Raw genomic sequence first — 41,387 nt, 5'->3', positions numbered from 1 at the left:
CGAGTGGGTCGCACTTCTCATCCTGCCGCCGAAAGACCCGTCCCCATCTTCAGGCCCCACCAGCCGACACCAACGTCACGACCCGCAACAGCTAGCCGGCCTCACCCGCGCGATCCGCAACTCCCAGCCGCAGATGCTCGCTGTGATAGACAGCTTCATCGAGCAACTGGGCAACGTGATTGTCGTGCAGGCTGTACACGATGCTGCGGCCGTTGCGGGTCCCCACCACCAACCCGAGATTCCGCAGCAACCGCAACTGGTGCGACACGGCCGACTGCTCCATCCCGACCGCCGCCACCAGATCCCCCACGGCGAGGGGCTGCTCGCGCAGCGCGCTGAGGATCAGCAACCGGCTCGGGGTGGCGAGTGCCTGCAACGTGGTGGCCACCGCGGCGGCGGTGGTCGCGTCCAGCGGGCCGCCGGGGCGGCGACGTCCTTCGACCCCGTGTCCCATGGAGAGGAGACTAGAACACCACAGGAGACATGAACACATCTTCATTCGTTCTGCTACCGTGCCGGGCATGGACACCCACGGACACGGCCACGGGCTCCTCCACGCCCTGAAGCCGCACAGCCACCAGTCCGCGGACCGCATCGACGACACGCTCGAGGCGAGCCGTGCGGGGATGCGGACGTTGTGGCTGTCGTTCACCGGCCTGCTGGTGACGGCGGTCGCGCAGCTGGTGGTCGTCGCGTTCACCGGGTCGGTGGCGTTGCTCGGCGACACGCTGCACAACTTCGCCGACGCGCTCACCGCCGTGCCGCTGGCCGTTGCGTTCCTGCTCGCGCGCAGGCAGGCGACGCGCCGGTTCACGCACGGCCTCGGACGTGCCGAAGATCTCGCCGGGCTGGTGATCCTCCTCGTGATGGCGGGGTCCGCGGCGCTCGCGGGGTTCGAGGCGATCGATCGCCTCCTGAACCCGCGGCCCATGACGGGTGCGGGCTGGGTGGCGCTCGCCGGGGTGATCGGTTTCGCCGGCAACGAGGTCGTCGCGCGCTTCCGCATCCGCGTGGGGCGGCGGATCGGGTCGGCGGCGCTCGTCGCCGACGGGCTGCACGCGCGGACCGACGGCTTCGCCAGCCTCGCCGTGGTGCTCGCGGCCGGCGGGGCGCTCGTCGGCTGGACGTGGGCCGACCCGGTGGTGGGCCTGCTCATCACGGTGGCGATCGTCCTGGTCCTGCGCGACGCCGCGCGCGAGGTGTTCGGGCGGCTGCTCGATGCCGTCGACCCGCACCTGCTCGACGACGCAGAAAACGCACTGGCCCATACGCCCGGCGTGCTGAGCGTCGACGTCGTGCGGCTGCGCTGGATCGGCCACACCCTCGCCGGCGAGGCGGAGGTGTCGGTCGACCCGAGCCGCACGCTCGCCGAGGCGCACGGCATCGCGCACGCCGCGGAAGAGCGCATGGCGGCCGCACTGCCGCGGCTCGCGCGGGCGCTGATCCACGCGCACCCGGCGCGCGACGTCAACGTCGTTCCCGCGGCCGTCAAGGAAGCGTGAGCGCCGAGCGCACATCGGGCCGCGCCGCCGCACCCTGAGGTTTGTCAGGGTGACGCGTGGAAAGCGGGTGTGCGATGAGTGATCTGGCCGGTTCGGTGCTCCTGGTGAGCCTGTTCGTCACCTTCGCGGTGGTACTGCGGGGATTGCAGTGGTGGCTCGGGCGAGACCGCGGGCTGAGGCGCGCTCAGCAACAGTGCTCCCCGCGCCAGGCCTCGCGCCCCTCCCGCACCGCGACGACCGCGATGATCAGTGCGACGACCGGGTCCGCCCAATACCAGCCGAACAGCGTGTTGAGCAGCAGCCCGGCCAGCAACACCGCCGAGAGGTAGGTGCACAGCAGGGTCTGCTTCGAATCGGCCACGGCGCTCGCCGAGCCGAGCTCGCGGCCGGCCCTGCGCTGCGCGCCCGAGAGCACCGGCATGACCACCAGGGACACCGCCGCCAGCACGATGCCCACGGTCGAATGCCCCGCCTCGCTCCCCCTCGCCAGCGCCCACACCGCATCGCCGACCACGTAGGCCGCCAACGCGAAGAACGACACCGCGATCACCCTCAACGCCGCCCGCTCACGCCTCTCGTGATCCACCCCGGCGAACTGCCAGGCCACGGCCGCCGCCGAGGCCACCTCCACCACGGAGTCCAACCCGAACCCCACGAGCGCCCCCGAGCCCGCCGCTTCCCCGGCCACCAACGCGACCCCGGCCTCCACCACGTTGTACGCGATCGTCCCCGCCACCAACCACCGCACGCGCCGCGCCAGCACCCGCCGGCGCTCCGCCGCCACCATCGGTTCTCGGCGTTCACCCGCACCCGCCGAGGCCTCGCAGCAGTCACCTGCCGCCCCGGAGCCCGAACTGGCCTGTCCCGACCGCAGATGGCGCACCGGCACCGGCCGCCGCTCCCCCGCCTCCGCTGCTTCCCCGCGCTCACTCGAACCCACCGAGACGTCGCAACAGTCATCGGATGCACCCGATCCAGGTCGCTCTTCCGACCGCACCGACTCGCGCTCTTGATCCGAACGCGCGGCGGCATCGCAGCAGTCGACCGACGCTGCCACCTCTCGTTGCCCCTCGGAAGTCGCCGGGTCGGGTCCGAGCTCGCGCCGCGGTACAGGCCCGCAGCACTCGGTCGAATCTGCCTCGGTACGGCTGCGGTCGTCCGATGCCGCCGGGACGGGCCGGGGCTCAGCCGCCACCGCCGGCCCGCGCTGCTCCGGGTGGGCAACCGCGGAGCCGGGCCGAGAGTCAGGCGAGCAGCAGCTGCCCGAGGAAGCGATCGGCCCGCGTGCCCCAGATGTCAGCACCGAGCCGCAGCAGCCGGCGCCGCCGGCAGACCGGCGGTCGAGGCGAGCCTCCGAATTCATCGCGTTACCTCGGCGGCCGGCAAGTCCTCCTCGGCGCAGTCCGGGGTCGGGGCGACGGCGAGGACGACCCTCGTGAGTTCCGTCAGCGCTCGGGCCAGGTGCGGGTCGGCGAGGGTGTAGCGGACCTGGCGGCCCTGGTACGTCGCCAGGACGAGGCCACAGCCGCGCAGACAGGAGAGGTGGTTGGAGACGTTGGAGCGGCTCAGGCCGAGCTGTTCGGCCAGCTGGGCCGGGTACGCGACGCCGTCCAGGAGCGCGACGAGGATGCGGCACCGCGTCGGGTCCGCCAGGGCGCGGCCGACGCGGGCCAGGGCCGATTCACGGGTTTCACAGCTCAGCACCGGTGAATAGTACATCGACAACTGATCTATTGGGTAGGCCCTGAACCGGGTGACAGCGGAAACGGCCCGCGCCGTAAGATCTCCAGGCCACACCACAAAACAAGGAGAGCGATGTCCGCGATCGTGTCGTCGTCCGGTGGAGTTCGGCGCGGGGCGGCGAGGGCCGCCACGGAAGTACTGGCGCCGTGGGTGTGGGTGCTCGGGTTGCCGCTCGCGGTGGCGTGGCAGGTGACCGGCCACCGGATCGGGGCGACGGTGCTGTGGGGCCTCGTGGTGGGCGTCACGGGGTCGCTGATCCCGATGGCGGTGATCGTCCGGGGTGCGCGGCGCGGGAAGTGGGACGGGTACCACGTGACGAACCGCGCGGGGCGGGTGGTGCCGTTCGCGGTGTGCCTGGGTTCGTTGGCGGCCGGGTTCGTGGTGCTGATCGTCGGCGGGGCGCCGCGGGAGCTGATCGCGCTGACGGCGGCCGAGCTGGCGTGCCTGGTGGTGGCGGTGGCGATCACGTTCGGGCTGAAGTTCAAGATCTCCATCCACGCCGAGGTCGCGGCGGGCGCGACCGTGATGCTGGTGTGGGTGTACGGGCCGTGGCTGCTCCTGCTGGCACCGTTCGTCGCGTGGGTGGCGTGGTCGCGGGTGGAGCTGGGTGACCACACCGCGGCCGAGGTGACCAGCGGCGTCTTCGTGGGCGCGGTCGTGGGCGGCGCCGTCTACTTCGGACTGCTGGCCGCGCTCTCCTAGACTGCGCAGCATGGCCAACCTCCTCGGCGACTACCTGCGAGCGCGGCGCGAGCTCGTCGCCCCCGAGGACGTCGGCCTGCCCGCGGGTGGGCGACGGCGGGTGCGCGGCCTGCGCCGCGAGGAGCTGGCCCTGCTGGCGGGCATCAGCAGCGACTACTACATGCGCCTGGAGCAGGGCCGCGACCAGAACCCGTCCGCTCAGGTGCTCGACGCGCTCGCCCGCGAGCTCGGCCTCGACGGCGACGCCACCCGCCACCTCCACAGCCTCACCGCCGCCGCGCCCGCCGGCCCCGTCCGTCCGGCGCCGGTGGTGCCGCCGAGCATCGCCGAGCATGACCCGGCCACCACACGCGGCTGGGCATGGGCAGCAACCGCAACGGCGCCGCGGGCGAGGCGCTCGAGATGAAGGTGCCGGCGGGCACGGTGGTGTTCACCGAGGACGGCGAGCTCGTGGCCGACCTCGTGTCGCTGGGCACCACCTTCATCGCCCTGCCGATTTTCTCCCTCAGCAGCACCAGCCGATGCCCTCGCCCACACACAAGTCATCCGAACGCAACGGTGCGCACACGCTCGTCGACGTCGAGCCGCGGATCGACCATGCCGCGGTCCCGCCGGCCCGACGCCGGACCGAAGACCGCGCCACCTCCGACGTTCACCGCCGCCAAGCCCGCCGCTCCTGGGCGGCCCAGCCCGGCCCGCGACCAAGCACCGCTGTGGGCGGATCCCGCACTCCCGGACCCGCCCACAACAGCAAACCTCAAACCCGCCCGTCAGCACCCCCAGGCGGGCCCCGTCAGACCTCCTCCGACGACCGGCCGGACAACCCTTCCACGACCTTCAGCAACGCCGAGTGGTCCAGCGAACCATGGCCCATCGCGCGCCCCGCGGCCACGAGTTGGGCGACCAGGCCGGTCATCGGCAGCGAGACATCGGCCTGGCGCGCCGCGGCGAGCGCGATGCCCATGTCCTTGTGGTGCAGGTCGATGCGGAAGCCGGGCTGGAACTGGCGTGCCACCATCGACTTGCGTTTGAGCTCCAGGATGCGGCTGCCCGCGAGGCCGCCGGCGAGGACGTCGAGGCCGGTGCCGGCGTCGACCCCCGACGCTTCCAGCAGCACGATCGCCTCGGCCACCAGGCCGTAGATGCCGCCGACCACGAGCTGGTTGGCGGCTTTCACGACCTGGCCCGCGCCGTGGGGTCCCACGTGGACGATGGTCTTGCCGAGTGCCTCGAAGATCGGCCGGGCCGCCTCGAAGTCCTCCGCCTCGCCGCCGACCATGATGGACAGTGCCGCCTGCTCGGCGCCTGCCTGGCCACCGGACACGGGGGCGTCGAGCACCCGGATCCCCTTGCCGGTGCCGGTTTTCGCGACGGCGATCGACGTCTCGGGGCGGATCGTGCTCATGTCGGCGAGTAGGGTGCCCGGCTTGACGACGTCGAGGACCCCGCCCGGCGCCAGCACGACCTGCTCCACCTGCGGGTGGTCGGGCAGCATCGTGATCACCACGTCCGCCTCGGCGACCGCGTCGCCCACGTCGGCGGCGGCGCGCCCGCCCGCGGCGGTGAGCTTCGCCAGCGCGTCGGCACTCAGGTCGAAGCCGCTCACGTCGTGTCCCGCACCGGCCAGGTGCGCGGCCATCGGCGTGCCCATCACGCCGAGACCGATGAAGCCGACCTTGCTCATTTGTCTCCCCTTCGCTCTTCCGGCAGCCAGGCCAGCGAATCGAGTGTGGGACCGTCCGGTTTGTACTCGATCCCCACGTGTCCGCGGTAGCCCGCCGCCGCCAGCTTTTCCAGGTGTCCCTCGAGGTCCAGAGCCCCCGTGCCCGGCTGGTGCCGGCCCGGCGCGTCGGCGATCTGCACGTGCCCGGTGCGCGGGGTGTACTCGGCGATCACGGAGTCGAGGTCGTCGCCGTTCACCGCCAGGTGGTAGAGGTCCGCGAGCAGCCGTACGTTGTCGAGCCCCAGCTTGTCGGCCACTGCCACGGCATCGGCCGCCGTCTTCAGCGGATACGCGGGCGTGCCCGAAAGCGGCTCCAGCACGATCTGCGCGCCGATCTTCGCCGCAGAAGAAGCGGCCGTGGCCAGGTGCTCGAGCGCCAGCTCGTCCTGTTCGGACGGTGCGACGCCGTCGAGCCGGTTGCCGTACAGCGCGTTGAAGCTGCGGCAACCGAGGCGGTCGGCGATCCCGATCGCGATCGTCAGGCTCACCGCGAACTCGGCCTCGCGCCCGACCCACGACACGAGCCCGCGCTCGCCCGCCGCCATGTCGCCGGCGTACAGGTTCAGCCCGGTCAGCTGCACCCCGGCCTGCTCGACGGAGCGCACGAACTTCTCGACCTCGACCGGCCGCGGGTCGGCGCTGTCGAAGGGCCACCAGTACTCGACCGCGGTGAAGCCCGCTGCCCGAGCGGCCTGCGCGCGCTCGAGCAGCGGGAGCTCGGTGAACAGGATCGACAGGTTGGCGGTGTAGGGCAGCGAGTGCCGCACCCCGGCGGGACCGGTCATCGGATACCTCGGCTCATCGGATCTCAATTTTCGTATTGTGGAAGCTTTCTTCCGTATATCGAGACTAGCGGCCCGACGCGCACTCGGTCAACGGGCACGCGGGTCACAGCGCCGAGTGCAGTTCCGGCACCACGGCACAATCGGCCCGGGCCGCGAGGTCCACCACGGTGTCGACGGTCGGCTCCAGCGCGCAGTGCGCCCGCGCGTCGCGGAAGCACCGTTCGAGCACGGAGTCACCCGGGTAGGCCGACGACTGCCGCAGCGCCGCCTCGGTGATCGCCGTGACGGCTTCCCCCGCGGCCAGCCACAGGTGGAAGAACTTCGGCAACGCGTGGGCGGGGTCCCAGCTGCACGTCGCGAACGCGTCGGCGGCCAGCACCCGCACAGCCGACGCCCGCAGCCGCATCCGGGCGAGCTCCGTCCGTGCCGGGTCGGAACCGGCCACCCGCTCGATCGCCGCTTCCGCGAGCCCCAGCGCCACGGCCGCGCCCAGCCCGAGAAACCACGGCAGCGCCAGATCCAGCACCACCTCAGCGCCTTCGCCGTCGTGGCCGAGGATCGTGTTTTCGGGCAACTGCACGGGATCCGCGCACACGGTCGTGGCCGACGTGCCCCGCAGGCCCAAGCCACCACCCGGAGCGGGCACGAACAACCCGGGTGCGTGGCCGGGCACGAACCACAGCGTCGCGGCTCCCCGCCCGCTCGCCGGCCGCGTCGACCACACGTAGCTGTCGGCCTCCCCCGCCGCGATCACGCCCGCCTTCCGGCCCACCAGGTCGACGACACCGCCGTGGGCACTGGCCACCCCGTCGGGCGCGAGCAACCGGCTGCCGGGGGCTGCGTCCGAGAGCGCCAGCGTGCTGAGGTGGTGGCCCGCGGCGAGGTCCGCGCGCACGGACTGGTCGGCGTGCGCCTCCAGCACCGCAACTGCCGCGAAGTGCGAGCGCAGCACCGTGGCCGTGCTCGCACACGAACGCGCCACGACCTCGACCACCCGCGCGGCTTCGGCCAGCCCGTGCCCACCACCGCCGAGCCGCCGCGACGCCGTCATCGCCAGCACGCCCTTGCGGCTCAACGCCGCCACCGACGCCCGCGGGAACCGCGCGAGCCGGTCGGACTCGGCGGCGGCCGGCGCGACGGTGCCGGCCACGGTACGGGAGATTTCTTCGACAGAAGGCACCATTGCCCCCTTCGTTCGGGGAAAACCGCGGGGAACAGAGCGTGCGGGACCCGCCGTCCCGCACGTCCGCGGGCGCAGGCAGGCCGGGACGGGGAACGGCGGGTCCAGGAGGGGCGGTTCGGGATCGCCCTCAGGTGTTCTGCACGTGCTGCCAGCCGAAACGGCCCTTGATGCAGAGGTTTCCGTGGGTCACGGAGCTGTCGTGCGGGCTCGTGACCTTCACGATCTCGTTGTCCTGCACGTGCAGCGTCAGGTTGCAGCCCACGCCGCAGAACGTGCACACGGTCGTGGTCTCCGTCTGCCGGGACTCGTCCCAGGTGCCGTCCTCGCGTTTGTCGTGCTCGGCCTTGAAGCTGAGCGCGCCCGTGGGACAGACCTCGACGCAGTTTCCACAGTAGACACACGCGCTGTCGGGCAGCGGCGTCGAGAACTCCGTGGAGATCCGCGCCCCGAACCCCCGCCCGGCCACGGAGATCGCGAACGAGTTCTGCCACTGGTCGCCGCACGCGTCCACGCACTTGTAGCACAGGATGCACTTGCCGTAGTCCCGCACGTAGAGCGCGTTGTCCACCTTGACCGGCTGCGCCACGGTGGCCGCGGTCAGCCCGTCGACGGGCTCGTGCTCGCCCGGCAACGCGTGGTCCCGCTCGTCCGACGGCGGCGCGGGCGGCCCGAACCGCTCCGGGTCGGCCCCGGTCTCGGCCATCCACTCGGCGACGCCGGGCGTGGTCGAGAGGTCGGTCGCCGAGCCCAGCAGCTCCAGCACGACCTTGCGGCTGGTCCTCGTGCGCTCGGAATCCGTGCGCACGACCATGCCCGGCTCGGCCTTGCGCGAGCATGACGGCACCAGCGTCCGCGAACCCTCCACCTCCACCATGCACACGCGGCACGCGTTGGCGGGCTTGAGCGTGTCGCCGTAGCACAGCGTGGGGATCTCCTTGCCCACCGCCGAGCAGGCTTCGAGGATCGTGGCGCCCTCGGGCACGCTGACGGCCTGACCGTCCACAGTGAACTCGACCAGGCGCTTCGGCAGACCCAGCTCTACGATGCTCATGACTCCTCCACGGGAAAGAGGGTGTCGTCGGTCGTCACGATTCCACTCCGTTCAACGCACCCAGCCGCTCGACAGCCGACTCGATCGCGTTCCACGCCGTCTGGCCCAGCCCGCAGATCGACGAGTCCCGCATCACCTGCCCGACCTCGCGCAGCAACGCGAGATCGTCGGCATCGGTGCTCAGCCGGCGCCCGCCGACGATGCGGCTCACCGCCTCCTCCTGGCGCACCGTCCCGATCCGGCACGGCACACACTGCCCGCACGACTCGTCGCGGAAGAACGACGCGATGCGCAGCAGGAACTTCCCGAGGTCGGCTTGGTCGTCGAGCGCCAGCACCACGCCCGAGCCGAGCGTGGTGCCCGCGGCGCGCGCGTCCTCCATCGTGAGCGGCAGGTCGAGCTCGTCGGGCCGCACGAACCCGCCTGCCGCGCCGCCCAGCAGCACCGCCCGCAGCTCACGGCCCTCCGGCACGCCCCCGGCCAGCTCCAGCAGCTCGCGCAGCGTGGTGCCGAACGGAACCTCGTACACGCCGGGCTTGCGCACGTTGCCGGACAAGCAGAACAGCTTGGGTCCGGCCGATTTCTCCGTGCCGATCCGCCGGTACGCGGCATACCCGGCGGTGAGGATCAGCGGCACGTTCACCAGCGTCTCGACGTTGTTCACCACCGTCGGCTTCCCGAACAGCCCCTGCTCGGTCGGGAACGGCGGCTTCGAACGCGGCTCCCCGCGGAAGCCCTCGATCGAGTTGAAGATCGCCGTTTCCTCGCCGCAGATGTAGGCACCCGCGCCGCGGCGGATCTCGATGTCGAACGAGAACCCCGCGTGCCCCATGATGTCCGTGCCGAGGAACCCGCGTTCACGGGCGACGTCGATCGCGTTCTGCACCAGCCGGCGCGCCCGCGGGTACTCGCCGCGCAGGTACAGGTAGCCCAACGTGGCGCCGGTCGCGAACCCCGCGATCGTCATCGACTCGACCAGCGCGAACGGGTCGCCCTCCAGCAGCACCCGGTCCTTGAACGTGCCGGGCTCGCTCTCGTCGGCGTTGCACACCAGGTAGTGCGGCAACGCGGGCTGGCTCGCCGCGCCCTGCCACTTGCGCCCGGTCGGGAACGCGGCGCCGCCGCGGCCCATCAGCCCCGCGTCGGTCACCTCGCGGATCACGCCGTTCGGGCCGAGCAGCAGCGCGTTGCGCAGGGCCGCGTACCCACCGGTGGCCCGGTAGTCGTCGAGGCTCTCCGGGTCGACGGCCCCGACCCGGTGCAGCAGCGTCAACGACGACCGATCCGTCTGGTGCAGCACCGGCGCGGCACCCTCCTCGGTGGACGGTGACCGGCGGGCCGCCAGCACCGCCGCAGCACCGGTGGCCGGGGCGAGCAGCTCACTGCCCGCCGGGTCACCGGCCTCGAACGCCAGCGCCGCCGGCGCCCTCTCGCACACGCCCAGGCACGGGCTGCGCAGCCACGTGACCCCGCCGCGAGACTTGCCCGCGGGTCCGATGTGCTCGGTGAGCGTCTCGCACACCGTGTCGGACCCGTTGACGCGGCACGCGAGGTCGGTGCACACGTGCACCACGCGTTCGGGTCGCTCGGAGAGCGAGAACAGCGAGTAGAAGCTCGCCACGCCGTACGCGTCGGCCGGCGGCACGTGCAGCTTCTCGCAGATGTAGTTCAGCGCGCCCTGGCTGATCCAGCCCACCCGGTCGTTCACCGCGTGCAGCGCCGGCAGCAGCTGGTCCCGCGCCGCACCTTCGGGCAACGCGTCCACGGCCGCGCGTTCTTCGAAGGTGGCCTTCGCGTCGAGGAACTGGAGATCCATCCCCGGCCCCCTCAGCCCACGACCGCGTCGGCGGGCAGCTTGTCCACGCGGATCGCCGCGGCCTTGTACTCGGCCGTGCCCGCCACCGGGTCGGTCGCTTCGATGGTGATCACGTTGACGTCGACCTCGTCCGGGAAGTGGAACGTCATGAACGCCAGGCCCGGCCGCAGCCCCTCGTCGATCCGCACCGGGGCGACGATCGCCCCGCGCCGCGACGAGACCTGCACCAGCTCGTCCTCGGCGACACCCAGCTGGGCGGCGTCGGCCGAGCACAGGTCGAGCGTCTCGCCGCGCCGGCGCGGCGAGGGGAACCCGCCCGACTGCACGCCGGTGTTGTACGAATCGAGCCGCCGGCCCGTGGTGAGCCGCAGCGGGAACTCGTCGTCGAGCACGTCGACCGGCGGGCTGTGGCGCAGCACTGTGAACGGCGCCGGACGGCCGCGCTCGGCCGGGTCCTCGGCCCACAGCCGCGCGTGCAGGTACGACGGTTCGAGCGTGTTCTCGCTGTAGCACGGCCACTGGATGCCGCCCAGCTCCTCGAGCCGCGGGTAGCTCATGCCCGCGTGGATCGGCGAGAGCGAGCGCAGCTCGTCCCACACCTCGCGGCCGTCCTCACCGCTGTAGTGCCAGTCGTGGCCCAGGCGCCGGGCGAGCTCGCAGATCAGCTCGATGTCGTCGCGGGCACCGGCCGGCGGGTTCACCGCCTTGCGCACGCGCTGCACGCGCCGCTCGCTGTTGGTGAAGGTACCGTCGCTCTCGCACCACGCGGCGGACGCGGGCAGCACCACGTCGGCCAGCTGCGCGGTCTTGGTCAGGAAGATGTCCTGCACGACCAGGTGCTCGATGTTCGACAGGCGCTTGATCGTGTGCTCGCAGTCGGCCTCGGACTGCACCGGGTTCTCCCCGATCACGTACACGCAGGTCAGCGTGCCGTCCTCCATGGCCTCGAGCATCTGCGTGAGGTTCTTGCCCTTGTACGGCGGGATGGTCGAGCCCCACGCCGCGTCGAACTTCGCGCGCACGGCCGGGTCGAGCACGTCCTGGAACCCGGGCAGCCGGTCGGGGATCGCGCCCATGTCGCCGCCGCCCTGCACGTTGTTCTGCCCGCGCAACGGGTTCAGGCCGGCGCCGTAGCGTCCGACCTGCCCGGCCAGCAGCGACAGGTTGATCAGCGACAGCACGTTGTCGGTGCCGTTGTGGTGCTCGGTGATGCCCAGCGTCCACGACATCTGGCCGCGGTCGGCGCGGGCGTAGGTGTGGGCCAGCTCCCTGATCAGCTCGGCCGGCACCTTCGTGGCCTGCTCGGCAACCTCGAGCGTCCACGGCTCCACCGAAGCCGCGAACTCCTCGTAGCCCTCCGTGGCCCGCTCGATGAACGTGGTGTTCGCGAGTCCGGAGTGGATGATCTCGCGGGCGATCGCGTTGGCCAGCGGGATGTCGGTACCGACCTCGAGCTGCAGCTGCCGGTGCGCCCACTTCGCCGTGCTGGTCTGACGCGGGTCGACCACGAAGAGCTTCGCTCCCTTGTGGACGGCCTTGAGCACGTGCTGGAAGAAGATGGGATGCGCCTCCCGCGGGTTGCCGCCCCAGATCACGATCACGTCGGCGTCTTCGATCTCCGCGTACGACGACGTGCCGCCGCCGCTGTCGAACACGCGCGCCAGACCGGCGACGCTCGGCGCGTGGCAGGTGCGGTTGCACGAGTCCACGTTGTTCGTCCCCATCACCGCGCGGGTGAACTTCTGGGCCACGTAGTTCATCTCGTTGGTGGCCCGCGCGCAGGAGAACATGCCGAAGGCCTCAGGGCCCTTCGTCTCCAGCGTGCTCCGGAACCCCGCCGCGGCGCGGTCGAGCGCCTCTTCCCACGTCGCCGGCCGCAGTACACCGGAGTCCCGGACGAGCGGCTCGGTCAGCCGGGCGTACGGCGTGGTGTCCTTCCTGCGCTTCATGGTGTCTCTCCTCGGGTGGTGCGATGGGTTTCAGCCGACCGGCACGGCGGTGGCCGTGCGGTTCAGCAAGCCGATGGCCGCGTGGACGTGGCGCAGCGCGGGCGCCGGCACCCCGGTGATCCCGGCGAGCTCGACCACGGCGCCGATGATCGCGTCGATCTCCAGCGGCTTGCCCGCCTCGAGGTCCTGCAGCATCGACGTCTTGTGGTGCCCGACGCGCCAAGCCCCGTCGATCCGCTTCTCCACGGAGACCTGGGGATTCGCGCCCGCCGCGCGGGCGATGGCGAGGGTTTCGGTCATCATCGTGGCCACGAGCTCGCGCGTGTCCTCGTGCTCGCACATCTGCGCCATCGTCGCCCGCGTCAGCGCGCTCAACGGGTTGAACGCGACGTTGCCCATGAGCTTCACCCAGATGTCGTCGCGCAGGTTCGGCTCGACGGGCGCCTTGAGGCCACCCGCGACCATCGCCTCCGACAACGCGACGCAGCGGGGCGAAACCCCGCCCGCCGGCTCGCCCAGGGAGAAGCGCGTGCCTTCGAGGTGCCGGATCACGCCCGGCTCCTCGATCACGGTCGAGCAGTAGACGACGCACCCGATGGCGCGCTCGACCGCCATCACCCGGCTGGTCTCGCCGTCCGGGTCCACGGTCTCGACCCGGTGGCCTTCGAGGGGGTGCCCGGTCAGGCCGTGGAAGTACCACCACGGGATCCCGTTCTGCGCCGCGACGAGCGCGGTGTCGGGGCCCAGCAGTGGTGCGAGCAGCTCGCCGCTGCTCGGGTAGGAATGGGCTTTCAGCCCGAGGAAGACGAAATCGACCGGGCCGATCTCGGCCGGATCGTCGGTCACGTGGGGATGCGCGGTGAAGTCTCCGCGAGGACTGAGCACCCGCACTCCGTGTTCGCGCATCGCCTCGAGGTGCGCCTTGCGCGCGACCAGATGGACCTCGGTGCCGCCTCGGTGCATGGCCGCACCCACGTAGGCGCCGATCGCGCCCGCGCCCAGAACAGCAACCCGCATGGTGTGCCTCCCGCTCGGTCGAACACAGCGATTGCATACAGTATCCCGCGATCTGACTCAGCGCCAGGATCCGGTCATGGAATTCGCCGATGACACCCGGGCGGAGCACGAGAGCCCAGCGCCGGCGGTCATTTCGGGTGGTCCGATTGATCCACTTCGGGTGAGATTCAGACCACAGGGCGAAGAGTTGGGATTTTGCATACCAAAACCTGTATTCTGGCTCCAGCATCGCGAGTACCCGCGTTCACGCGGACTCCGAGCTCTCCGACCACACGCGTATTCCGGATCGACGAGGTGCCCCGTGACCCAGACCGCCTCTCCCCTGCCCGAGCGCGGGCCCACCGGTCGGCGGACGGCCAAGGGGTCGCTCGCGGCCAAGTCGGCCCAGCGCGTGGAACGGCCGGCGCCACTGCGCCAGGTCGTGTACGAAGCGCTGGCCGAGCTGATCATCAACCGCACGCTCGAGCCCGGGCAGCACCTGGTCGAAGCCGACCTCGCCGAGTACCTCGGCGTGAGCCGCCAGCCGGTGCGCGAAGCGTTGCAACGCCTGCAGACCGAGGGCTGGGTCGACCTGCGGCCGGCGCAGGGCGCCTTCGTGCACATGCCCACCGACGAGGAGGCCGACCAGCTGCTCGGCGTCCGCGCGGTCCTGGAGACCCACTCGGCGCGCCTGGCCGCGGGCTGCGCGACCGAAGCGGACATCGCCCGGCTGTGGGAGCTGCAGAACGCCGGGCTCGCGGCACTGGCCGCCGACGACAGCGAGGGCCTGGTCACGGCCAACGCCGACCTGCACGCGTTCCTCACCGAGCTCACCGGCAACGCCGTGCTCGCCGAGCTGATCGGGCTCGTCGACCGCCGCGTGCGCTGGTACTACACGCCGATCGCCCGGCCCCGCGGGCACGACGCGTGGCACGAGCACGCCGAGCTGATCGAGGCCGTCGCGGCGCACGACGTCGACAAGGCCGAGAAGATCATGGCCCACCACACGGAACGCACGCGTCAGGCGTTCCACGAGCGGCCCGAAGCAGCCAGGGAGTGAGGGGGCGGGCGTCAACCGCCCCCTCACTCCCTGGCCCTCATCCCCGGGGTACTCCGGCTGGCGTCAGTTGCCGGCGCTCCCGGTGGCGGGTGAGGCCTCCGCGACGAGGCCCGAACCCTCCTGCTCCGACGAGGTCGTGCCGCCGCGGCGGCCCGGCTGACGCAGGAACAGGACCATGACGGCCGACAGCAGCGCGATGCAGCCGGCCAGGATGTAGGCACCCGTGTAGCCCCACGCCGCGATCACGCCGGCGGCCAGACCACCACCGCCGACCCCACCGATCAGCTTGGCGCTGTAGACGAGGCCGTAGTTCGTGGCGTTGTGGTTCTCACCGAAGTAGTCCGGCACGAGCGCGGCGAACAGCGGGTAGAACGCGCCGCTGCCGAACCCGGTCAGAACGGCGAACACCATGAACCAGAACAAGCTGTGCGAGTTGCCCGACCACATCACGCCGAACTGGGCGACGGCCGCGATCACCAGGACCCAGAACAGCGTGGCCTTGCGGCCGATCCGGTCCGACGCCCAGCCGACGAGGCCGCGGCCGACGCCGTTGACGATCGCGAGGATGCCGGCCGAGGACGCCGCGACGAACGCGCCGAAGTGGCTCTCCTCGGCGAACGGCACCTGGAAGTTGATGCCGAACAACGACACACCGCCGATCACGATCAGCGTGACCCACATCAGCGGGAGCATGCCGGTCTTGATCGCTTCCATCGGCGTGAACTGCCGGACGGCCGGCGGGTTCTTCTCCAGGCTCTTCGCGTTGCCGGTCGCCTTGCCCTTCAGCCACGCGATGGGGTCGACCTCGGCCGGCCACCAGTTCTTCGGCGGGTCCTTGAACAGGAACCCGCAGATCCCGACGATGATCAGCATGTAGAGGCCGATGGCGTCGAGCGTGATCGTCAGGTTCTCGTGGCCGAGGAACGCGCTGAACAGGTAGATGAACGGCACGGAACCGTAGGCGAACCCGCCGTTCACGAACCCGGTGCGGGCACCGCGTTTCTCCGGGTACCACTTGCCGACCATGTTGATGCAGGTGGCGTAGACCAGCCCGGCGCCGGTACCGCCGAGCACCGAGTACCCGATGAACGCGAGTACCAGGTTCCCGCTGTGCGCGATGGTGAAGTACCCGACCCCGGAGCAGACCGCGCCGATGAGCATGGCGGTCTTGGCCGAGACGATGTTCTTCTCACGCAGCCGCCCGGCCGGGAACGCGACCCCGGCCTGGAAAACGGCCCAGATGCTGGCCAGCCAGAACGCGTCCGACAGCGACCAGCCGTATTTCTCTTCGAGTGTTCCTTCGACGGCTCCCCAGCCGTATTCGAACACGCTGACCGCCATCATGGCGATCCACGGCAACCAGACCATGAAGGCTCGGGAGCGGCCCATGATGTCGTGCGGGCTCTCGCCGATCCGGTACTTGCGTCCGTTGTCGTCGACGATCTCCTGGTACGTCGGTAAGGCTGCGGTCATGAGAGTTCTCTTTCGTCAACGTTGACTTCGGTTCCCTCTGAACGGGGTGGCTCCTGGTCCCCCGCCGGGCGCGACCGCGCGCGCCCGGCGCTTCTAACGTCTGTGTCTTCCCCCGCTTCACCGACGGCTAGGTGTCCGGCAAGATACGCCTCCTTCCCTCTCGCCGGAAGTGATCAACCGAGCAGACCGGCCGACCTCGCCCAGCGGTACTTGGCACCGAGCACCGCCACGGGCTTCTCGGTCGTGTAGGGGTAGGCGACGATCCCGTTGGCGTAGAGGTGGTCGCTCGCGGCCTCCACCTCGACGTCCCCGGAGAGCGACGCCACCACCGGCTTGTGGATCCCCTTGCGGCGGAACTGTTCGACCACGTCCACCACGAGCTCGGCGAACACCATCGGCGGCGTGACGATCGTGTGCCAGTAGCCGAGGATCAAGGAGTGGATTCGCTCGTCGGACAGCCCGAGCGCGATCGTGTTCCGGTAGGTCGACGGCGGCTCGCCACCCGTGATGTCCACCGGGTTGCCGGCCGCGCCGAACGGCGGGATGAACTTCCGGAACGCCTCGTCGAGGTCGCCGGGGATCTCCATCAACGACAGGCCGTTGTCCACGCAGGCGTCGGACAGCAGCACACCCGAGCCGCCGGCGCCGGTGATGATGACGACGTTCTCGCCCTTCGGCGTGGGCAGCAGCGGGAGGCCCCGGGCGTACTCGAGCATGTCGTTGAGTCCCGGTGCCCTGATCACGCCGCTCTGGCGCAGGATGTCGTCATAGACCTTGTCGTTGCCGGCCAGCGCGCCGGTGTGCGAGCTCGCCGCCTTGGCGCCCTGCGAGGTGCGCCCGGCCTTGAGCACGACCACCGGCTTCTTCGCCGACACGCGCTTGGCGGTCTCGGCGAACGAGCGGCCGTCCTTGAGGTCTTCGAGGTGCATCGCGACGAGCTGGGTGTTCTCGTCGTGCTCGAAGAAGGTGAGCAGGTCGTCCTCGTCGATGTCCGCCTTGTTGCCCACGCCCACGATGGACGACACGCCCATGCCGGCCGAGCGGCTGAACCCCAGGATCGCCATGCCGATGCCGCCGCTCTGCGAGGAGAGCGCGACACCACCCTTGACGTCGTAGGGGGTGCAGAAGGTCGCCGACAGGTTCTCGGGGGTGTAGTAGTAGCCGTAGATATTCGGGCCGAGGATGCGCACGCCGTGCTTGCGCGCGATCGCGACGACCTGGTTCTGCAGCTCGATCTCGCCCGTCTCGCCGAACCCGGACGGGATCAGGATCGCCCCGGCCACGCCCTTCGCGCCGGCCTCTTCCAGCGCGGCCGCCACGAACTTCGCCGGGATGGCGAACACCGCGACGTCCACGTCTCCGGGTACGTCGGCGATGCTGGCGTAGGCCTTGCGGTCGAGGATCTCCGACGCCTTGGGGTTGATCGGGTGGATCTCCCCCGCGTAGCCGCCGTTGACGAGGTTCTTCATGACCGAGTTGCCGATCTTGCCGGCCTCGGCCGAAGCCCCGATCACCGCGATGGCGGCCGGCTTCATGATCCGGTTCATCGACGCGAGGATCTCCTCCTGCGTGAACCGCACCGGCTCCTTCGCCGCGTCCGGGTCGACCAGGATGCGCACGTCGACGGCGGTGGCGCCGTCGGCCGTGGCGAGCACCGGGTTGAGGTCGACCTCGGCGAGCTGTGGGAAGTCGGTGACCAGCTGCGAGAGCTTGTGGATGATGCCGGTGAGGGCTTTCTTGTCCACCGCCTCCGCCCCGCGGACGCCGTTCAGGATCTCGGCGGCCGCGATACCGTCCACCATGGACAGTGCCTCGTCCTCGCTGGTCGGGGCCAGCCGGAAGGTCACGTCCTTGAGCACCTCGACGAGCACGCCGCCGAGGCCGAACGCCACGATCTTGCCGAAGGTCTGGTCGGTGACCGACCCGATGATGACCTCCTGGCCGGTGGTCAGCATCTGCTGCACCTGCACGCCGACGATCTTCGCGTTCTCGTTGTAGGCCTTGGCGTTGGCCAGGATCGTGGCGTAGCCCTCGGCCACCTGCTCGGCCGTGCGCAGGCCGACGAGCACGCCGCCGGCCTCGGTCTTGTGCAGGATGTCGGGCGACACGATCTTCAGCACCACCGGCAGGCCGATCTCCTGCGCCTGCGCCACCGCCTCGTCGGCCGAGGTCGCGAGGCGCTCCTGCGGGGTGGGGATGTCGTAGGCCTCGCACACCGCGCGGCCTTCGGGGGCGGTGAGCGACGACCGGCCCTCGGCCGCCGCCTGCGCCAGGATCTTCTCGACCGCTTCGCGGCCGGTTCCCGTGGTCATCCGGAATCTCCTTAGATCACGCCTGCGGTGCGCAGCCGCTCGAGGTCGTCACTTGCGTAGCCGAGTTCGGTCAGCACCTCGTCGTTGTGCTCGCCCAGCAGCGGTGACCGCTCGATGTCCACCGGGGAGTCGGACAGCTTGAGCGGGCACCCGACGGTCTTGAACTTCCCGCGCTCGGGGTGGTCGATCTCGACCACGGAGCCGAGTTCGGCGAGCGTCTCGTCCTCGATGAGCTCCTTCGTGGACAGGATCGGGCCGCACGGGATGTTGTGGGCGTTGAGCTTCTCCATGACCTCCCACTTGGTGTGGCGCTCGGTCCACTGCTCCACGAGCGCGAACACCTTGTCCAGTTTGGACAGCCGGGCCTCGGGGGTGGCCCACTCGGGGTCCTCGGCGAGCTCGGGCTGGCCCAGCAGCTCGGTGAGCGGCTGCCAGCCGACCGGCTGGATGATCACGTAGATGTAGTCGTTGGGGCCGCCGGGCGCGCAGCGCACCGCCCAGCCGGGCTGGCCACCGCCGGAGGCGTTGCCCGAGCGCGGCACCTCGTCGCCGAACACCTCGTTGGGGTACTCGCCGAGCGGACCGTGGGTCAGGCGCTGCTGGTCGCGCAGCTTGACGCGGCAGAGGTTGAGCACCGCGTCCTGCATGGCGACCTGCACCCGCTGGCCGCGGCCGGTGTTCGTGCGCTGGTACAGCGCGGCGAGCATCGCGGCCACGAGGTGGATGCCGGTGCCGGAGTCACCGATCTGCGCGCCGGTCGCGGTGGGCGGACCCTCCTCGAACCCGGTGGTGCTCATCGAGCCGCCCATGGCCTGCGCGATGACCTCGTAGGCCTTGAAGTCGGCGTAGCGACCCGGGCCGAAGCCCTTGATCGAGGCGTAGATCAGTCCCTGGTTGATCTCCTGCAGCTTCTCCCAGGAGAAGCCGAAGCGGTCGACCACACCGGGGCCGAAGTTCTCCACCAGGATGTCCACACCGGACACCAGCTTGGTGAAGATCTCCTTGCCTTCTTCGCTTTTCATGTTGAGCGTGATGCTGCGCTTGTTCCCGTTCAGCATCGTGAAGTAGAGACTGTCCACTCCGGGCAGGTCCCGCAGCTGGCCGCGCGTGATGTCGCCGCGGCCCGGCGTCTCCACCTTGATCACGTCCGCGCCGAGCCAGGCGAGGATCTGGGTCGACGACGGTCCCGACTGGACGTGGGTCATGTCGAGGACGCGGACGCCCTCAAGTGCCTTTCCCATCTTTCCTGCCTCCCGACTACTTGTACATCGTCTGGTTCATGGTTCCGGGGGCGTACGCGTCCGGGTCGACCCAGACGTTGATCAGCGACGGCTTGCCCGACTCACGGGCGCGCTGCAGGGCCGGCGCGATGTCCTTGGGGTCACGGACCTCTTCGCCGTAACCGCCGAGCATGCGGGCGAACTGGTCATAGGGCACGTCGCCCAGGGTGTTGCCGATGCGCTCGCGCTCCAGCCCGTACTTCTGGGCCTGGCCGTAGCGGATCTGGTTCATCGACGAGTTGTTGCCGACGATCCCGACGAACGGCAGGTTGAACCGCACCAGCGTCTCGAAGTCCCAGCCGGTGAGGGAGAACGCGCCGTCGCCGAAGAGCGCGACGACCTCCTTGTCGGGGCGGGCGTGCTTGGCGGCCATCACGAACGGGATGCCGACGCCGAGCGTGCCGAGCGGGCCCGGGTCCATCCAGTGGCCCGGCGACTTCGGCTGCACGACCTGACCGGAGAAGGTGACGATGTCGCCGCCGTCGCCGATGTAGATCGAGTCCTCGGTGAGGAACTCGTTGATCTCGTGCACGAGCCGGTACGGGTGGATCGGGTTGGCGTCGGAGTGCTGCTGCGGCAGGCGCTTCTCCTTCGCCTTGTCCTCCGCCGCGCGCAGTTCTTCCAGCCACGGCTTGCGCGCCGGCGCGCCGTTGTCCACGCGGCCCGACGCGGCCTGCGACACCCCGGCGAGGATCTGGCCGGCGTCGCCGACGAGGCCCAGGTCGATGTCGCGGTTCTTGCCGACGGTCTTGTAGTCGAGGTCGATCTGCACCACCGTGGCGTTCGGCGAAAGCCGCTTGCCGTAACCCATGCGGAAGTCGAACGGCGTCCCGACGATCACGATCACGTCGGCGTTGTCGAACGCGTACCGGCGCGAGAGCTGGAAGTGGTGCGGGTCGCCCGGCGGCAGGGTGCCGCGGCCGGCGCCGTTCATGTACGCGGGGATGTTCAGCGTGCGCACGAGCTCCGCCGCCGGCTCGGCCGCCCGAGTGGTCCAGACCTGGCTGCCCAGCAGGATCACCGGCTTCTTCGCGTGCACCAGCAGGTCGGCGAGCTTCTCGATGTCGGCCGGGTCGCCGGCACTGCGGGTGGACGCGCGGTAGCGGCCCGCCTCGGGGATCCGCGCGGCCGACAGCGGGACCCGGGCGTCGAGCACGTCGCGCGGGATCTCCAGGAACGCCGGGCCGGGGGCGCCCGCCAGTGACTCGCGGAACGCCATCGACACGAGGTCGGCCGCGCGAGCGGTCGATGGAACCGTCGCGGCGAACTTCGTGATCGGGGTCATCATGTCCACGTGCGGAAGGTCCTGCAGTGAGCCCATCTTGTGCTGGCTCAGGGCACCCTGGCCGCCGATCAGCAGCATCGGGCTCTCGGCGCGCAGGGCGTTGGCCACGCCCGTCACCGCGTCGGTGGTGCCCGGGCCCGCGGTGACCACGGCGCAACCCGGCTTCCCGGTGATCCGCGCGTAGCCGTCGGCGGCGTGGGCGGCCACCTGCTCGTGGCGGACGTCGATGACGTTGATGCCCTCGTCGACGCAGCCGTCGTAGATGTCGATGATGTGCCCGCCGCACAGGGTGAAGATCGTGTCGACGCCCTCGGCCTTGAGCGCCTTGGCCACCAGGTGCCCACCGGAGATCGTCTCCGAGGCCGGCTGGCCGCCGTTCGTCTCAGGGGCGGCCCGGTCCTTGTCGACGTTCTGGCCGGTCGTGGTTGGCGCCATTGCTCAACTCCTCTTGTCTCACGCCGGACCTCTCTGATCCGCGCGCTCGTTCCGGTGCGCTCCCAGGTCTGCACTGCCGTGGTCCACAGCCCTGGCGAAGGGACATCCCTCCAGGTCAGCGACGCCTTCGTCGAAAACTGTAGATTGCATACCGTATGAGGTAGGCATTAGGATTACTCTCCGAGCGGCCCGCTGTCCAGGGCCATCCGCACGTTTTTCCGCAGGTTTTTTCGCCGGACCCGGCGCGGATGACCGCATGTCAGGCGGCCCCTGTTCGTCCCCCCCAGTCCCGTTCGCGGCCTCGACGGCCCGGCAGGAAGGACTCCGATGGATCTCTTCGAACACGAAGCGCGAGAGCTCTTCTCCTCGCACGGCGTACCGGTCCCCCGCGGCCGCGTTGCCACGAGCCCGGAGGAAGCTCGCGCGGCCGCCGTGGTGATCGGCGGCACCGTCGTGGTGAAGGCGCAGGTGAAGACGGGCGGCCGCGGCAAGGCGGGTGGCGTGAAGCTCGCCGCCTCGCCCGACGACGCCGAACAGGTCGGCGACGACATCCTGGGCATGGACATCAAGGGCCACACCGTGCACAAGGTGCTGGTGACCGAGGCGAGCGAGATCGCCGAGGAGTACTACGTGTCCTACCTGCTCGACCGCGCCGAGCGGACGTTCCTCGCCATGGCGTCGGTGGCCGGCGGCATGGAGATCGAGGAGGTCGCCGCGACCCGGCCCGAGGCGCTGGCCAAGGTGCCGGTCGACGCGCTCGCCGGGGTCGACCACGCGAAGGCGGCCGAGATCGTGGCCGCGGCGCAGTTCCCGGCCGAGGTGGCCGACGACATCGCCGACGCGCTCGTGCGGCTGTGGGAGGTCTTCGTCGCCGAGGACGCCACGCTGGTGGAGGTCAACCCGTTGGCCCGCACCAAGAGTGGCGCGGTGATCGCGCTCGACGGCAAGGTCACCCTCGACGCCAACGCCGAGTTCCGCCACGCCGACCACGCCGCGTTCGCCGACCCCGACGCCGGCGACCCGCTCGAGCGCCAGGCCGCCGAACAGGGCCTCAACTACGTGAAGCTCGACGGCGACATCGGCGTGATCGGCAACGGCGCCGGCCTGGTCATGTCCACATTGGACGTCGTGGCCGCGGCGGCCTCGAAGGTCGGCGCGCGCGGACCCGCGAACTTCCTGGACATCGGCGGCGGCGCGTCGGCGGCGGTGATGTCGGCCGGGCTCGGTGTGATCCTGGGCGACCCCGACGTGCGCAGCGTGTTTGTGAACGTCTTCGGCGGCATCACCGCGTGCGACGCGGTGGCCGACGGCATCGTGCAGGCGCTGGGAATCCTCGGCGACCGCGCGACCAAACCGCTCGTGGTGCGCCTCGACGGCAACAACGTGGCCGAGGGCCGGCGCATTCTCGCCGAAGCCGGCCACCCCCTCGTGACCGTGGTCGAGACCATGGACGAAGCCGCTCTCGAAGCGGCCGAGCTCGCGATCGTTCCTGCAAGTGCGGAGGCCTGAGAAGTGGCGATCTTCCTGGACGAGAACAGCCGTGTCGTCGTGTCGGGCATGACCGGCGGCGAAGGCATGAAGCACACCAAGCGGATGCTGGCCGCGGGCACGAACGTGGTCGGCGGCGTGAACCCGCGCAAGGCCGGGCAGAAGGTGGCGGTCGGCGACCACGAGCTGCCCGTGTTCGGCAGCGTCGCCGACGCGATGGCCGAGACGGGCGCCGATGTGGTGGTGCTGTTCGTACCCCCGCCGTTCGTGAAGGACGCGGTGATCGAGGCCGTCGACGCCGAGATCGGCCTGGCCGTGGTGATCACCGAGGGCGTGCCGGTGCACGACTCCGCGGTGTTCTGGGCGCACGCCGTGGCCAAGGGCGGCAAGACGCGGATCATCGGCCCGAACTGCCCCGGCATCGTCTCCCCCGGCCGGTCCAACGCCGGCATCATCCCCGACGACATCACCGGCCCCGGGCGCATCGGGCTGGTGTCGAAGTCGGGCACGCTGACCTACCAGCTCATGCACGAGCTGAGCGACATCGGCTTCTCCACCTGCGTCGGCATCGGCGGAGACCCGGTGATCGGCACCACGCACATCGACGCGGTCGAGGCGTTCGAGAAGGACCCGGACACCGACGTGATCGTGCTGATCGGTGAGATCGGCGGCGACGCCGAGGAACGCGCGGCCGCCTTCGTCAAGGCCAACGTGAGCAAGCCCGTCGTCGGGTACGTCGCCGGGTTCACCGCTCCCGAGGGAAAGACGATGGGCCACGCCGGCGCGATCGTCTCCGGGTCCGCCGGCACGGCCATCGCGAAGAAGGCCGCGCTGGAGGCGGCGGGCATCCGTGTCGGGCGCACCCCGAGCGAGACGGCGCGGCTGGTGCGCGAGGTCCTCGCGGGCACGCCGTGACCGGGCGCGAGATCGACGCGCTGGTCGCCAACGCCGGACGCTACCACCGTGGCCTCGACCACAGCCGGCTGGTGAAACGGCCGCGCCGGCGCGTGGCGGTGGTGGCGTGCATGGACGCGCGCATCAGCGTGTACCGGTTGCTGGGCCTGGAAGAGGGCGACGCGCACGTGATCCGCAACGCCGGCGGCGCGGTCACCGACGACGCGATCCGGTCCTTGGCGGTGAGCCAGCGGCTTCTGGGTACCCGGGAGATCATCCTCGTGCACCACGAGGACTGCGGCATGCGAACCTTCACGGACACGGAGTTCGCGCGCCAGGTCGAGGAGGGCACCGGGATCCGGCCGCCCTGGTCGGCCGAGGCGTTCACCGACGCCGAGCAGGACGTGCGCCAGTGCCTGCGCCGCGTGCGCAGCAGTCCGTTCCTGCCGCACACCGCGTCCGTGCGAGGGTTCGTGTACGACGAGCGGACCGGGGCGATGACCGAGGTCGGCGCCGTGGTCCGGGCGGACTAGGAGGTAGACCATGCACCGGGGATGGGCCGAGGCCCGCCGGATCGCCCGCGACGCGGTGAAACCGCTCGAGGCGGTGGAGCTGCCGTTGTCCGAAGCGCTGGGCCGGGCGCTGGCGAGCCCGGTCCGTGCCCTGGTGCCGATGCCGGCGTACGACAACTCCGCCATGGACGGGTACGCCGTCGCCGGACCCGGGCCGTGGACCGTGGTGGGCGCGGTCCGGGCCGGCGGAGCGCCCTACGCCGGGGTGCTCGCGCACGGCACGGCGCTCGAGATCGCCACGGGCGCGCCCGTGCCGGCCGGCACGCGGGCGGTGCTGCCGGTCGAGCAGGCCGTCCACAGTGGACGTCGGGTGAGCGGGCAGGTGGTCACCGGCAAGCACATCCGCCGCCGGGGCGAGGACTGTCCCGAAGGCGAGCAGCTGCTCGGCACGTCGACCACGGTCACCGCCGCGGTCCTCGGCGCGGCGGCGGCCGTGGGCCACGACACGCTGCTGGTGCACCGCCGGCCGCGCGTCTCGATGGTGGTGACCGGCGACGAGGTGCAGACCTCGGGCGTGCCGGCGCCCGGGCGGGTGCGCGACGCGATCGGGCCGCTGCTGCCCGGACTGCTGCGGGCCGCGAGTGCCGACGACCACGGCCTCGTGCGGCTGGCCGACCGGGCCGAGGCCCTCACGGCCGCGCTGGCCGACGACGACGCCGACGTGGTGGTCGTCTGCGGCGCCACCTCGAAGGGGCCGGCCGACCACCTGCGCGGCGTGCTGCGGGCGCTGCTGGCCGACGTGCGGGTGGACGGCGTCGCGGTGCGGCCGGGGCACCCGCAGCTGCTCGCGGTGCTGCCCGACGGCCGATGTGTGGTTGGGCTGCCCGGCAACCCGTTCGCGGCGCTCGGGGCCGGGCTCACGCTGCTCGTGCCGCTGCTGCGGGAGCTGGGTGGACACCGTGTACCGGCACCCGTCACGGGCTGGGCCGCGGCCCCGCTGCCCGGGCACCCGACCGACACCCGGCTCGTGCCGGTCGTGCGCTCGGGTGGCGACGTCACGCCGGTGGGGCACGACCGCCCGGGCTCGCTGTGGGGCGCCGCGCTCGCCGACGCGCTCGCGGTGGTGCCGCCGGGGTGGCGGGGCGGCGACGTGGAACTGCTGCCCCTGCCCTGAAAGCGACTGTGCCCTGCAAGCGACTGTGCCCTGAAAGCGACCGTGCCGTGAAAGCGACCGTGCCGTGAAAGCGAGGAGGACGGATGGACCTGCGGCAGCTGGAGATCGTCGTCGCGGTCGCCGAGGAGGGCGGGTTCACCGCCGCGGCGCACCGCCTGCACACCGTGCAGTCGACGGTGTCCACAGTGGTCCGCGCACTCGAACGCGACCTCGGCACCTCGCTGTTCGAACGCACCACGCACCGCGTCGCCCTCACGCCGGCGGGCCGCGCGTTCCTGCCCGCCGCCCGTGCCGCGCTGAAGGCGGCCGAACACGCCCGCGCCACTGTGGACGGCGCCCGCTGGAAGCTCAGTGGGCGCGTGCGGATCGGCGTGATGCCCGGCGCGTGGCCCGATCCGCACCGGACGCTGGCGGCGCTGCGCCGGGAACACCCCGGCGTGCAGGTCCAGGTTCAGGTGGTGCCGCCGCGGCAGCTGCGCTCGGCCGTGCACGAGTCCTCTGTGGACGCACTGGTGGCCGTGGAGGACTGCGTGGCAGGTGACGGCCTGGTCAGCCGCCCGCTGCGGCGTGAGGCCATGGTGCTGCTGACCCCGGCGGGCGACCGTGGCACCGACCGGCCGATCAGCGCGGCGGACGCGGCCGCGGCGGCCGTGGTCGACTTCGCGCCCGGCTGGGCCAACCGCGAGGCGACCGACCGCGCGTTCCACACCGCGCAGGTGCGGCGCACGGTCGCCCACGAGGTCACCGACGTGGCGGCCGCGGCGGAGCTGGTGCGCCACGACCTCGGTGCGTGCATCCTGCCCGCTTCGGTCGCCGGCCGGTTCTCCGATCTCACGCCGCGCTCGTTCAGCCGCGGGGGCCCGACCTGGCACATCACCGTGACCCGGCCCGCCGGTGATCCCTCGCCCGCCGTGGCGGCCGTGCTCCGGCACCTGACCTGAGCCCTCGGGATCTTCCCCGGCCGTGCCCGGACTGCGAGGATGAGTTGTGCTGCTACGCCAACTGGAGTACCTCGTCGCCCTTGCCCGGGAACGACACTTCGCCCGCGCCGCCGACGCCTGTCACGTCTCGCAGCCATCGCTGTCGGCCGCGATCCGGAAGCTGGAGCACGAGCTGGGCTCGCCGGTCGTGCGCCGGGGCCGGCGCTTCGAGGGCCTGACGCCCGAGGGCGAGCGCGTGCTGCTGTGGGCGCACCGGATCCTCGCCGAGTGCGACAGCCTGCGCCAGGACCTCTCGACGATGCGCAGCAGCCTCTCCGGGGTGCTGCGCATCGGCACGATCCCGGCCTCGGTCACCGCCGCGACGCTGCTCACCACCCCGTTCCGCGAACGCCACCCGCACGCCCGCGTGACGCTGGAATCGTTGCCGTCGCGGGAGATCACGCGCCGGCTCCGGCCGCGACCGCGTGCGCTGGGCCGAGGTCGCCACGGTGCCGTTGTGCCTGCTGGGCCGGCAGATGCGCAACCGGCGCATCCTCAACGAGTTCTTCGCCGAGGTCGGTGCGTCGGTGGTCCCCGCCATCGAGACCGACACCGAGTCGAGCCTCTACGCGCGCGTCGCCGCGCGGCGCTGGTCGAGCGTGATCTCCCACGCCTGGCTGCCCATGTTCGGCGTGCCGCCGGGCGTGCGCGTGGTGCCGCTGGACGCACCGGCCCGGCCGCCCCCGATCGGGCTCGTGACCCGCGCACTGCCCGACGTGCCCCCCAGGTCGACGTGCGGGGTGTGCTGGAACGCGTGCTCGCGGGGTTCCTGGCGCCCGTGCGACAGCCGGGGTCCATCTCGGCACAGGCACTGACGCTTTGACCCCCTTCGCGCACCGGAGGAAGGTGAAAGTCGTTGTCTGCCAGCGAAAACCTCGGGAGACACGCCATGGCAAGGGCGCTCTGCGTGCTGTACGACGACCCCGTCCACGGTTACCCCTCCAGCTACGCGCGCGACGACCTGCCCCACCTCGACGGCTGTCCCGACGGCCAGCCCCCGTGCCCGAAGGCGAGTCGCCTTCGGGCACGGTCTGGTACGAGGGCAGGTAGTTGCGCCCCTGCGACAGGGTCATCATCATCACGTGCTCGGCGACGCTGACGCGGTTGGAGTACGTCACCTCGGCCACCGTCACGCCGCGCGCGATCGCCGAGTCGAGGTCGGTGTGGTCCGAACCGACGCCTGGAAGATCGCCGACTGCGTCTCGCGGTCCTACCACCTCGAGGGCATGCACGTCGGCACGGTCGCCGCCGGCCGCATCAGCTCCGCGGTCCTGCGTCGCCTCAAGCCGTTCGGCGTCCACTTGCACCACACCGACCGGCACCGCCTGCCGGCCGAGGTCGAGCAGGAGCTGGGCGTGACGTTCCACGAGAGCGCCGCGGACCTGGTGCCGCACTGCGACGTGGTGACGATCAACGCGCAGCTGCGCTCGGAGACCGAGGGCCTGTTCGGCGAACAGCTCCTCTCGTCCATGAAGCGGGGCACGTACCTGATCAACACCGCCCGCGCCCGCATCACCGACCCCGACGCCATCGTGGGGGCGCTGGAGAGCGGCCGGCCGGCCGGGTACGCCGGCGACGTCTGGTTCCCGCAGCCCGCGCCGGCCGACCACCCGTGGCGCACCATGCCCCACCACGGCATGACGCCCCACCACTCGGGCTCCACGCTCTCGGCCCAGACCCGCTACGCCGCGGGCACCCGCGAGATCCTCGAATCGTGGTTCGCGGGCACCCCGATCCGCGACGAGTACCTCATCGTCGACGGCGGCAACCTCGCCGGTGCGGGTGCGCATTCGTACTCGGCCAACCGCTGAACCACCTCGAACGGCCCCGTCCGCCGCGATTGCCGTGCGGCGGACGGGGCCTTCCCCCAGGGCACCGTCGGTCTCAGCGGTCGACGAGCCGCAACGGATCGTGCAGCCCGAGCCGGTCGGCGCGGGTGTAGACGTTCATCGAGCGGCCGCGCAGGAACCCGACGAGCGTGAGCCCGACCTCCTCGGCCAGCTCGACCGCGAGCGACGAGGGCGCGGAAACCGCCGCCAGCAACGGGATCCCAGCCATCGCCGCCTTCTGCACCAGCTCGAACGACGCCCGCCCGCTCACCATCAGCAGGCACCCGGTCAGGGGCAGGCGGCCCTCGCGCGCGGCCCAGCCCACGACCTTGTCCACCGCGTTGTGCCGCCCGACGTCCTCACGCACGCACAGCAGGCGGCCGGCGGCGTCGAAGAGGCCGGCCGCGTGCAGGCCGCCGGTGCGGTCGAAGACCTTCTGCGCCTCGCGAAGGGCGTCGGGCAGCCCGGTGAGCACCTCCGGCCCGACGGCCAGCGGATCGGCCGTCACCGGCCACCGCAGGGTCGTGCGCACGGCGTCGAGGCTCGCCTTGCCGCACAGGCCGCAGGAGGACGTGGTGTAGAAGTTGCGCTCGATCGACGGGTCCGGCAGCGGCACACCGGCACGCAGCACGACGTCGACGATGTTGTAGGTGTTGGAACCGTCCCCGGAGGCTCTCGTGGCCCCGGCGCAGTACCGGATCCCCGCGATGTCGGCACCCTCGTTCACGATTCCCTCACCCACGAGGAACCCCGCGGCGAGGTCGAAGTCGCTGCCGGGGGTGCGCATGGTGATCGTGAGCGCCTTGCCCGCCACGCGGATCTCGAGTGGTTCCTCGGCGCTCAGGGTGTCCGGGCGCATCGTGAGCTCGCCATCCACGACACGGAACACACGGCGTCTGCTGGTCATCCGGCCCATGGGGCCACCTCCGGGGTCAGCGTGCGGGCAGCAGCGACTTGGGCCGGCCCGGCTGGGTGAGCCGTCCGGTGAGGACCGCGCCGATCAGGCTGAGCAGCCCGGCCGCGGCGAAGGCGCCGAAGTAGCCGTGCGCCGTGACGACGAGCGTGGCGAGCCCGATGCCGAGCAGGGCGCCGACCGCCTTGGCGCTGTAGAGCACACCGAAGTTCTGCAACGCCGACTCTTCGCCGAAGTACTCGCGCACCAGGCCCGTGAGCAGCGTGTAGCAACAGCCGTTGCCGAGCCCGGCGAGCGCGACGCCGAGCACGAGGCCCACGGCGTGGCGGTGCTCGCCGGAGTAGAACAGCACGAACTGGCCGATGCCGCCGGCGACCAGTGCCAGCCGCAGGATCCGGCGGCGGCCCAGCCGATCCGACAGCCAGCCGAGCAGCACCCGGCCCGTGCCGGTCACCCCGGCCAGCACCGCGAGCGCGACCGCCGCGAGCCCCGCGCCACCGCCCTGCTCGGCGACGAACGTGGCGAGGTAGGCGAGGTCGAACAGCAGCACGGCGGCGGCCAGCACCACCGTGACGTACAGGGCGAGCGTCGTGCCGCAGCGCAGGAGCTCGGCCGGGCGGTAGTGCCGCACGGCGGGGCGGTTGACCGAGACGGTGCGGTTGCGCACCTTGTCACGCGCCCACTCCCGCGGGTCCGGCGCACCCGTCGGCCACCAGTTCCGCGGCGGGTACCGCAGCAGCACACCCGAACCGGCCACGACGACGAGCACGAGCGCCGCCGTCACGTCCAGCAGCACCCCGCGGTTGCCGACGCCCAGGCCGAACCCGGCGACGAGCACGAACGGCACGCTGCCGTAGGCGAACGCCCCGCTGATCGCGCCGACGCGGGTCGCCGTATGGTCGGGGAACCAGCGCATCACGGCGCCGACACACGTGCCGTACACGAGTCCTGTGCCGATGCCACCGAGCAGCGAGTAGCCCACGAAGACGACGGCGAGGCTCGACGCGTGCCCCAGGGTCACCAGGCCGATCGCGCACAGGAATCCCCCCAGCACCACGGCGAACGACGGTGACAGCCGGCCGCGGTCGCGCAGCCACGCGGCGGGGAACACCACACTCGCCTGTGCCACGGCCCAGACGGCGAGCGACACCACGACCTCGGTGAACGTCCAGCCGTGCGCGCTGGTGAGCACGGGGGCGATGGCGCCGAACCCGTACTGCTGCAGCCCGGCCGCGAACATCGCCGCACCGCTGAGCCAGAGCATCCAGCTCCGGGGGCGGCCGAGCAGGTCCAGGTCGCTTTCCCCGACCCGGTACCGACGCCCGTAGACGTCCAGGAGTTCGCGAACCGCGGTGGCAGGCTGGGGCTCGGACATGGCGTCACCCGCTCGACTGGATGTTGTATGCAGTATGGAGTAGCCCGTTTATAGCACCCGCACCACACCCTGTCCACGGGCTTACCCCGACGGGTGGAGCGGCCTCAGTCCCCCACCACGCGCGGTGCGGGCAGCACGGCTTCGGCCTCCACGGGCTCGCCCGCCTGGCGCGCACGCCGGGGAAGATCTCGTCGCCGTCGGCGATCACCTCGTGCGTGCTCGCGATCGGCTCGATCACCTCGGATCGGCCCGGCGCGCCCGGGATGGCCTCGCCGCGCCCGTGCGGCGCCCCTTCGTCGGCAGCCACGAGGTAGGTGGCCGCCGGGAAGAACACCGCGACCCGGCCTTTCGCGTCGAGCGCTTCCGGGTGTTCGGTCCAGTACGTCTCCGGGATCCCGGGGAAGAACTTCCCTCGGACCATGTCGAGCGCGCCGTCGACCACGTAGGTGAACCGCGTCCCCTCGATCTCCAGCACCCGCACGGCCGACTGCTCGTTCAGCGCCCCTGCCGTCACGCACTCCCTTCGGGTCCGCCGAGTTGATCATGGGTCGCGAGCGACCGGATCCCGAGCGGAAGGTGACCGACCCCACCCCCGCCGGCCAGGAACCGGACGATCGCCTCCTGCAACGCCCGGGCCGCGCGCGGCAGCTCGACGTCACGGCGGAAGGCGAGGCGCACCACCCGCGTGAGGCCCGGTGCGGTGAACTGCGTCATCCGGAAGCGGTCGCCGACCACGGTGCTCGGCACCACGGCGAGCCCGAGACCCGCCTGCACCAGCTCGAGCACCGCGTCCATCTCGCCACCCTCGATGGCGAACGCCGGGTCGAAACCCGCGGCACGACAGGCGTTCACGGTGGCTTCGCGCAGGTCGTAGCCGCGGCGGAACATCACCAGCGGCCGGTCCTTCAGGTCGCCGATCGCCAGCCGTCCCCGCACCGGCGCGGGCTCGTGCTTCGGCGAGATCACGACGAGCTCCTCCACGAACAGGGGCGTGCTCTGCAGCCGGGGGTCGTCGCGCACGCGGCTGTCGACGATCATGGCGAGGTCGAGCGCGCCCTCGGACAGCTCGGTCTGCAGGTCGCGGGAACCGCTTTCGTGCAGCACCAGCTCGATGCCGGGGTAGGTGCGCCGGAACGCCGCGAGCATCACCGGCAGCAGGCCGGTGCACAGGCTGGGCGTGGCACCCAGGCGCACCCGCCCGCGACCCAGCTCGTCGAGCTCGCGGATCACCCGGTACGCCGTTTCGGTCTCGGCCAGGATCCGCCGGGCGATCGGCAACAGCGCCTCGCCGGCCTCGGTGAGCGTGACGTTGCCGCGGACGCGGTGGAACAGCGTGGCGCCGACGTCGCGTTCGAGCGCGCGGATCTGTTGTGACAGTGAGGGTTGCGCCACACGTTCCTGCTCGGCGGCGCGGGTGAAGTGCCGCGTCTCGGCCACTGCCAGGAAATACGCGAGCTGCTGGAACTGCATGAACCTCATCATAGGCATTGGCTCTGGTGATAAGAGGAATCATGTGTTTGCCCTCTCGTCGGGCCGGACTTACCGTCGGATCCGTGGCAAGCGAACTCGCCACCGCTCGGCGCAAGCGCCCGGCGGTGCGGCTTTTCTGGGACTCGTCGATCGGCAAGAAGGTCGTGATGGCCGCGACCGGCCTGCTGTTCGTCGTCTGGCTGCTCGCGCACATGGCGGGCAACCTGAAGATCTTCTTCGGCGCGGACACCTTCGACCACTACGCGGCCTGGCTGCGCACGATCGGCGAGCCGGTACTGCCGTACGCGTGGTTCCTGTGGATCCAGCGCGCGGTGCTCGTGGTGGCGCTGGTGCTGCACGTCACGGCGGCGGTGCAGCTGTCCCAACGCGACCGCAGGGCGAGACCGGTGCGGTACGTGCACGGGCAGCGGCCGCGGGCGACCTTCGCGACGCACACGATGCGCTGGGGCGGCGCGACGCTCGCGGTGTACCTCGTGTGGCACATCCTCGACCTCACCGTCGGGGTCGCGAACCGGGACTTCGTGCCCGAGCAGCCGTTCCACAACGTGGTCGTGGACTTCCAGGTGTGGTGGGTGAACGTGATCTACCTCGTCGCGCTGCTGATGCTGGGGCTGCACATCAACCACGGCTTCTGGAGCGCCACGCAGACCCTGGGGATCAAGAGCGCGACCAAGGACCGCACGATCAAGACCGTCGGCACCGTGCTGGCCGTGGTGATCACCGGTGGCTTCATGATCGTCCCGATCTCCGTCATGACCGGATGGGTGAGCTGAGCATGCCCGAGTACACGATCGGCGAGCCGATCACCGACACCCGGGCACCGTCCGGGCCCATCGACGAGCGGTGGAGCGCGCGGAAGTTCGCGGCGAAGCTGGTGAACCCCGCCAACCGGCGCAAGCACCGGGTGATCGTGGTCGGCACCGGCCTCGCGGGCGGCTCGGCCGGCGCGACGCTGGCCGAGCAGGGCTACCACGTGGTGCAGTTCTGCTTCCAGGACTCGCCGCGGCGCGCGCACTCGGTGGCCGCGCAGGGCGGGATCAACGCGGCCAAGAACTACCGCAACGACGGCGACTCCGTGCACCGCTTGTTCTACGACACCGTGAAGGGCGGCGACTTCCGCTCACGGGAGTCCAATGTGTACCGGCTGGCCGAGGTCTCCGCGCAGATCATCGACCAGGCGGTGGCGCAGGGCGTGCCGTTCGCGCGCGAGTACGGCGGTCTGCTCGACACCCGCTCGTTCGGCGGGGTGCAGGTGCAGCGCACCTTCTACGCCCGCGGCCAGACCGGGCAGCAGCTGCTGATCGGGGCCTACCAGGCCTTGTCGCGCCAGATCGACGCGGGCAACGTGGAACTGCACCCGCGCACGGAGATGCTCGACCTGGTCGTGATCGACGGGCGGGCCCGCGGCATCGTCGCCCGCGACCTCGTGACCGGGGAGATCACGACGCACCTGGCCGACGCCGTCGTGCTGGCGACCGGTGGGTACGGCAACGTCTTCTACCTGTCCACCAATGCGAAGGGCTCCAACGCGTCGGCCATCTGGCGGGCCCACAAGCGTGGCGCCTACTTCGCGAACCCGTGCTTCACGCAGATCCACCCGACCTGCATCCCGCGCTCCGGCGACCACCAGTCGAAGCTCACGCTCATGAGCGAGTCGCTGCGCAACGACGGCCGCATCTGGGTGCCGAAGGAGAAGGGCGACCCGCGCCCGCCGGCGGAGATCCCCGAGGACGAGCGCGACTACTACCTCGAGCGGCTCTACCCCAGCTTCGGCAACCTCGTGCCGCGCGACATCGCCTCGCGCGCCGCGAAGAACGTGTGCGACGACGGCTACGGCGTGGGCCCGGGCGGGCTCGGGGTGTACCTCGACTTCGCCGACGCCATCACCCGGCTCGGGCGCGCCGCGGTGGAAGCCCGCTACGGCAACCTCTTCGACATGTACCAGCGCATCACGGCGGAGAACCCGTACGAGGTGCCGATGCGCATCTACCCCGCCATCCACTACACGATGGGCGGGCTGTGGGTCGACTACGACCTGCAGAGCACCGTGCCCGGCTTGTTCGTGATCGGCGAGGCCAACTTCTCCGACCACGGCGCCAACCGGCTCGGCGCGTCGGCGCTGATGCAAGGGCTGGCCGACGGCTACTTCGTGCTGCCGGCGACGCTCAACGACTACATCGGCCGCGGCGGCTTCACCGAGGTGACCGCCGACGACCCGGCCGTCGTAGAAGCCCGGACCGGCGTGCAGGCGCGGATCGACCGGCTGCTCGCCGTGAACGGCACGCGCAGCGTCGACTCGTTCCACCGCGAGCTGGGCCTGATGATGTGGGACCACTGCGGCATGGCCCGCACCGAAGCCGGCCTGCGCAAGGCGCTGGAGCGCATCCCCGAGCTGCGCGCGGAGTTCTGGCGCGACGTGCGCATCCCCGGCACCGGCGAGGAGCTCAACCAGGAGCTCGAGAAGGCCGGCCGCGTCGCCGACTTCCTCGAGCTCGCCGAGCTGCTCCTGCTCGACGCCCTCGTGCGCGAGGAGTCCTGCGGCGGGCACTTCCGCGAAGAACACCAGACCCCCGACGGCGAAGCCGCGCGCGACGACGAGCACTTCGCGCACGTCTCGGCCTGGGAGTACGGCGAGAAACCCGTGCTGCACAAGGAAGCCCTGAACTTCGACTACGTCCACCCCACCCAGCGGAGCTACACGTGAAGATCACCGCCCGCGTCTGGCGCCAGACCGGCCCCGACGCCGAAGGCCGGCTCGTCGACTACCCCCTCGACGGCATCAGCACCGACATGTCGTTCCTCGAGATGCTCGACACGCTCAACCAGCAGCTCATCGACGCGGGCGAGCAGCCGGTGGCGTTCGACCACGACTGCCGCGAGGGGATCTGCGGCTCGTGCGGCGTCGTCATCAACGGCCAGGCCCACGGTCCCGAGACCACCACGACGTGCCAGCTGCACATGCGCGCGTTCTCCGACGGCGACGTGATCGACGTCGAACCCTGGCGCGCCCAGGGTTTCCCCGTGATCAAGGACCTCGTCGTCGACCGCTCGGCCTTCGACCGCATCATCCAGGCCGGCGGCTACGTCACCGCCCCCACCGGCGCGGCCCCCGATGCCCACGCCACCCCGGTCCCGAAGCCCGACGCCGACCTCGCCTTCGACAACGCCACCTGCATCGGCTGCGGCGCCTGCGTCGCGGCGTGCCCCAACGGGTCGGCGATGCTCTTCACCGCCGCCAAGGTCAGCCACCTCAACTCGCTGCCGCAGGGCCAGCCCGAACGCGCGCAACGCGTGCTCGACATGGTCGACACCATGGACGCCGAGGGCTTCGGCGGCTGCACCAACAGCGGCGAGTGCACCCTGGCGTGTCCCAAGGGCATCCCGCTGACGAGCATCACAACGCTCAATCGCGAGTTCCTGAAGGCCACGCGCTCGTCGCGGCGGTGAGCTTCGGTCTCACTCGGCGGTGTCTCACTCGGCGAGTACGCGGCGCAGCCAGTTCACCCGGCTCGCCCGTGCTTCGCGTGCCATCGGAGCGTGCGGGACGACCTCGTCGAAGCCGTGGCAGCCACCCGGCCACACGTGCAGCTCGGCCTGCCCACCCGCCTGCCACAGCCGCGAGGCGTAGGCGACGGCCTCGTCGCGGAACGTCTCGACCGAGCCCACCTCGATGAACGCCGGCGGCAGGCCGGAGAGGTCGGTGGCCCGGGCGGGCGCGGCGTACTGCGAGACGTCCGGACCGCCGGCGGCGGCGCCGAGCAGGGCGGACCAGCCGGTGGCGTTGGAGACGCTGTCCCACACGCCTTCGCCGACCAGCTCCTTGCTCGACGGGGTGATCGCGCGGTCGTCGATCATCGGGCACACCAGCAACTGGCCCCGCAGCACCGGCCCGCCGCGGTCGCGGGCCAGCAGCGCCGTCCCCGCCGCCAGCCCACCGCCGGCGCTGCCGCCCGCCACCACGAGCCGACCGGGGTCGATGCCCAGCTCGGCGCCGTGCTCACCCACCCACGTCAGCCCGGCGTAGCAGTCCTCGACCGGCGCGGGATGCGGGTGCTCCGGCGCGAGGCGGTAGCCGGCACTCACGACGACCATCGGGATCTCCGCCAGCCAGCCCAGCACCCAGTCGGCGCCGGTGCGGTTGCCGCCGGCCACCATCCCGCCGCCGTGCAGGAAGTAAACACCCGGCAACGGCTGTTCCGGGTCACTGCCCTTGGGCCGCAGCACCAGCAGCGGCACGCCATTGCCGTCCGCCTCGCCGGCGTCGGCGTGCTCGCGGATCTCGGCCAGGTTCATCGTGTGCCCGGTCGCCGTCAGCTCCCGCAGCCGGCCGATCAGCTCCGGCGTGACGGACGAGGGCATCACCTCGTTCACCGCCACCAGCGCGGCCGCGATCTCCGGGTCGAACGGTGGGTGCGTCATCGCTGCCTGCCTCCGGGGTCGGGCGGGGGGTTCGTCCTCCCGCGACGGTAGGCCGGGGGCGGTACCTGCGGCAGCCGTCGGGTGGCGGGTTCGTCCCGCCGGGTGGCGGGTCGGGGTGAGGCGCTTCGCTGTCAGCAGGTGCGGTGGAACCCGCGCCGGCCCGATCCGGGAAGGCCCTCATCAACTTCGCCGCTCCCGCGGCCCACCACGACCGCACCCGCCCGTCGTAGCAGCGCGCAGACGGTCAGCGCGTACGGCGGAACCTGCGCAGAGCCAACGCGACCGTCAGCCGCGTGCGGCCGGATGGGGTTGCCGGGCCGTAGCCCAGCTCCGTGGTGAGCACGTCCACCCGGCCTTGCAGCGTCGAGTGGTGCACCGGCACCGCGGCGGCGGCCGCGCGCAGGCTGGGTTCCGTCGCGATGGCGGTGAGGGTCTCCAGTGCCCACGGGTGCGCGGCCACGGCGCGGTCGAGCAGGGCCACCTCGGCGACGGCGGCGGGGCTGTCGCAGCCGGGTTCGAGGGCGAGCAGGCCGCCCAGGGTGGCGGCGTCCACATGGGACGGTCCCGGTTCGGCGTCGGCGGTGAGGCGGAAGGCGAGGCGGGCCTGGTCGTACGACCGGGGCAGGTCGCGGAGTCCCACCGCAGGGCCGGAGGCCGAGCGAGCGCCCCACGACCCCGCGGCACGGGAGATCGTCACGTCGAGGTCGGCGAGACGTGCGGAGCCGGGCGCGTGGGGCTCGCCGGTGCTGACCGTGACGGTGAAGGTGCCCTCAGCCGGAAACCCGAGGCGGCGGGCCGCGCGGAGGCGGCCCGCCCACTCGGCGGCGGGGTCGACGAGGAGTTCCACCAGAGCGGGATCGCCGGCGGCCGAACCGGATCCCGTGCGGTCGAGGACGATCCGGACCGTCGCGGCGAGCCGGTCGACCAGCACCCGGTCGAACTCGACGCGGGCCGGGTCCGTGGCCGAACGGTCGATCCACACGAGGCCGCCCTCGTAATCCGGCAGTGGCACCGAAAGCCCGCCGGGGTCGCCGGGCGCGCGCCGGCCGTCGGGGTCCACGCGGACGTGCAGCCGCCGGCCCGGGACGGCGAGGCCGGCGGCGCACCCGGCGAGCACGGCGGCGGTCCGCACCGTCGCTTCCAGCCCGGCGCGGGCCTCCACCAGGGCATCGAAGTGGGCGATCACCTGCAACGCGGCCCCGGCCCCGGGGTCGACCGCCCGCATCCGCCCGGCCAGCTCACGCACGCGAGCCAGCCTACGGGTCGCTCAGAACCCGGGCGCGTTGCGCAAGTTGGTGCGGGCGAGCTCGATCATCTTGCCGACGCCGCCGTTCAGCACTGTCTTGCCAGCCCCGAGCGCGAAGCCGCGCACCTGCGCGCCGGTGATGTGCGGGGGGATCGAGAGCGCGTTGGGGTCGGTGACCAGCTCGACCACGGCCGGTCCGGGGTGGACGAACGCCTTCGCCAGCGCCTCGCGGACGTCGCGCGGGTCTTCGACGCGCGTGGCGTGGATACCGCACGCCTGGGCGATCGCGGCGAAGTTCACGGGCGCGTGGTCGGTGCCGAAGTCGGGCAGGCCGTCGACGAGCATCTCGAGCTTCACCATTCCGAGGGTGGCGTTGTTGAACACCACGACCTTCACCGGCAGGTCGTAGGCCGACAGCGTGAGCAGGTCGCCCATGAGCATCGCGAGCCCGCCGTCGCCCGAGAGCGACACGACCTGGCGACCGGGCTGGGCGAACTGCGCGCCGATGGCGTGCGGCAGCGCGTTGGCCATGCTGCCGTGGCGGAACGAGCCGAGCACACGGCGGCGGCCGTTGGGCGTGAGGTAGCGCGCGGCCCAGACGTTGCCCATGCCAGTGTCCACGGTGAACACCGCGTCGTGGTCGGCCACCTCGTCGAGCACGGCCGCGGCGAACTCCGGGTGGATGGGCCGGCGGTGCTCGATCCTGGTGGTGTAGGCCGACACCACCTTCTCCAGCTTCCGCACGTGCTCGCTCAGCATGCGGTCGAGGTAGGCGCGATCGGTCCGCATCCGCAACAACGGCAGCACGGCCTTGATCGTCTCCTTGACGTCACCGTGCACCGCCAGCTCCAGCGCGGTGCGGCGGCCCAGCCGCGCCACGTCGGTGTCGACCTGGATCGTGCGGGCCTGCGGCAGGAAGTTGTCGTACGGGAAATCCGTGCCCAGCAACACGATCCGGTCGGCGGCGTGCATCGCGTCGTAGCAGGCGCCGTAGCCGAGCAGGCCGCTCATGCCGACGTCGAACGGGTTGTCGTGCTGGATCCACTCCTTGCCGCCGAGCGAGTGGCCGACCGGTGCGTTGAGCCGCTCGGCCAGCGCCATCACTTCGTCGTGCGCGCCGCGGGTGCCGGCCCCGGCGAAGAGCATCACCTTCTCGCCCGAGTTCAGCAGCCGTGCGAGTTCCTCGATCGTCTCGGCCGGCGGCACCACGGGCGACGGCTTGACGAGCCGGACCTTCTCCACGCCGGGCTGCGTGGCCTTGCGGTCCGCGATGTCGCCGGGGATGGTCAGGACCGACACGCCGCCTTTGCCGACGGCCGTCTGCATCGCGATGCGCAGCAGCCGCGGCATCTGCTCCGGCTGCGAAACCAGCTCGCTGTAGTGGCTGCACTCGGTGAACAACTGCTCCGGGTGCGTCTCCTGGAAGAACCCCGTGCCGATCTGCGCCGACGGGATGTGCGACGCGATCGCGAGCACCGGCGCGCCGCTGCGGTGGGCGTCGAAGAGACCGTTGATCAGGTGCAGGTTGCCCGGGCCGCAGCTGCCCGCGCACACGGCGAGCTTGCCCGTCAGCTGGGCGTCGGCGGCGGCCGCGAACGCCGCCGCTTCCTCGTGGCGCACGTGGACCCACTCGATGCCGTCGGTGCGGCGCACCGCGTCGACGATCGGGTTGAGGCTGTCGCCGACGATGCCGTAGATCCGTTCCACGCCGGCGTCGCGCAGGGTCCGCACGAGCTGTTCGGCCACCGTGACCATGGCCACGCTCCTCTCTCAAAAAACCTTCTTCCAGGATGTCCGGCCTGCGACTATACGTCTAATGCCTCTTTTTCCTCGATTCCATGCCGTGGCAGTATGGCTGGCATGGACCTGCACGTGCTGCGTCTCTTCCAGGAGGTGGCGCGCGGGGCGACGGTCACCGACACGGCCGCGCGCGCCCGGCTCACCCAGCCCGCGCTTTCCCGCGCGCTGCACCGGATCGAGCGCGAGGCGGGCGCCGCGTTGTTCCAGCGTTCGGGCCGCGCGCTGCGGCTCACACCCGCCGGCCACGCGTTCGCGGGCCACGTCGACGCGATCCTCGAGCGCTTCGACGAAGGGCTGCGCGCGGTCGAGGAAGCGGTCGACCCCGAGGCGGGCGTGATCCCGCTGGCGTTCCTGCACACGTTCGGCACCTGGCTCGTGCCACCGGTGGTGAGCAGCTACCGCGCCGAGCACCCGCGGGCGCGCTTCGAGCTGCGCCAGCACGGCGAGGAAGGCCTGGCGCGCGAACTGCTCGACGGCACGGCGGACCTCGTGCTCACCAGCGGCGATCCGGGCGACCCGCTGATCCGGTGGGTGCGGCTGCTGGAGGAACCGCTGTTGCTGGCCGTGCCGCCGAAACACCCCTTGGCCCGGCGCAGGCAGGCGCGGCTCGCCGACGTGGCCGAGGAGCAGTTCATCCTCCTGCGGCGCGGTTACGCGTTGCGCGAGACCACCGAGCGGCTGTGCGCGCAGGCCGGCTTCAGCCCGCGTGTGGGGTTCGAGGGCGAGGAGGTGGAGACCTTGCGCGGACTCGTGACGGCGGGACTCGGGGTTTCGGTGCTGCCGCTCCCCCACACACCCGCGCCTCCGACACCGCATCTCCGGATCACGGACGTGCCCGCGGCACGTGACATCGGGCTGGCACAGCTCGCGAGCCGGGTGCTGCCGCCGGCGAGCGCGCGGTTCCGCGAGCACGTGCTGGAGACGGCACCGCGGGCGTTGCCGGGGTGAAAAGGGTGGACCGGAAAGGAAAATCCCCGGCCACCGTGGTGGTGCCGGGGATGCTCTCCACGAGTCAGGGTTCGCGGGTCACGGTTCGCGGATCACGGCTTGCGGCCGACGACACCGGCCACGCACTTGGCCGAGTCGCTGAGCGGGGTGAGCCGCGGGCCGTCCGGCCACCACTCGTCGCACACCGACATGCCCGGGCCGCTGGTGGCGTTGGGTGGCAGCAGTTCCAGGCCCGGCAGCATGCCTTCGATCTCCGTGCGCGTGCGGAAGCGTCCGGCGCCGAGCGGGCCGGACACGAGGATCTCCTCGATCCGCTTCGCGACGGCCGTCAGCTCCGGCACCTCGGGGTCGTAGAAGTGTGCCAGCGCCACGAACGAACCCGGGGCGAGGGCGTCGATGTACTGGCGCATCACGTCGGCGGCCCCGTCGCCCTCGAAGTGGTGGATGGTGCCGATGTGCAGGAGCCCGAGCGGCTGCGAGAAGTCGATGAACTCACGGACGGTGTCGTTCTCCAGCACGTTCTCCGGCTGGAAGATGTCGGCGTCGACCATGTGGGTGTAGTCGTTCTCGGCCAGCAGCGCGCGGCCGTGGGCGAGCACGACCGGGTCGTTGTCGATGTAGACCACGTGCGCGTCGCGGTGGGCGCGCTGCACGATCTGGTGGGTGTTCTCGGCGGTCGGCAGACCGGAACCGCAGTCGAGGAACTGGCGGATGCCGGTCTGGCCGGCCAGCATCCGCAGCGCGCGGTTGTGGAACCCGCGGTTTCCGCGCGCGATGTGCACCGCCTCGGGCACGGCCGCGTTGATCTTCTCCATGACCGCGCGGTCGACCTCGTAGTAGTGGTTGCCGCCGAGGAAGCCGTCGTAGATCCGCGCGATGCTCGGCCGGTTCGGGTCGACCCCCACGGGAACCTGGCTGGGCGACAACGTGGACGGCGGAGCGCTGGACATCGGTACCTCGCAAGGCGGCTCGGGGGCGGCTTTGACCCACCGAGAGTAGTACTCCGACCGCCTCCGGTTACGC

The 41,387-nt window shown here is 71.3% G+C and carries 38 protein-coding genes and 4 pseudogenes; 17 read left to right on the top strand and 25 right to left on the bottom strand.

The window, feature by feature from the left end; genetic code table 11:
- Window positions 1-91: 91 nt before the first annotated feature.
- Entirely contained in the window at window positions 92-454 is a 363-nt protein-coding gene (locus ACWEOE_RS31110) for an ArsR/SmtB family transcription factor (RefSeq protein ID WP_452015413.1), read from the bottom strand.
- 67 nt (window positions 455-521) lie between these two features.
- On the opposite strand from ACWEOE_RS31110, the gene ACWEOE_RS31105 reads away from it, so the two are divergent.
- Window positions 522-1,502 (top strand): cation diffusion facilitator family transporter, encoded by a 981-nt coding sequence (locus ACWEOE_RS31105; protein ID WP_452015411.1) that lies wholly within the window; start codon window positions 522-524, stop codon window positions 1,500-1,502.
- Window positions 1,503-1,686: 184 nt separating this feature from the next.
- On the opposite strand, the gene ACWEOE_RS31100 is transcribed toward ACWEOE_RS31105, so the two are convergent.
- The gene (locus ACWEOE_RS31100) at window positions 1,687-2,289 is read right to left on the bottom strand and encodes a cation transporter (protein WP_452015409.1); all 603 of its coding nucleotides are present in this window, start codon (window positions 2,287-2,289) and stop codon (window positions 1,687-1,689) included.
- Between the two features lie 572 nt (window positions 2,290-2,861).
- Window positions 2,862-3,206: a Cd(II)/Pb(II)-sensing metalloregulatory transcriptional regulator CmtR gene (gene cmtR, locus ACWEOE_RS31095; protein ID WP_452015407.1), complete on the bottom strand. Its 345-nt coding sequence runs from the start codon at window positions 3,204-3,206 to the stop codon at window positions 2,862-2,864.
- Between the two features lie 111 nt (window positions 3,207-3,317).
- Here cmtR and ACWEOE_RS31090 point away from each other — a divergent pair, with 111 nt between their 5' ends.
- The 3 genes and pseudogenes from ACWEOE_RS31090 to ACWEOE_RS31080 all read left to right on the top strand — a co-directional run.
- Window positions 3,318-3,947, top strand: coding sequence for a hypothetical protein (locus tag ACWEOE_RS31090; protein ID WP_452015405.1), 630 nt, complete (start codon window positions 3,318-3,320; stop codon window positions 3,945-3,947).
- 10 nt (window positions 3,948-3,957) lie between these two features.
- Window positions 3,958-4,269, top strand: a pseudogene (locus ACWEOE_RS31085) (helix-turn-helix domain-containing protein); the annotation flags it as partial.
- A gap of 29 nt (window positions 4,270-4,298) precedes the next feature.
- Window positions 4,299-4,436, top strand: a pseudogene (locus ACWEOE_RS31080) (hypothetical protein); the annotation flags it as partial.
- Between the two features lie 53 nt (window positions 4,437-4,489).
- Here the strand turns inward: ACWEOE_RS31080 and ACWEOE_RS31075 are convergent.
- From ACWEOE_RS31075 to ACWEOE_RS31040, 8 genes are all read right to left on the bottom strand, one after another.
- Window positions 4,490-4,612: a hypothetical protein gene (locus tag ACWEOE_RS31075; RefSeq protein ID WP_452015403.1), complete on the bottom strand. Its 123-nt coding sequence runs from the start codon at window positions 4,610-4,612 to the stop codon at window positions 4,490-4,492.
- Window positions 4,613-4,740: 128 nt separating this feature from the next.
- The gene (locus tag ACWEOE_RS31070) at window positions 4,741-5,631 is read right to left on the bottom strand and encodes a 2-hydroxy-3-oxopropionate reductase (protein WP_452015401.1); all 891 of its coding nucleotides are present in this window, start codon (window positions 5,629-5,631) and stop codon (window positions 4,741-4,743) included.
- Window positions 5,628-6,455, bottom strand: a complete 828-nt coding sequence (locus tag ACWEOE_RS31065) for a hydroxypyruvate isomerase family protein (protein WP_452015399.1) — start codon at window positions 6,453-6,455, stop codon at window positions 5,628-5,630. The genes ACWEOE_RS31070 and ACWEOE_RS31065 overlap by 4 nt, the downstream gene beginning before the upstream one ends.
- Window positions 6,456-6,558: 103 nt before the next feature.
- A complete protein-coding gene (locus tag ACWEOE_RS31060; protein ID WP_452015397.1) occupies window positions 6,559-7,635 on the bottom strand; it encodes an acyl-CoA dehydrogenase family protein in 1,077 nt (358 codons plus the stop codon).
- A 130-nt stretch (window positions 7,636-7,765) separates the two neighbouring features.
- A complete protein-coding gene (locus ACWEOE_RS31055; protein ID WP_452015395.1) occupies window positions 7,766-8,689 on the bottom strand; it encodes a 2Fe-2S iron-sulfur cluster-binding protein in 924 nt (307 codons plus the stop codon).
- A gap of 34 nt (window positions 8,690-8,723) precedes the next feature.
- Window positions 8,724-10,505, bottom strand: coding sequence for an NAD(P)H-dependent oxidoreductase subunit E (locus ACWEOE_RS31050; protein ID WP_452015393.1), 1,782 nt, complete (start codon window positions 10,503-10,505; stop codon window positions 8,724-8,726).
- An 11-nt stretch (window positions 10,506-10,516) separates the two neighbouring features.
- On the bottom strand, window positions 10,517-12,454 hold the full coding sequence (locus tag ACWEOE_RS31045) for a molybdopterin oxidoreductase family protein (RefSeq protein WP_452015391.1): 1,938 nt from the start codon (window positions 12,452-12,454) through the stop codon (window positions 10,517-10,519).
- A 30-nt stretch (window positions 12,455-12,484) separates the two neighbouring features.
- Window positions 12,485-13,471 (bottom strand): 2-dehydropantoate 2-reductase, encoded by a 987-nt coding sequence (locus tag ACWEOE_RS31040; RefSeq protein WP_452015389.1) that lies wholly within the window; start codon window positions 13,469-13,471, stop codon window positions 12,485-12,487.
- Window positions 13,472-13,772: 301 nt separating this feature from the next.
- On the opposite strand from ACWEOE_RS31040, the gene ACWEOE_RS31035 reads away from it, so the two are divergent.
- A complete protein-coding gene (locus ACWEOE_RS31035; protein WP_452015387.1) occupies window positions 13,773-14,510 on the top strand; it encodes a GntR family transcriptional regulator in 738 nt (245 codons plus the stop codon).
- Window positions 14,511-14,573: 63 nt separating this feature from the next.
- Here the strand turns inward: ACWEOE_RS31035 and ACWEOE_RS31030 are convergent, their stop codons facing one another.
- The 4 genes from ACWEOE_RS31030 to ACWEOE_RS31015 all read right to left on the bottom strand — a co-directional run bounded on the left by ACWEOE_RS31030 (window position 14,574) and on the right by ACWEOE_RS31015 (window position 21,295).
- A complete protein-coding gene (locus tag ACWEOE_RS31030) occupies window positions 14,574-15,983 on the bottom strand; it encodes an OFA family MFS transporter (RefSeq protein WP_452015385.1) in 1,410 nt (469 codons plus the stop codon).
- Between the two features lie 173 nt (window positions 15,984-16,156).
- Window positions 16,157-18,295, bottom strand: coding sequence for an acetate--CoA ligase family protein (locus ACWEOE_RS31025; protein ID WP_452015383.1), 2,139 nt, complete (start codon window positions 18,293-18,295; stop codon window positions 16,157-16,159).
- Between the two features lie 11 nt (window positions 18,296-18,306).
- A complete protein-coding gene (gene frc / locus ACWEOE_RS31020) occupies window positions 18,307-19,536 on the bottom strand; it encodes a formyl-CoA transferase (protein ID WP_452015381.1) in 1,230 nt (409 codons plus the stop codon).
- 16 nt (window positions 19,537-19,552) lie between these two features.
- Window positions 19,553-21,295, bottom strand: a complete 1,743-nt coding sequence (locus ACWEOE_RS31015) for a thiamine pyrophosphate-binding protein (RefSeq protein WP_452015380.1) — start codon at window positions 21,293-21,295, stop codon at window positions 19,553-19,555.
- Window positions 21,296-21,622: 327 nt separating this feature from the next.
- Between ACWEOE_RS31015 and sucC the strand changes: the two genes are divergently transcribed.
- The 6 genes and pseudogenes from sucC to ACWEOE_RS30985 form a co-directional block, all read left to right on the top strand.
- Window positions 21,623-22,804, top strand: coding sequence for an ADP-forming succinate--CoA ligase subunit beta (gene sucC, locus ACWEOE_RS31010; protein WP_452015379.1), 1,182 nt, complete (start codon window positions 21,623-21,625; stop codon window positions 22,802-22,804).
- A gap of 3 nt (window positions 22,805-22,807) precedes the next feature.
- Window positions 22,808-23,698 (top strand): succinate--CoA ligase subunit alpha, encoded by an 891-nt coding sequence (gene sucD / locus ACWEOE_RS31005; RefSeq protein WP_452015377.1) that lies wholly within the window; start codon window positions 22,808-22,810, stop codon window positions 23,696-23,698.
- Window positions 23,695-24,210, top strand: coding sequence for a beta-class carbonic anhydrase (locus ACWEOE_RS31000; RefSeq protein ID WP_452015375.1), 516 nt, complete (start codon window positions 23,695-23,697; stop codon window positions 24,208-24,210). The genes sucD and ACWEOE_RS31000 overlap by 4 nt, the downstream gene beginning before the upstream one ends.
- A 10-nt stretch (window positions 24,211-24,220) precedes the next feature.
- Window positions 24,221-25,363, top strand: coding sequence for a molybdopterin molybdotransferase MoeA (locus ACWEOE_RS30995; protein WP_452015373.1), 1,143 nt, complete (start codon window positions 24,221-24,223; stop codon window positions 25,361-25,363).
- Window positions 25,364-25,446: 83 nt separating this feature from the next.
- Window positions 25,447-26,304 carry a LysR family transcriptional regulator gene (locus ACWEOE_RS30990; RefSeq protein WP_452015371.1) on the top strand — a complete coding sequence of 286 codons (858 nt, stop codon included), beginning with the start codon at window positions 25,447-25,449 and terminating at the stop codon, window positions 26,302-26,304.
- A gap of 46 nt (window positions 26,305-26,350) precedes the next feature.
- Window positions 26,351-26,476 (top strand): annotated as a pseudogene (locus tag ACWEOE_RS30985) (LysR family transcriptional regulator); the annotation flags it as partial.
- Here the strand turns inward: ACWEOE_RS30985 and ACWEOE_RS30980 are convergent.
- Window positions 26,425-26,676 (bottom strand): hypothetical protein, encoded by a 252-nt coding sequence (locus ACWEOE_RS30980; protein ID WP_452015369.1) that lies wholly within the window; start codon window positions 26,674-26,676, stop codon window positions 26,425-26,427. The pseudogene ACWEOE_RS30985 and the gene ACWEOE_RS30980 sit on opposite strands and share 52 nt — an antisense overlap.
- A gap of 92 nt (window positions 26,677-26,768) precedes the next feature.
- Here ACWEOE_RS30980 and ACWEOE_RS30975 point away from each other — a divergent pair, with 92 nt between their 5' ends.
- Window positions 26,769-27,158, top strand: a complete 390-nt coding sequence (locus ACWEOE_RS30975; protein ID WP_452015367.1) for a LysR family transcriptional regulator substrate-binding protein — start codon at window positions 26,769-26,771, stop codon at window positions 27,156-27,158.
- Window positions 27,159-27,356: 198 nt separating this feature from the next.
- Here ACWEOE_RS30975 and ACWEOE_RS30970 read toward each other — a convergent pair.
- Window positions 27,357-27,476, bottom strand: a pseudogene (locus ACWEOE_RS30970) (NAD-dependent formate dehydrogenase); the annotation flags it as partial.
- Window positions 27,477-27,506: 30 nt separating this feature from the next.
- On the opposite strand from ACWEOE_RS30970, the gene ACWEOE_RS30965 reads away from it, so the two are divergent.
- The gene (locus tag ACWEOE_RS30965) at window positions 27,507-28,154 is read left to right on the top strand and encodes an NAD-dependent formate dehydrogenase (protein WP_452015365.1); all 648 of its coding nucleotides are present in this window, start codon (window positions 27,507-27,509) and stop codon (window positions 28,152-28,154) included.
- Between the two features lie 73 nt (window positions 28,155-28,227).
- On the opposite strand, the gene fdhD is transcribed toward ACWEOE_RS30965, so the two are convergent.
- The 4 genes from fdhD to ACWEOE_RS30945 are packed head-to-tail and all read right to left on the bottom strand — an operon-like array spanning window position 28,228 to window position 31,930.
- Complete coding sequence (fdhD, locus tag ACWEOE_RS30960) at window positions 28,228-29,088, bottom strand: formate dehydrogenase accessory sulfurtransferase FdhD (RefSeq protein ID WP_452015363.1); 861 nt, start codon at window positions 29,086-29,088, stop codon at window positions 28,228-28,230.
- Between the two features lie 16 nt (window positions 29,089-29,104).
- On the bottom strand, window positions 29,105-30,460 hold the full coding sequence (locus ACWEOE_RS30955) for an OFA family MFS transporter (RefSeq protein WP_452015361.1): 1,356 nt from the start codon (window positions 30,458-30,460) through the stop codon (window positions 29,105-29,107).
- Between the two features lie 4 nt (window positions 30,461-30,464).
- Entirely contained in the window at window positions 30,465-30,974 is a 510-nt protein-coding gene (locus ACWEOE_RS30950; protein ID WP_452015359.1) for a hypothetical protein, read from the bottom strand.
- Window positions 30,971-31,930: a LysR family transcriptional regulator gene (locus tag ACWEOE_RS30945; protein WP_452015357.1), complete on the bottom strand. Its 960-nt coding sequence runs from the start codon at window positions 31,928-31,930 to the stop codon at window positions 30,971-30,973. The genes ACWEOE_RS30950 and ACWEOE_RS30945 overlap by 4 nt, the downstream gene beginning before the upstream one ends.
- A gap of 83 nt (window positions 31,931-32,013) precedes the next feature.
- Here ACWEOE_RS30945 and ACWEOE_RS30940 point away from each other — a divergent pair, with 83 nt between their 5' ends.
- Genes ACWEOE_RS30940 through ACWEOE_RS30930 form a run of 3 tightly spaced genes read left to right on the top strand, consistent with a single transcriptional unit; the run spans window position 32,014 to window position 35,398 of the window.
- Entirely contained in the window at window positions 32,014-32,724 is a 711-nt protein-coding gene (locus ACWEOE_RS30940; RefSeq protein ID WP_452015355.1) for a succinate dehydrogenase cytochrome b subunit, read from the top strand.
- A complete protein-coding gene (locus ACWEOE_RS30935; RefSeq protein ID WP_452015353.1) occupies window positions 32,712-34,655 on the top strand; it encodes a fumarate reductase/succinate dehydrogenase flavoprotein subunit in 1,944 nt (647 codons plus the stop codon). The genes ACWEOE_RS30940 and ACWEOE_RS30935 overlap by 13 nt, the downstream gene beginning before the upstream one ends.
- Window positions 34,652-35,398: a succinate dehydrogenase/fumarate reductase iron-sulfur subunit gene (locus tag ACWEOE_RS30930; RefSeq protein WP_452015351.1), complete on the top strand. Its 747-nt coding sequence runs from the start codon at window positions 34,652-34,654 to the stop codon at window positions 35,396-35,398. The genes ACWEOE_RS30935 and ACWEOE_RS30930 overlap by 4 nt, the downstream gene beginning before the upstream one ends.
- Before the next feature lie 24 nt (window positions 35,399-35,422).
- Here ACWEOE_RS30930 and ACWEOE_RS30925 read toward each other — a convergent pair whose 3' ends face one another.
- From ACWEOE_RS30925 to ACWEOE_RS30915, 3 genes are all read right to left on the bottom strand, one after another.
- Window positions 35,423-36,370, bottom strand: a complete 948-nt coding sequence (locus ACWEOE_RS30925) for an alpha/beta hydrolase (RefSeq protein ID WP_452015349.1) — start codon at window positions 36,368-36,370, stop codon at window positions 35,423-35,425.
- 244 nt (window positions 36,371-36,614) lie between these two features.
- The gene (locus ACWEOE_RS30920; protein ID WP_452015348.1) at window positions 36,615-37,616 is read right to left on the bottom strand and encodes a helix-turn-helix domain-containing protein; all 1,002 of its coding nucleotides are present in this window, start codon (window positions 37,614-37,616) and stop codon (window positions 36,615-36,617) included.
- A gap of 21 nt (window positions 37,617-37,637) precedes the next feature.
- Window positions 37,638-39,371, bottom strand: a complete 1,734-nt coding sequence (locus ACWEOE_RS30915; protein WP_452015346.1) for a pyruvate dehydrogenase — start codon at window positions 39,369-39,371, stop codon at window positions 37,638-37,640.
- A gap of 105 nt (window positions 39,372-39,476) precedes the next feature.
- On the opposite strand from ACWEOE_RS30915, the gene ACWEOE_RS30910 reads away from it, so the two are divergent.
- Window positions 39,477-40,364, top strand: a complete 888-nt coding sequence (locus tag ACWEOE_RS30910) for a LysR substrate-binding domain-containing protein (RefSeq protein WP_452015344.1) — start codon at window positions 39,477-39,479, stop codon at window positions 40,362-40,364.
- 92 nt (window positions 40,365-40,456) lie between these two features.
- On the opposite strand, the gene ACWEOE_RS30905 is transcribed toward ACWEOE_RS30910, so the two are convergent.
- The gene (locus tag ACWEOE_RS30905) at window positions 40,457-41,314 is read right to left on the bottom strand and encodes an SAM-dependent methyltransferase (RefSeq protein WP_452015342.1); all 858 of its coding nucleotides are present in this window, start codon (window positions 41,312-41,314) and stop codon (window positions 40,457-40,459) included.
- Window positions 41,315-41,387 lie beyond the last annotated feature (73 nt).

This window comes from Amycolatopsis sp. NPDC004368 (genome assembly GCF_053602515.1).
Note: the sequence above shows the minus strand (reverse complement) of the source record. Positions and strands in the feature narration are given on the sequence as shown.

Bases quoted from the DNA above. Each gene is read 5' to 3' on its own strand.
- ACWEOE_RS31110 (WP_452015413.1), bottom strand. From the start codon at position 454: ATGGGACACGGGGTCGAAGGACGTCGCCGCCCCGGCGGCCCGCTGGAC.
- ACWEOE_RS31105 (WP_452015411.1), top strand. From the start codon at position 522: ATGGACACCCACGGACACGGCCACGGGCTCCTCCACGCCCTGAAGCCG.
- ACWEOE_RS31100 (WP_452015409.1), bottom strand. From the start codon at position 2,289: ATGGTGGCGGCGGAGCGCCGGCGGGTGCTGGCGCGGCGCGTGCGGTGG.
- ACWEOE_RS31090 (WP_452015405.1), top strand. From the start codon at position 3,318: ATGTCCGCGATCGTGTCGTCGTCCGGTGGAGTTCGGCGCGGGGCGGCG.
- ACWEOE_RS31070 (WP_452015401.1), bottom strand. From the start codon at position 5,631: ATGAGCAAGGTCGGCTTCATCGGTCTCGGCGTGATGGGCACGCCGATG.
- ACWEOE_RS31065 (WP_452015399.1), bottom strand. From the start codon at position 6,455: ATGACCGGTCCCGCCGGGGTGCGGCACTCGCTGCCCTACACCGCCAAC.
- ACWEOE_RS31055 (WP_452015395.1), bottom strand. From the start codon at position 8,689: ATGAGCATCGTAGAGCTGGGTCTGCCGAAGCGCCTGGTCGAGTTCACT.
- ACWEOE_RS31050 (WP_452015393.1), bottom strand. From the start codon at position 10,505: ATGGATCTCCAGTTCCTCGACGCGAAGGCCACCTTCGAAGAACGCGCG.
- ACWEOE_RS31045 (WP_452015391.1), bottom strand. From the start codon at position 12,454: ATGAAGCGCAGGAAGGACACCACGCCGTACGCCCGGCTGACCGAGCCG.
- ACWEOE_RS31040 (WP_452015389.1), bottom strand. From the start codon at position 13,471: ATGCGGGTTGCTGTTCTGGGCGCGGGCGCGATCGGCGCCTACGTGGGT.
- ACWEOE_RS31030 (WP_452015385.1), bottom strand. From the start codon at position 15,983: ATGACCGCAGCCTTACCGACGTACCAGGAGATCGTCGACGACAACGGA.
- ACWEOE_RS31025 (WP_452015383.1), bottom strand. From the start codon at position 18,295: ATGACCACGGGAACCGGCCGCGAAGCGGTCGAGAAGATCCTGGCGCAG.
- frc (WP_452015381.1), bottom strand. From the start codon at position 19,536: ATGGGAAAGGCACTTGAGGGCGTCCGCGTCCTCGACATGACCCACGTC.
- ACWEOE_RS31015 (WP_452015380.1), bottom strand. From the start codon at position 21,295: ATGGCGCCAACCACGACCGGCCAGAACGTCGACAAGGACCGGGCCGCC.
- sucC (WP_452015379.1), top strand. From the start codon at position 21,623: ATGGATCTCTTCGAACACGAAGCGCGAGAGCTCTTCTCCTCGCACGGC.
- ACWEOE_RS30995 (WP_452015373.1), top strand. From the start codon at position 24,221: ATGCACCGGGGATGGGCCGAGGCCCGCCGGATCGCCCGCGACGCGGTG.
- ACWEOE_RS30990 (WP_452015371.1), top strand. From the start codon at position 25,447: ATGGACCTGCGGCAGCTGGAGATCGTCGTCGCGGTCGCCGAGGAGGGC.
- fdhD (WP_452015363.1), bottom strand. From the start codon at position 29,088: ATGGGCCGGATGACCAGCAGACGCCGTGTGTTCCGTGTCGTGGATGGC.
- ACWEOE_RS30955 (WP_452015361.1), bottom strand. From the start codon at position 30,460: ATGTCCGAGCCCCAGCCTGCCACCGCGGTTCGCGAACTCCTGGACGTC.
- ACWEOE_RS30945 (WP_452015357.1), bottom strand. From the start codon at position 31,930: ATGCAGTTCCAGCAGCTCGCGTATTTCCTGGCAGTGGCCGAGACGCGG.
- ACWEOE_RS30935 (WP_452015353.1), top strand. From the start codon at position 32,712: ATGGGTGAGCTGAGCATGCCCGAGTACACGATCGGCGAGCCGATCACC.
- ACWEOE_RS30925 (WP_452015349.1), bottom strand. From the start codon at position 36,370: ATGACGCACCCACCGTTCGACCCGGAGATCGCGGCCGCGCTGGTGGCG.
- ACWEOE_RS30915 (WP_452015346.1), bottom strand. From the start codon at position 39,371: ATGGTCACGGTGGCCGAACAGCTCGTGCGGACCCTGCGCGACGCCGGC.
- ACWEOE_RS30910 (WP_452015344.1), top strand. From the start codon at position 39,477: ATGGACCTGCACGTGCTGCGTCTCTTCCAGGAGGTGGCGCGCGGGGCG.
- ACWEOE_RS30905 (WP_452015342.1), bottom strand. From the start codon at position 41,314: ATGTCCAGCGCTCCGCCGTCCACGTTGTCGCCCAGCCAGGTTCCCGTG.